This window comes from Rahnella sp. ChDrAdgB13, assembly GCF_017655185.1.
GTDB classification, from domain to species: domain Bacteria; phylum Pseudomonadota; class Gammaproteobacteria; order Enterobacterales; family Enterobacteriaceae; genus Rahnella; species Rahnella contaminans.
Genome location: NZ_JAEMGT010000120.1, coordinates 1 through 51,031, shown reverse-complemented (window position 1 = coordinate 51,031; position 51,031 = coordinate 1). Strand labels below are relative to the sequence as shown.

The following is a 51,031-nucleotide window of genomic DNA, read 5'->3' as shown; positions in this document are numbered from 1 at the left end:
TTCAATATGACCGTACATAGAATGATAAAGAACCAGTACTTTTGCCATTTTAAACTCCTCATGAGGTGATGTCTGTTCCGTACTTTGTTCCGGTTTCTGACCGGCAATACGGGCGAACAATCCGCTTAAAAATCCCACATTAACTCCTCCGCCAGCACGGCGGTTGTGGTGAGCAAGAGACTCCATCGTCTGCGCACAGGCAGTTAGTTACAAACGCAAATTTTTGAACAGGCTCATCAATTAATTAGGGCAATGATGCAGGCAAGGAGTATTTCGCACCTCTACATACTAGGATAGAAGTGCAGTTTTGGCAGGCGGAGGGGGGCATATAAAAGGTAGTCAGAGTGCATTATTCTCTTTCTTTTTCCCAGCTGACCAGTACTGAGACTTCATCCGGTTGAGCGATGAATTTACTGAGTGTGGCGGTATGACCATCTTTCATTATCACCGACACCGCAACGCCAGTGACACCGTGAGACAAGGGTGTTTCTTCAACACGTTGCAACATTTTCAGGCAAGTAAACTGCTGCTCGGGCGCAAGATGTTTGAACTGGTCGGTGTGGTGTTTTTTCATATCGGCGTCCTTCCGTAAATCTGTCCGTTACGCATTAAAACCAGCTTATGGGTACGCTTGTAATAAATCGCTGTGAAAATACCTTTGCGATAAACCTGAGCATCCGCGTTATCTTCATCAAGGTATGCGGCAGTCCCTTCGATGTACCCTTGTTTATCTGCGGGAAAGATTTTGACATCTATCCCCTTAATGCGGGCATGCACAATTTTCTTAGTGGCCTGAGCATATTGCTTCTCCGAGTTTTCCATCGCCTGCTTCAGCGCTGCACTCTGAATTGCGGTCTGACGGTTCTGTTCCGCCATATAACAGGTATCTTTAGATATGCCCTGCGACTGACAGTCAGCCATTCTGGATGCCTGGGTGGAGCAGCCGGCGAGGAGGGTCAGGGCGGCAATGACTAAAAGTTTTTTCATTTTGATTTACCTGAAGAGAAAGAGGGGAGACGAGTCTCCCTGAATTTGTTACCAGCCGACACTCACGCCAGCGCCGTAGCCGACGTTGCTTTGTGAATCGTCAGACACCGACATTTTCACGATAGTTGAATGGCTTGCATGGAATGAAGCACCGACGGACAGTGCATTCTGTGAATCGTAACCACCGACACCGGCACCGACTGCAAATTGCTGCGACTCCTGCACCTGAGGGATGTTGGCCTGAGCCATGGCAGAAGCAGAACCCGCAGCCGCTTCTTTCTTGTTGCCATCAACCTCCGATTTCAGGTTGTTGAATCTTTTGTTGGTGTAATCATTTGCCTGACTCAGGGTATTCGCATCACCCACCGCGCGACGGTGTGATTCAGCCAATACTTCAGAGTGATTTTGTTTGGCTTCAGCATTCAGGGCAGTGATTTGCTTGTCGTAATACGTTGAGCGAACTTCTTGTTTGACAACCGGTCGTTGAGCAGGTGTTGAAGTGACTTGCCGTACGGTCTGAATTGCAGGATTTTTTTCGGAAGAAGGGTCGCTCTGATCACTCACCTGAGTATCTACAGGGATGTCCGTTGGATCATTGTGCTGATAAGTTGCAACTTCAGCAGATTGCTGAGCGACGAACTTTTCTTTTTTCAACTGCAGAGCTCGTTTGGTTGCCTGTGCTTCTGAACTTCCATGGTCGCCGTCAAGGTGCGGAGTTGGTTCGGAAGCATGCTGGTCAAGTTTGTTTCCAAGATCCAATAAAAGATTTTCATGCCCCTCGTTACGAAGCCCTTCACGTACTGTTTCCTGCTGACTTGTGGTCATATTTATCCAGCTGTCAGCAAAACTCTGATATCCCTGTTTTGTGTAATCCTGTAACAGATCAGCATGTGCAGCTGAGGCTGCAGTCATTCCCATCACAATTCCCGCCAGAACTCTCCGTACTGTAGAAGCGGACACACCAAAGTATCGCGCCAATTCCGTTTTATTAATGTTCCCTGCTGTGTAAGCAGCAATGATTTGTGCGTTGCGTTCTGTTACCTGAGCGTTCATGAGTTTTTTCCGACATTGAAATAAGTATCTGTTAGCGACAAATAAGAAGCGTTATCAGAACGCTGTTTTTGTCTCTTTTCGAAAATCATACATGCCGTGAATGTGACTTGCTTCACGCATTCACCGGTCATTTGACTTATGTCAAGAAACGTAAAGTTATAGCGCTACATGAAGATGTTTCACTTAGCGCGCTTATTTGTAGCTAATGGACACAAATCGACGTGTCTGAAATGTAAAAACATAGGGATTTTCGTAGCGAATAGCGACGGGATGAAATATCTACGGGATTCTTGTACAATGTTCGGGGTTTATAAAACGGGAGATAAGTGGATGGCAGATAACGCAAATGACTTCCTGGACTATGTTCAGCGGCTGGGAATCGAACAACCCGCGTTGTGTATTCTGCTGGGGTTGCCACGCAGCACTTTAAACAAGTGGATAAACGGCACAGTGACACAAATTCCTCAGGTGGCCGTAACGGCAATCAGAATGCTATGGTTTATGCGTGAAAGTGACCCTGAGATGTTTGAAAAGTGGGCCATGGTGCAGGATTTTGGTGTGACGGCGGAGTATGCGGTCAACGACAAGGCGCAGGTATTTTTACATACCATCAGGCGCGAACCGAGTGCTCCTATCAAACGGTTACTGACGAAGTAATTTCTGCTGAAGAAACTTGCGTTAAAACGCTCATAAAGACGGCCACTCTGACCGTCTTTATCAGTAAAAAAGGGTCAGGCACTTTTAGGGACTGTGGAAGGCATTTTGCGTAACTCTTCCATTAATTCGCGGATACTGTTCTTTAATTCGGCGATTTCAATATCTTTCATTGCATCTATTTTTTCATGCAGCGCATAGAGTTCAAGGTCAGTTTTAACGTTGACGTTGGATTCCATTTCGGCGCGGCGACTGTCGTTAATATTCTGGCGTTTCTGGCTCATCATAATTGCCGGAGCCGTATATGCCGCCTGGAATGACAGGAACAGGTTTAATAAAACGAACGGGTAGGGATAGAATCCAGTTTTTTTAATCGCAATATTATAAGTCGTCCAGCCGATGATAATAGCAGTCTGGATGAGTATGAAAGTCCAGGTAGCGATACCGCCGGTAATTGCATCGGCCATGCGCTGACCGAAAGTCTTCTCCTGCTCGCAGTCAGCGGGGTCTGCCAGCAGTTCTTCGTGTTCCTTCTTACTTTGTTTTCTTAATACAGTGAGCTGACGCCGCGATTTTGTATCCATGATGGTGCTTTCATACGGTGATTAGGTTATTTAATCGTAGTCAATAACACCGGATAAAATAGCGCGCAGCCCGCAAAAAAATCTTAATAAGCAGAATAAAGTTTTACAAGGTGTAACCTCTATTCTGACTTATTGTTTTATCGATAAACGTTGACGGCGCGAAGCGTTTTATGTGATGAAAAAATGCCGGTCAGACAACCACGTCAAAAATCATCTTCACCGCTTCGATATTGGTAAAGTTCGCCACGTCTGCCACGAAATCCTCCACATTTCCCTCCATGCCTTTAGCGAAATCTTCCATCGAATGGCAGTAAATATGGCAGGCAGCGATGAACGGGGTATCAGCAGGTGCGCCCGCCTGGATTTTATCGATAGAGTAAGAATGACAATATTCACCCATACGGCTTTTGATCAGCGGCAGATGCACGTCGCGATAGTAATTGTGATCAAAGTAGCCGTTTTCAATGTTTGGGTATAACACGCTGTATTTAATCAATTTCAGTGCAACCTTAATTCAGGATAAAAATTCATTTTAGCGTACAGGTAACAGACGCGCCGCGCGATTTGTGCCCGATGCACTTTATCTGAAAAATCACCCAGTTGATGACATGTACTAAGCTTAAGAGATTAATACTTATTATGGGTTACGCATGGGATTTTTAGGTTGGACAGCGGCAGTCGGAGGATTGCTCTTGATTATGTCACTGGCGTCGGGATGGATTTCCCGCGGACCGGTGACGACTTTTGGATTGTATCTGGCGGCGGGGATTGTCTGCGGCCCCTGGGTTTTAGATTTACTTCATGTCGATCTGGTAGCGTATTCAACGCTCACCGCGCGCTTTACTGAAATCGCGATGGCGGCTTCGCTCTTTATTACCGGCCTCAATCTCCGGTTGCCTTTCCGTTCGCAAAGCTGGCGCGTCGGCGCGGTGCTGGCGTTCCCCGCGATGCTGCTGACGGTGTTATGCGTGACCGTGATTACGCATTACATCACCGGAATGTCCTGGCCACTGGCGCTGGCGTTGGGGGCGATTATCGCGCCGACGGATCCGGTTCTGGCGAGCATGATTGCGGTCAACGATGCGAATGACGATGACGGCCTGCGGGTTGCATTGTCGAGCGAAGCAGGAATGAATGACGGCTCGGCGTTGCCGGTTCTGATGCTGGCGTTAATGTTGTTTACCGCGCACGAAGGGTTGTCATCAGAAGCCGTCTGGCACTGGGCGTGGCGCGATGTTGTCTGGGCACTGCTCGGCGGGCTGGGAATTGGTTTTGCGATGGGGAAACTGGTCGGGCTGAGCGCCACACGTTTTCACAGCAGACAGCGCACGGTTGCGCCGAGTGATTTTCTTGCGCTGGCGCTGATTGCGCTGAGCTATGCCGCCGCGCAAAGCCTTGATGCGTCCGGATTTCTGGCGGCTTTTGCCGTGGGTGTCGGTTTGCGCAGCGCCGAGGTGCGCGTGGTGTCGCTGCATCCGCCGGAAGATCTGGAAGAAGGGCGGCGTCCACCGCCAGCGGAAGGGATGGTGAATCCGCATCAGCGCCACAATATGCAGGCGGAAATGCCGCAAAATTCTATCGGGCTGATGGTTGGCGATGCACTCTCATTCGGCGATACCATCGAACGGCTGTTTGCCGCCGGGATTGTGATGGTGTTGGGGATTACGCTGGCGGAACACTGGGAACCAATGGGCCTGCTGATCGCCGCGATTTTGTTTATCGTTGTCCGCCCGCTGGCCGTTTATCTCACGACGCTTGGCATCCGCGTGCCGCACGGACGGCGGCTGATGATAGGCTGGTTTGGTATCCGTGGCATCGGCAGTATGAATTACATCGCTTACGCCTGGACGCACGGACTGCACGGCGCAGAAGCCAATTACATGACCAACATTGCCTTTACGGTGATTGTTGCCAGCGTGGTGATCCACGGACTGACGGTGTCGCCGGTGCTGCACTGGCGTCAGGCGAGGCAGGCGGCGAGGGCGCATAAAGAATAATAAAGAAGATACAAATGAAAACGGACGCTCAGGGCGTCCGTTTTTACAGGCGCTTCTGGAATGATGTTACCGTCAGGCAATCTGCTTTTTGCCGAGGCTGAGCATAAACAGCACGGCGGCGGAAAGCACCACGGACGGGCCCGCCGGTGTGTCGTAGAAAGCCGAAAACGTAAGCCCCGCGGTGACGGCAACAATGCCAATCACAATGGCGACTGACGCCATCTGTTCCGGCGTTTTCGCAAAGCGGCGCGCCGTGGCGGCAGGAATAATCAGCAGCGACGTGATGATCAGCGCACCGACAAACTTCATCGCCAGACCAATTGTCAGCGCTGTGACCAGCATCAGAATAATCCGCGAACGTTGCAGGTTTACGCCATCGACATGCGCCAGTTCCGGGCTGATGGTCATGGACAGTAACGCCCGCCATTGCCAGCAAAGTACCGCAATCACGATGGTAACGCCGGCGGCAATCATCCAGATATCGCTGTACGTTACCGAGAGCAAATCACCGAACAGATACGCCATCAGATCGACGCGAACGCCGGACATCAGGCTGACCACCACCAGACCGAGTGATAATGCGCTGTGCGCCATAATCCCCAGCAGGGTATCGACGGCCAGATGCGGTTTGCGTTCCAGCGCCACGAGTAAAACTGCCAGCAGTAAAGTCACAGCAATGACGGTGTAAAATGGATTAACGTTGAGCAGCAGCCCAAATGCGACGCCGAGCAGGGATGCGTGAGCCAGCGTATCGCCGAAATAGGACATACGGCGCCAGACGACGAAAGAGCCCAGCGGACCGGCGGCAATCGCCAGCAAAACACCGGCGATCCAGCCGGGTAATAACAGCGCGATCATGCGTCACGACCTCCGGTGTTGCGCAAAATAATCTTCCCTTTTAAGTCGTGGCGATGATTATGGTTGTGGCGGTAAATCGCCAGTTGCTCCGCGCCCCGGTTGCCGAACATCGCAATAAATTCAGGATGCGTGGACACCACTTCCGGCGAGCCGGAACAGCAAATATGCTGATTCAGGCACAAAACCTCGTCGGTTTTCGCCATCACCAGATGCAGGTCGTGCGACACCATCAGGACGGCGCAGCCAAGCTCACAGCGCAGGTTGTCGATAAGGTTGTACAGCGCAACCTGGCCGTTGACGTCCACACCTTGCGTCGGTTCATCAAGCACCAGAAGCTGCGGGCTGTTCAGAAGCGCACGCGCCAGTAAAACGCGCTGGTTTTCACCGCCGGACAGTTTTTGCATCGGCTGATCGAGAAGGTGCGCCGCCTGAACGCGCTTCAGCGCAGGCAAAATGTCGCTTTTCTTCACGCCCGGTTTCAGGCGCATAAACCGACTGACGGTCAGCGGCATCGTCGGATCAAGATGAATTTTTTGCGGAACGTAGCCGATCCGTAAACCCGGCTCGCAGGTCATCGTGCCTTCTGTTGGCGCAATCAGGCCAAGCACAACGCGCACTAACGTTGATTTCCCTGCGCCATTCGGGCCAAGCAGGGTCAGTATTTTTCCGGGTTGCAGGCTCAGCGATATGTTGGACAGCACGCGGCGAGAACCGAAAGTTACCGAGATATTTTGAAGCGTAGCTAATGTGGGCATGTCATAGGGTCTTGCAGAACAAATCGGATGTTATAATATTGCGTTTCGCGAAAAATAACCAGTTTTCCCCCAACACGAAGATGAGTTCACCCCGCATGATACAGAAAAAAAGCGTTAAACGGATGTTACTGGCAGCCGCAATCCTCAGTTCCGGTGCGGTTTACAGCGCTCAGGCCGCCGTTCTGGCCTCCGTTCGTCCGCTGGGATTTATTGCCGCCGCCATTGCCGACGGCGTAATGCCGACCGATGTATTATTGCCGGATGGCGCGTCGCCGCATGATTTTGCGCTGCGACCTTCGGATATTCAGCGTATGCGGACCGCGGATCTGGTGGTGTGGGTGGGGCCGGAAATGGAAGCGTTTATGACCAAATCGGTCGCGCAGTTGCCGCCGAACCGTCAGGTGGAAATCGCCGCGCTTCCGGCGGTGAAACCGATGCTGATCAAAGGCAGCGATGATGATGAACATGACCACGATCATGACGACGGGGACCATCATCACGGCGAATACAATATGCACGTCTGGCTGTCGCCGGAAATCGCCCGTGAGACCGCCATTGTCATCCATAACAAACTCGTGCAGCTCGTGCCGCAGAAAAAGCAACAATTAGATGCAAATTTGTCGCATTTTGAAGAGGGCTTGACAAAAGCTGACAAAAACCTTGGTAGTATTCTGCAACCTGTTCAGGGTAAGGGATATTTTGTTTTTCACGATGCCTATGGCTACTTTGAAAAACACTTCGGCCTTTCGCCACTTGGTCACTTCACGATCAATCCCGAAATACAACCTGGCGCACAGCGTTTACATCTCATTCGAACACAGTTGGTTGAGCAAAAAGCGACCTGCGTTTTTGCTGAGCCACAATTCAGGCCGGCCGTCATCACGGCTGTTGCCCAGGGAACAAAAGTGCGTATGGGCACATTGGATCCGCTGGGGAGCGGCATTGTACTGGGCGCGGACAGCTACGTGAACTTCCTGTCACAGCTGACGAACCAGTATTTGAGCTGCCTGAAGTAAGCTAAAAGGACAGAATTTAAGTGCAGCTGATAGCCCGATCTATCGCTCTGGCGTATAGCAACCTTCCACGGCCCCACCGCATTATGCTGGGGTCGCTGACCGTCGTCACACTGGCCGTCGCCGTCTGGAAACCGTTAGCCTATCACCCGGACAATGACCTTTCCGACACCAAACCGCTGGTTAAAAACATCACGTTAGATAACCAGCAATTGCGTTCGCTGCTTCCCGAAGCCAGTGAACCTATCGATCAGTCGCCTCCGGCTGACGATGATATTCCTCAGGACGATCTGGACGATAAAACCGCGAACGAAGCGGGCGTTCATGAATACGTGGTTTCTACCGGCGATACCCTCAGCAGCATTCTGAATCAGTACGGTATTGATATGTCTGAAATTGCTGCGCTTTCGGACGCTAACCGTGATTTGCGTAACCTGAAAATCGGCCAGCAATTGTCATGGACGTTAAACGATGCGGGCGATTTACAGCGCCTGACGTGGGAGAAATCCCGCCGCGAAACGTACACATTTGACCGCTCCGGCAATACCTTCAAATCTTCACTGGAAACCCTGAAAGGCGAGTGGAAAGACTCGGTCATTAAAGGCACGCTGAACGGCAGTTTCGTGACCAGCGCCAAAGCGGCCGGGCTCACCAGCGGTGAAGTCAGCGCGGTTATCAAAGCGCTCCAGTGGCAGCTCGATTTCCGTAAATTGCAGAAAGGCGATGATTTCGCGGTGCTGATGTCCCATGAAGTGCTGGAAGGGAAAAACGAGCAGAGCGAATTGCAGGCTGTGCATATGCGCTCCGGCGGCAAAGATTATTACGCCGTGCGTGCCGAAGACGGTAAATTCTACGACCGCACCGGCAGCGGGCTGGCGAAAGGTTTCCTGCGTTTCCCGACCGGTAAACAGTATCGTGTTTCCTCTAACTTTAACCCGCGTCGTCTGAATCCGGTCACGGGCCGCGTGGCGCCACACCGTGGTGTCGATTTTGCGGTGCCTGTTGGCACGCCGGTGCTTGCGGTGGGCGACGGCGAAGTGGTGGTTGCGAAAAACGGGGGTGCGGCCGGTAACTATGTCGCTATCCGTCATGGTCGCCAGTACATGACCCGTTATATGCACCTGCGCAAACTGCTGGTGAAACCGGGCCAGAAAGTGAAACGTGGCGACCGCATTGCGCTTTCCGGTAATACCGGCCGTTCAACCGGCCCGCATCTGCATTTCGAAATGTGGATTAACCAGCTGGCCGTCAATCCTCTGACTGCCAAATTGCCTCGTACAGAAGGGCTGACAGGTAAAGATCGCAGTACTTATCTGGCAACCGTCCGCGAAGTCGTCCCTCAGCTGAAGCTGGACTGAACCTCAGGTTTTACTGATTCGCTGCCGTGATTTATTGCAAAATAACTCACGGCACTTATCATTGAACCAGAATTTGTCATAAGAGCCTGAGCATGCAGCCAGAAAAAGAAAAACGATCATCCGTAGAATTTATTCCGCAATTTCAGAAAGCCTTTTACCATCCGCGCTACTGGGGCGTCTGGCTGGGCGTCGGAGCGATGGCCGGTATGGCTTATCTGCCCGCGAAAGTCCGCGATCCGATTTTAGGCAGTCTGGGCCGTCTGGCCGGAAAGTTTGCCAAAGGCGCACGTCGTCGCGCGCAAATCAACCTGCTGTATTGCCTCCCTGAAACGCAGGAAGCGGAGCGCGAACATATCATTGACGAAATGTTTGCTACCGCGCCGCAGTCAATGGTGATGATGGCGGAGCTGGCACTCCGTGACCCCAAAAAAATCACCCAGCGTATCCACTGGCACGGCAAAGAAATTGTCGACCAGATGCAGCGCGAAGGCAAAAATGTGATTTTTTTGGTGCCACACGGCTGGGCTGTGGATATCCCGGCGATGCTGATGGCGGCCAGTGGTCAGCCTATGGCTGCCATGTTCCATAACCAGAAAAATCCGCTGACGGATTATCTGTGGAACAGCGTGCGTCGCCGCTATGGCGGGCGTTTACATGCCCGAAATGACGGGATCAAACCGTTCATCAGCTCCGTGCGTCAGGGTTACTGGGGATATTATCTGCCGGATCAGGATCACGGCGCGGAACATAGCGAATTCGTTGATTTCTTTGGAACCTACAAGGCGACTTTGCCTGCGGTAGGGCGTCTGATGAAAGTCTGCCGCGCGCAGATTGTTCCGCTTTTCCCGGTGTATAACGGCAAAGAGCAACGTCTGGACATTTTTGTGCGGCCACCGATGGATGACCTGGCGACGGCTGACGATATCCAGATTGCGCGCCGTATGAATGAAGAGGTGGAATTGCTGGTCGGGCCTAACCCTGAGCAATACACCTGGATCCTGAAATTGCTGAAAACGCGCAAACCGGGTGAACCGGAGCCGTATTCCCGCAAAGAGCTTTTCCCGAAAAAGTAAGCGTCAAATATCGGACAGACGAAAGAGGCTGAGCAAATACTCAGCCTCTTTTGTATTTGTTATCCTGCTTTTACCGCGCGTTTCAGAAACAGCGCAATCAGCAGTGTTCCCGCTGTACCGGACAGCAAACCAGCCAGCATGAAAATGCCGTAGCCCTGTGCGAAATAAAGTTGTTTCGCCAGTTCAATCCCTGTCGCAAAAACCACAATGGTGATCAGCCCGAGGGCCGCCGCTACCGTGCCTTTGCCCGTCGGGCTGGAGAACAGCGTCAGCCGGTAAAGCCCGGCATTGACCAGCCCCGAGCCCAGCGCATACAGGCTCAGCCCCGCCGTTATCCAGTACCAGGCATGCACCATAAACAGCGCCGCATAAGCGCTGATGCAAAGTCCGAGCACAATCGGCAAAATTCCCAGCCAGACCGGCGTGCGGATATGCACTTTGCCACTGAGTTTACTCAGCGCAACGTTGCCGGTGATAAGCCCTGTGAATACCGGAACCTGAAGCCAGCCGTATTGTAACGGCGTCATACCCGCGTCCTGAATAAGCAACACCGGCGACTGCGCCACCCAGGCCAGTAGCGGCAACGTGATCAGCCCGATCGATAACGAGCCGGTGACCACGCCAGTATTGGTGAACACTTCGCGGTAATCCGCCAGTAAGCGGCGCATCGAGAAACGCCCGTCACGACCTGACGCCGTTTCCTGCATGCCGCGCCACAGGCCCCAGAATGACAGTGCGGAGATCAGCGCAAACAGCGCAAACATCGCTTTCCACGGCGCGTAGTGAATGAACGCCGCACCTGCCAGCGGCCCGAGCAGGGGCGCGATCAGCGTGATATTGGCCATCAGCGCCATCAGCTTTACGCTCAGGGCTTCGCTGAACGCTTCCTGAATGGCGGCGTAACCCACCGCGCCGATAAAGCACAGACTCATGCCCTGTAAAAAACGCATCAGAATAAATTGTTCGATGCTTTGCGTGAATACCGTGAGAAAGCAGGTGACGGTGAAAAAGGCCACGCCCGTCAGCAAAACCGGCCTGCGCCCCAGCCGGTCAGAGAGCGGCCCGAGCAGCCATTGCAGAAGAATTCCGCCACATAAGTAGGCGGTCAGCGAGGTGGAAACCCAGTCGGCGCTGGCGCTGAAATCGCTGATCACCTGCAGCATACCCGGTTGAATCATATCGTGGGCAATATAGGTGGCGAATTCGAACATCACCAGCGACAGCGGAAACAGCCACTGACGCCAGCTCAGCTGAGAGGCGGGTTCAGAAACGGACGACATAGCAAGACTTCTCCATTGCTCAAAATCAGAAAAGCGCGACCCTCTCAGGCCGCGCTAAAAAACGTGCTTACGTGCGGGACTTAGTATTTATTCGCATAGGCCGCAATCGGGTTTTCCAGCGTCCCGGCAAACTTGAGGTTTTGCGCCGGATCCGACAGGTTGATCATCTGCTGATTATTCGCCAGTTGCAGACGGTTCAGGCAGGAATGCGTGAACTCGGCGCCAAACATGTCGTAACGGGCAAATTTCTCTGCCAGCTCCGGATACTGAATCTGGTAATCGCGGACCACTTCCGCCACTACCTGCCAGAACTGACCGGCCGGATAATTGCCGTTTTCTTCCAGGATACGGGCGATAAAGCGGAACACACCCGCAAACACGTCGGTGAAGATCGACAGGATTTTCAGCTCTTCCGGCACGTCAACGGCCAGTCGTTTGGCTTTTTCCGGCAGATGCGCATCCGGGGTCATCACGGCAATTTCTTCCGCGATATCTTTCATAAAAGCGTTAACCGGAATGTTGTTTTCGAAACGCAGGATCAGGTTTTCGCCGTGCGGCATAAAGACCAGATCGTACTGATAAAAACAGTGCAACAGCGGGCTGAGGTAAGCGTGCATGTAACGCTTTAGCCAGTCGCCGGTCGCCAGACCTGAGGATTTGATCATCTCAACAATCAGGGCGTCGCCGCGTTTGTCGGTATGTAAAAGCGCGGCCATGGTCATCAGACGCTGGTTCGGTTGCAACTGAGCCACCGGGTTCTGACGCCACAGCGCGGCAAACATTTTTTTATACGCGCTGTCACCCTTAATCGCCTCTTCGAAATAGTGGTTGTGATAACCCAGTGAAGCCACTTCCTGAAGAATGCTGAAGCCGGTGGATTGCAGGTAGGAATCGTTTTCGACCAGATCCGCCAGCCATTCGTTGATGCCCGGCGTGGTCGCCATGTAATACGGCGAAAGGCCGCGCATGAAGCCCATATTCAGAATCGACAGCGCGGTTTTCACATAGCGGGCTTTCGGGCGGCTGGCGTTATAGAAGGTGCGGATTGATTGCTGCGCGAGATAATTATCTTCGCCCTCACCGAGGTAAATCAGGAACTGGCGGGCGATGTCCGGCGCAAATACCGTCAGTAATTTATTCTGCCATTGCCACGGATGCACCGGCATGAAGTAGTAGTTTTTCGGATCCACACCTTTATCGACCAGATGCTGTGTGAACGCGCAAATCTGCGCATCGCCCAGTTCTTCGGCGATCAGTTTTTCGTAAGGCAAACCTTCCACGCTGGCGAAATGAGCTTTGTCGTGATGCACCGCGACCCAGACCAGTTGCAGCGGATTTGCCGCTTCCGGGGCATAACGCACGTAGTCACCGGCATCAAAACCGATACGGCCATTGTTGGCGATAAAGCTCGGATGGCCTTCGGTCATGCTGGTTTCCACCGTCTGGAAATCAGCTTCAGAAAGTTGTTTTGCGGTCGTGTGATTGTTCGCCAGTTTGTACGCGCTGCTGTAAAGCGTGCTGCTGATTTCTTCCATGTAGGTCGGCAACATCGCCTGTGAAATACCAATCTGACCGGCAAATTCAATGATGAATTTCAGCGCATCCAGCGGTTGCGGCGTGAAGTTATCCAGACGCTGAATGCTGTCGAGATCAATCATCCAGTCGTTCAGCGGTAACTGGCGTGCACGGAAGCGGTATTCAATTTCAGAAGCCGGAACGGCCAGCTGATAATCGGTCCAGGTGCCGCTGTTTTGCAGCGCGACCGGCGCGAGCAGGCGTTCGTGCGTCAGCTCAGACAGGCATTTGCGTAACAGCAGGGCATTAGCTTTCGCCCAGATTTCCGGTTGCAGATGCTGGCCGGATTGCAGCTGAGATGAAGTCATGGTGTTTTTTTCCTTCTGGCGGGCCTGCAAAAAATCCTCGCGCTGGCAGAAAGCCAGCCACGCGGTTTTATGAGTCAGTTGAATTTGTTTCTGATAGCGGAAACCTGCACGCTTATTCAGTTTGTGGATCTTTTCGTTACGTACGTCCGGCTCAACCACCACGCGCGTCACGTCAGGCTGGCTGAACAGATATTCCATCACGGCTGAAAAGACCTGCCAGCTGAAACCGGAAACGGGTTTATCCGCCGGAGACAGCAAAATGTGCATGCCCATATCGCCGGGCTGAACGTCGTAGTGATCGCGTAATGGATCATCCTGCACCGGATAGCATTCGATCAGAAAACGCGGCTGCCCGTCGATTTCGCCCATCAGCGCGGCCAGCGGTTTTCCGGCAGTCAGGTCGCGGTAGAAAACATCAACGTCGGCCACGCTGCTGTTTTGCATTCCCCAAAAATGCGCGTAAGGCTGCGTCATCCACGCATGCAGGATGGCGGCGTCATTTGCCAGATGCAGCGGGCGTAATGTCAGCTGCCCGGCGTCGCGATGGCAGGTGAACAGGGGGGCGGGTATAAGTTCAGACATGGGTTATTTCTCCGTTATCTGTCTGCAAGGCTGCGGGCGCAGAAAGTCTGGAAGGCGATGGATTTTTCCACCGGATAGACTTCCTCGCCGAGCATTTCGCGAATAATGGAACTGTTGCGGTAACACGCCATGCCCAGATCCGGCGTGACGAAACCATGGGTATGCAGTTCGGCGTTCTGGACAAAAATCTGATTGTTCGCGTCGATGCTGTAATTGCGGTTGACGGCGTAACGGCCGGCGTCATCCCACTGAATCCGGTTGTAAATACCTTCGATAAACTGCGGCGGCTGATAACCGTAACCGGTGGCGAGCACCACGGATTCCGTCTGGTGACGATATTCCTGCTGCTGTTCGTGGTGAAGCAGCGTCATCTCCAGCTCGCCTTTGCGGTTACCCGTCAGCGCGGTCAGCTCCGAGTGCGTGTAGAGATCGACATTCAGCGGGCCGTCGAGGCGTTTGGTGTACATCAGGTCGTAGATGTCATTGATCAGGCTGATGTTGATGCCTTTGTACAAGCCTTTTTGCTCGCGGTTCAGCTGGTCGCGCTTGCTCATCGGCAGGGCATGGAAGTAATCGATGTACTCCGGCGAGGTCATTTCCAGCGTCAGTTTGCTGTACTCCAGCGGATAGAAACGCGGCGCGCGGGTCACCCAGGTCAGGTGATAATCGTACTTATCGATTTCTGAAAGCAGGTCGTAATAAATCTCCGCCGCACTCTGGCCGCTGCCGACCACGGTGATGGATTTCGAGCGCTGCATCCGCTCTTTGTTCGGCAGGTAGGCGCTGGAATGATGAACGTTGCTGCCCGCTTCCCGGGCACACGCCGGCATCCACGGCGACGGACCGGTGCCCAGCACCAGACGTTTGGCGCGGTAAATCTGTTTATCGCCGCCCTGGGTCGAACGCGCCTGCACCAGGTAACATTGCGTTGGCGCGTCCCACGTCACCAGCTCCACGCGCGTGGAAAATTGCAGGCTGGTCAGCTGTTCGCACGCCCACTGGCAATACTGGTTGAACTCTTTGCGCATCATGAAGAAATTTTCACGGATGTAAAAAGAGTACAGTTTTCCCTGCTGCTTCAGGTAGTTGAGGAAACTATAAGGGCTGGTCGGATCGGCCAGCGTCACCAGGTCGGCCATAAACGGCGTCTGCAAATGGGCGCTTTCCAGCATCATGCCGGTATGCCAGTCAAAGCCGTCATTTTGATCTAAAAACAGTCCGTTCAGCGCTTTTACTGGCTCCGTCAGACAGGCCAGACCGAGGTTGAACGGGCCGATGCCAATCGCAATAAAATCGTAGGTCTGTTTATCTGCATTCAGTTCAGGGGAATTAAGGCTCATGGTGCAACTCCTGTTAGCGGTTCTTCGCGGCGCTCAGCGCGGCGGCGGTCAGTTCTTTACCGTAATGCGTGATAAGGCTGATCACATCGACGACATCTTCCGTGGTGGTGGTCGGGTTGAGCAGGGTGAATTTCAGGTACTGGCGCTGATGTACTTTGGTTCCGGCAATCACGGCGCTGCCGTCGCGGAAAATAGCTTTGCGGATGTCGGCGTTGATGGCGTCAATTTGCTCCTGACTCATCGACATGCGCGGGACAAAGCGAAACACCAGCGTGCTCAGTTCGGGTTTGTGCAACACTTCAATGTTCGGGTTTTGTTCCATCAGCTGATGGGTTTCGGTGGCGCGTTCCAGCAGCACATCGAAGGATTCACCCAGCGCCTGCTGGCCCATGATGCGCAGCGTCAGCCACATTTTCAGGGCGTCGAAACGTTTGGTGGTCTGGATGCTTTTGTTGACCAGATTCGGCGTGCCTTCCAGTTTTGCACTCAGCGGATTCAGGTATTCCGCGTGGTGAGTGACGTGTTCCAGATGGCGGTGGTCGTTGACCAGAAACGCACTGCAACTCACTGGCTGGAAGAAGGATTTGTGATAATCAACGGTCACGGAATCGGCCAGATGAATACCTTCGATACGCTGGCGATGCTGCGGGGAAACCAGTAAACCACAGCCGTAAGCGGCGTCGGCGTGCATCCAGATTTTCTCTTTGCGGCAGATTTCCGCGATTTCATTGAGCGGATCGATACTGCCGAAATCGGTGGTGCCCGCCGTGGCCACTATGGCAATCGGGATCAAACCTTCTGCGTGACAGCGTTCGATTTCCTGTTTCAGTGCGCTGATATCCATACGGAATTTGTCGTCACAGGCGACCGGCACCACGGCGTCATAGCCGAGGCCGAGCAGGGCGGCGGATTTCTGAATGCTGAAATGGCTGACCTGTGAACTGAAGATGCGCCAGCGGTTAGCTTCCTGCGGCAAACCCTGATATTTGATGCTGTGCTGAGGACGCGTGCGTTTGCAGTGGCTGTCGCGCGCCAGCAACATTGCCATCAGGTTTGATTGCGTGCCGCCGCTGGTAAAAATACCGTCCGACTGTGCGCCAAAGCCAATGCGTGCCAGCGTCCAGTCGATGACCTTTTGCTCAATAAGGGTGCCACCTGCGCTCTGATCCCAGGTATCCACAGAAGAGTTGATCGCACTGATAAAAAGTTCGGCCAGTTGCGACGGAACGACGGTCGGGCAGTTGAGATGTGCGAGGTATTTCGGGTGATGGAAATAAACAGCGTGCTGAAGATATAAATCATCCAGTTCTTCCAGCGCCAGCCGCGTTCCGTCTAATGGTTTGGTTAAATCAATATGGCGAAACTGTTCGGCTAATTCGGCAGGGGAGACACCCGAAAAAGGCTTTTCGGTGTGATTAATATGTGACTTAATTAATTCAATACCTTGCTCAATCTGTGCCTGCCAGTCCGGGGTGCTATTTTGATTAAAGATATAACCCTGATTTTTGCTTAATTTTTCCTGAGCAGGTGTAAGGTTATTCGCGCTGTCCTGCATTAATTCCCAATTATTTATCTGGCTCATTCTGGATCCTTTTAATCTGACCTTTTCATCGGAAGCAGGCGCGGGGCGGCCTCCCGAATGTATTAAGGAAATTTCAGTGAACGTAAGCGTTAGCAGGCAGGGTTTATGCCCACGCCTGTTAAGTGTATGGTTAATTATTTTTCTTTATCAGAAATTGAAGGTTATTTGTCTTGTCTGATTTCCTTTGTGCGGATTTATACAAGGTTTTAACGATTGGGAATCATTATAAATGCAAATCATTATCATTCAATAACGACATTGAACATTTAGCCAATACCTGTGTTTTTGATGTTTTTATGTGATCTCTGTCACATAAAAATGTAAATTTGGCTTTGGATACTCTTAATCCTATGAGAGAAGTCTGTATTTGTTATTCAATTCCGTGCTCTCACCTGTGGCATTTAGGATACAAAAAGTTATATTTAGCCATAATAAGTGCAGGTGTAATTTGTTTTTATCACGAAGGTATTGTTGAGATGCAGGGGAGTATTTCCACCAGATGGCAAAATAATGATTAAATTAAGAACGTTAAATGCCTTCGTACGGCGGGGGAATAAAAGGAGTCAATGCAGGGAAATAAAAAGGCCGATCATAACAATCGGCCATTACGTTATATTTTATTACATTTAGAGATTAATCAACACGCAACAGGCGGCTGGTATTGGTGGTGCCGATGGTGCTCATGACGTCGCCCTGAGTGATAATCACCAGGTCGCCTGAAAGCAGATAACCTTTATCACGCAGCAAATTCACCGCGTCCTGAGCGGCTGCGACGCCGTCGTTAACGCTGTCGAAGAAGACCGGCGTGACGCCACGATAAATGGCGGTCAGATTAAGCGTGTGCTCATGGCGGGACATGGCAAAAATCGGCAGGCCGGAGCTGATACGTGACAACATCAGCGCGGTGCGGCCAGATTCAGTCATGGAGATAATCGCCGAGACGCCTTTCAGGTGGTTGGCGGCGTACATTGCAGACATGGCAATGGCTTCTTCGATGTTATCGAATTCCACGTCCAGACGGTGTTTGGAAACGTTGATGCTTGGGATTTTTTCCGCACCGAGACAAACACGCGCCATCGCAGCCACGGTTTCTGACGGATACTGTCCGGCAGCCGTTTCAGCAGAAAGCATCACGGCGTCGGTTCCGTCGAGCACGGCGTTCGCGACGTCCATGACTTCCGCACGGGTTGGCATCGGATTGGTGATCATCGATTCCATCATCTGCGTCGCGGTAATAACAGCGCGGTTAAGCTGACGGGCACGGCGGATCAGTTTTTTCTGAATACCCACCAGTTCCGGGTCACCGATTTCAACACCCAGGTCGCCACGGGCCACCATCACAACATCGGAAGCGAGAATGATGTCATCCATCGCCGCGTCGGACGCGACGGCTTCAGCACGTTCAACTTTAGACACGATTTGCGCATTACAGCCGGCATCGCGTGCCAGACGGCGTGCGTAGTTAAGATCTTCGCCCGTGCGTGGGAATGAAACTGCCAGATAATCTACGTCCATTTTGGCCGCAGTAATAATGTCTGCTTTATCTTTTTCAGTCAGGGCTTCAGCGGAAAGACCGCCGCCCAGCTTGTTGATGCCTTTGTTGTTGGACAGCGGGCCGCCAACGGTGACTTCGGTGAAGACTTTCATGCCTTGGACTTCGAGCACTTTCAGCTGCACGCGGCCATCATCAAGCAGCAGAATGTCGCCCGGCACCACGTCGGCAGGCAGACCTTTGTAGTCGATACCCACTTTCTCTTTATCGCCTTCACCCTTGCTCATGTTGGCGTCGAGCAGGAATTTGTCGCCGACATTCAGGAACACTTTGCCTTCTTTAAAGGTCGATACGCGGATTTTTGGCCCTTGCAGATCGCCAAGAATAGCCACATGGCGGCCAAGACGGGCGGCGATTTCACGCACTTTGTTGGCGCGCAGAATGTGGTCTTCAGGGGTGCCGTGGGAGAAATTCATACGTACAACGTTTGCACCGGCGGCAATAATTTTTTCGAGGTTATTGTCGCGGTCAGTTGCAGGACCGAGGGTGGTAACAATCTTGGTTCTTCTGAGCCTTCTGGACATGCCTTACTCCGTTAACTGGTGAAGCAATTATTGTGCAAAAAACAGCGGGTCCACATTGGTCGAGGTGTAATTGTAATACAAAAGGGTTTCACCTGTGTGACCCGCTGACCTCATGTCTGACATTTGTCCTGCGCACTTTGCGCGTAGATTTTCCGCCAGACTCCCTATTAAATCGTTGGTGCTCAATTAATATGTTTAATGAATGATTTGCTGCCTGACGCACAGGGTGATGTCATTCAGACAGGTTAGGGACGACAATCCCCTTATCAAAGCGCGATTCTTTCAACGCTTCTTTGACCCGCTTCAGGTTATCTCTGAATTTTGCGCCACGGCGCAAGGTAAAACCGGTGGCGAGCACGTCGATCAGCGTCAGTTGTGCAATCCGCGAGACCATCGGCATATAAACGTCGGTGTCTTCGGGCACATCGAGCAGCAGGGCGAGCGTGGCTTCGTGCGCCAGCGGCGTATTAAAAGAGGTGATAGCAATGACCGTGGCATCGTTTTCGCGGGCAAGGTGCGCGAGTTCCACCAGATTTTTGGTACGCCCGGTGTGAGAAATCAGCACAACGACGTCGCCTTCGCTGGAATTCATGCAACTCATGCGCTGCATAACGATGTCATCGAAATAGACCACGGGAATGTTGAAGCGGAAAAATTTGTTCATGGCATCATGCGCGACGGCGGCGGAAGCTCCCAGCCCAAAGAAGGAAATCTTCTTCGCCTGTGTGAGTAAATCGACGGCGCGGTTGATGGCGGCGATGTCCAGGGTGTTTTTCACCTGATCGAGGCTTGCCATAGCAGATTCAAAGATTTTGCTGGTGTAAGCGCTGACGCTGTCGCTTTCATCCACGTTACGGTTCACATAAGGTGTACCGTTTGCCAGACTTTGTGCCAGATGCAGTTTAAAATCTGGAAACCCTTTTGTGTCGAGACGACGGCAAAAACGGTTTACAGTAGGTTCACTGACGTCGGCCATACGGGCGAGAGTGGCAATACTGGAATGAATAGCAATGTGCGGCGATGCGAGGATAACTTCTGCAACTTTGCGTTCTGACTTGCTCAGAATGTCAAGGCTGGTCTGGATTTTTTCCAATGTATTCATAAGCATGCCACTCATAGGTTTCAACGATTTCTTTGAAAAGAGGAAATCGTTCTGATTTGATGAAAATATACTACGCGCTTCAGGCCGTTGGCAGCGTCAGTCAGGCGAATTTACGGCTTTTTTTGTCAGAGTTTGACCGAGATCTAACTTTCAGTATGGTAAATTCTGTTCAGTTTTGTCATAAAATTACAGAATGTGGTCGGTTTCAAGCAGGTCTGGAATTGGTATGATAAAAACAGGGTTTTATCAGCAAGTTATCACGCTGTCAGATCAAGGTTTACGGCTTACGGGCAATCAGAGTACATTGTTGCTGAAATAAAATTACAATATGTACCCGAGATAATTCGAGTTGCAGCTCACGCAAAGGCAACCAGAAATAGATTAGGTATTCCTGCATTGAGGAGAAGAACATGGCGGTAACTCAGACAGCCCAGGCTTGTGATCTGGTAATTTTCGGTGCAAAAGGCGATCTTGCGCGTCGTAAGCTGTTGCCTTCCCTGTATCAGTTAGAGAAAGCAGGTCACATTCACCCTGACACCCGCATCATCGGTGTTGGTCGTGCGGAATGGGACAAAGCGGCCTATACCGAAGTGGTTAAAGAAGCACTGACCACCTTCATGAAAGAAAAAATTGATCCGGAACTGTGGGATAAACTCAGTGCCCGTCTTGATTTCTGTAACCTTGATGTCAATGATCTGAAGCATTTCAAAGTGCTGGGCAAAATGCTTGACCAGCAAAACCGCGCCACCATCAACTACTTTGCGATTGCGCCAAGCCACTTCGGTGCGATTTGCCGTGGTCTGGGTGAAGCCGGGCTGAACAAAGAACCTGCGCGCGTTGTGATGGAAAAACCACTGGGTCACTCTCTTGAGTCTTCTCAGGTCATCAATGATCAGGTTGCGGAATACTTCGCCGAATCTCAGGTTTACCGTATCGACCATTACCTGGGTAAAGAAACGGTACTGAACCTGCTGGCGCTACGTTTTGCCAACAACCTGTTCGCCAGCAACTGGGATAACCGCACTATCGATCATGTGCAGATCACCGTTGCGGAAGAAGTGGGTATCGAAGGCCGCTGGGGTTATTTCGATGACGCAGGCCAGATGCGCGACATGATCCAGAACCACTTGCTGCAAATTCTGACTATGATTGCCATGTCGCCACCGGCGGATCTGAGCACCGACCGTATTCGTGATGAAAAAGTCAAAGTGCTGCGTTCCCTGCGCCGCATCGACCAGTCAAACGTGCGCGAAAATACAGTGCGTGGCCAGTACACAGCCGGTTTTGTACAAGGCAAAAAAGTGCCGGGCTATCTGGAGGAAGAAGGCGCGAAAAAAACCAGCAGCACCGAAACCTTTGTGTCTATCCGTGTGGATATCGACAACTGGCAGTGGGCTGGCGTGCCGTTCTACCTGCGTACCGGTAAGCGTCTGCCGACCAAATGTTCAGAAGTTGTGGTGTACTTCAAGAGCCCGGCGCTGAACCTGTTCCGTGATTCTTACCAGCAGTTGCCGCAGAACAAACTGACCATCCGTCTGCAACCGGACGAGGGTATTGAAATCGAAGTGCTGAACAAGGTTCCGGGTCTGGAACACAAACATCGTTTGCAGACAACCAAACTGGACCTGAGCTTCACCGAAACCTTCAACGAGCAACACATCGCTGATGCTTACGAGCGTCTGCTGCTGGAAACTATGCGTGGGATCCAGGCGCTGTTCGTGCGTCGTGACGAAGTGGAAGAAGCCTGGAAATGGGTCGACTCCATCATGAATGCGTGGGCAGCGGAAAGTGAAGCACCAAAACCGTATCAGTCCGGTACATGGGGACCGGTGGCTTCTGTGGCCATGATTACCCGTGACGGCCGTTCCTGGAACGAGTTCGAGTAACCGGTCATCCTTTAAAAACGCTGCCTGTGCAGCGTTTTTTTATGACACATCAATTCTTTTAGCAGTTAGGAATAGTAGTATCTCGTCCAATCGGGTGTGGTCGGTTTCTGGCAACGTTTTTTCTTTCTGAAAAGTTGCCAGACCCTGTGGCAGGGGCGCGCCATCAATCACAACGATGCCTGCGGGCATGAACGGAGAACAAGATGAAAAACTGGAAAACAAGCGCGGAACAAATTCTGACCTCAGGGCCGGTTGTTCCTGTGATTGTTATCAACAAACTGGAACACGCCGTTCCGTTGGCGAAAGCGCTGGTTGCCGGTGGTGTGCGAGTGCTGGAAGTGACGCTGCGTACTGCCTGTGCGATGGACGCAATCCGTGCGATTGCCAAAGAAGTGCCGGACGCCATTATTGGTGCGGGTACCGTTCTCAATCCTGAACAACTGGCCGAAGTCACCGAAGCGGGTGCACAGTTTGCGATTAGCCCAGGCCTGACAGACGCTTTGCTGAAAGCAGCCAACGCCGGTTCTATCCCGCTGATTCCGGGCATTTGCACCGTATCGGAACTGATGATGGGTCTGGATGCCGGTCTGCGTGAATTCAAATTCTTCCCGGCGGAAGCCAACGGCGGCGTGAAAGCGTTACAGGCGATTGCCGGTCCGTTCCCGCAAGTGCGTTTCTGCCCGACCGGTGGGATTTCACCGGCGAACTACCGGGATTATCTCGCGCTGAAAAGCGTGCTATGTATCGGTGGATCCTGGCTGGTGCCAGCCGATGCGCTGGAAAGCGGCGATTACGCGCGTATTACTGAACTGGCAAAAGAAGCCGTTGCGGGTGCTGGCGCCGCCGTCTGAATTGATGCGTAAAAACATTAAACCTCCCGCGGGAGGTTTTTTTATGTCTGAAATTCAGCGATTAACGTGCAGCGATAATCTTGATCTCAATTTTGTATTTCGGGTTCATCAGATTTGCCTGCACGGTGCAGCGAACCGGCGCGTTACCCGGAGACACCCACGCATCCCAGGCTTCGTTCATTGCCGGGAAATCTTCCTTGTGAACCAGAAACAGCGTGGCATCGAGAATTTTGCTCTTGTCTGAACCGGCTTCTGTCAGTACGGCATCGATGATGGCCAGCGTTTCAGCGGTCTGATCTTTTGCATTGGCATCCAGATTTTCCGGCACTGCAGTGTAATAAATGGTGTCGTTGTGGATGACCACATCAGACATGCGCGGCTCAGGTCGGATCCGTTCGATAGTCATACTTTTGTGCTCCTGTTAGTCACTTTTTATTGATGGTGGTAAGGGTAACACAAAGGTTTGCTGCGTTGGATTGGCAGATGGCGGTGGCGGTGAGGGCGTTCGGTTGGCATAATCACTGCTGATCCGTACAGGTAGAGAGACAGAGTGACAGACGATTTCGCAACAGACGGCGCACTGGCGCAGAAAATTGAAGGTTTTAAACCCCGCGAACCTCAGCGTCTGATGGCGCAGGCCGTCAGTAAAGCCATCAGCGGTAAGCAAGGCCTGGTGGTGGAAGCCGGTACTGGTACCGGTAAAACGTATGCGTATCTGGCTCCGGCACTGCGTTCCGGCAAAAAAGTCATTATCTCAACCGGTTCGAAAAACTTACAGGATCAGCTGTATTCCCGCGATTTGCCCAAAGTGGCCAGCGCGCTGAATTTCAAAGGCCGTCTGGCGTTGCTCAAAGGGCGTTCTAACTATCTGTGTCTGGAACGCCTGGAGCAGCAATCACTTTCCGGCGGCGATCTCGCCAGTCAGGCACTCAGCGAACTTGCGCATCTGCGTCACTGGTCGAGCAGCACGGAAGAGGGCGATATCAGCACCTGTACCGTAGTGCCGGAAGACAGCTTTGTCTGGCCGCTGGTAACCAGCACCAACGATAACTGCCTGGGCAGCGACTGCCCGCTGTATAAAGAATGTTTCGTCGTCAAAGCCCGCCGTAAGGCGATGGACGCGGACGTCGTCGTTGTTAACCATCACCTTTTTATGGCTGATATGGTGGTCAAAGAGAGCGGCTTCGGTGAACTTATCCCGCAGGCCGATGTGATGATTTTCGACGAAGCCCATCAGATCCCCGATATCGCCAGCCAGTATTTTGGCCAGCAGGTAACCAGCCGTCAGTTGCTGGATATGGCGAAAGACATCACCATCGCTTACCGCACGGAAGTGCGTGATTCGGTGCAATTACAGAAAAGCGCTGACCGCCTGAGCCAGAGCACACTGGATTTTCGTCTGGCACTCGGTGAGCCGGGTTTTCGCGGTAATCTGCGCGACGTGCTCAATCAGCCCGCTATCCAGCGCGCTCTGCTGTTACTCGATGACGCGCTGGAGCTTTGCTACGACGTGGTCAAACTGTCTCTCGGACGCTCGGCCTTGCTGGACGCCGCCTTTGAGCGCGCCACGCTGTACCGCAACCGTCTCAAGCGCCTGAAAGATGTTTCGATTCCCGGTTACAGCTACTGGTACGAATGTAATTCCCGTCATTTTGTTCTGGCACTGACGCCGCTGTCGGTCACCGATAAATTCAGCGAAATGATGAAAGAAAAGCCGGGAGCGTGGATTTTTACGTCCGCAACGCTTTCGGTGAACGATCAGCTCCACCATTTTACCGAACGTCTCGGACTGGACGAAGCCGAAACGTTGCTGCTGCCCAGCCCGTTTGATTACGCCAAACAGGCATTATTGTGTGTACCCCGTTTTCTGCCTGAATCGAACGTGAACGGCAGTTCGAAACAGCTGGCGCGTATGCTGCGTCCGCTGATCGAAGCCAATAAAGGCCGCTGTTTCTTCCTGTGTACGTCACACAAAATGATGCGTGAACTGGCCGAGGAATTCAGGGCCAGCCTGACGCTGCCCGTTTTATTGCAGGGCGAAACCAGTAAAGGCCAGCTATTAGCGCAATTTGTCGAAGCTGGTAACGCCTTACTGGTCGCGACCAGCAGTTTCTGGGAAGGCGTGGATGTGCGCGGCGATGCGCTGTCCTGCGTCATCATTGATAAACTGCCGTTCACCTCGCCCGACGATCCGCTGCTCAAAGCCCGTATTGAAGACTGTCGCCTGCGCGGCGGTGATCCGTTCAATGACGTACAATTACCGGATGCGGTCATCACGCTGAAACAGGGGGTCGGACGTTTAATTCGTGATACTTCTGACCGGGGTGTGATGGTGATTTGCGACAACCGGCTGGTAATGCGCCCGTATGGTGAAGTTTTCCTCAACAGTTTGCCGCCGACGCCGCGCACACGTGATCTTACACAAGCGATACGCTTTTTACAGAACGTGGAAGAGCAGAAATAGCCTTCACGTTATGTTAGGATAGCGCCCCGAAAAAAGGCCCTAACTTATTCATTTCCCCGCCTGAGGTTTGGCATGTCCACGCGAATTTTAGCAATTGATACGGCGACAGAAGCCTGTTCGGTTGCGCTATACAATGAGGGCGAGACGCTCGCTCATTTTGAACTCTGCGCCCGCGAACATACGCAGCGTATTTTGCCGCTGGTGCAGCAGATCCTCGCCGAAGCGGGCCTGACGCTGAATCAGCTCGATGCTCTGGCCTTTGGCCGCGGGCCGGGCAGTTTTACCGGCGTACGTATCGGTATCGGCATGGCGCAGGGATTGTCGCTGGGCGCTGAATTGCCTTTGCTGCCGGTTTCCACTTTACAGACCATGGCGCAGGGCGCTTACCGCCAGACTGGCGCTGAAAACGTGCTGGCCGCCATCGATGCGCGCATGGGCGAAGTGTACTGGGGCGAATTCTCCCGGAACGCTCAGGGTGACTGGAGTGGTGAAAACACCGAGAAAGTGATCAAACCTGAACAACTCATCGAACAGGCCGGCTCACTGACCGGCCGTTTTGCGACCGTCGGCACCGGCTGGGAAGCTTATCCACATTTGCTGGGTGAATCTCCGGTTGCAGAATTATTTGATGGCAAAATGTTACTACCGCACGCGGAAGATATGCTGCCGCTGGCGCTCCAGCTCTGGGAAAACGGCGTTCGCGTAAATCCTGAAGATGCTGAACCCACTTATCTGCGCAACGAAGTTACGTGGAAAAAGCTGCCGGGCCGGTAAGTTACCGCAACTTGTGTACTTAAAAGTGGTCAAAAAAAAGAGTATGCACAGGAGTCATCGCAATGCGTAAGTGGTCAGCAGTCCAGCAGTTTTCGGTTCAGACAGGTAAAAAATGGGCGTTGAGCGCTGTTGCGCTAAGCGTTCTGGTGTTGTCAGGATGTGTCACCGTTCCGGATGAAATCCGCGGGACCACGGCAACGCCGCAAATGAATTTACAGGCGGTGCAGGGCGCGCCGAGTCTGTATATCGGTCAGGAATCACGTTTTGGTGGCAAGGTAGTGGCAGTCACCAATTTGCAAAATAAAACGCGACTCGAAATCGCTACAATGCCGCTTGATGACGGGGCACGACCTATTCTGGGCGCGGCGTCGCGTGGCCGCATCATGGCTTACATCAACGGTTTCGTCGATCCGGTGGATTACCGCAATCAGCTCGTGACCGTGGTTGGTCCGATTACCGGCGTTGAAAAAGGCACAGTAGGGCAGTCGTCCTATGATTTCGTGACTATCAGTGTAAACAGTTATAAACGCTGGCGTATCGAACAACAGGTGGTAATGCCGCCTCAGCCGATGGGGCCGTGGGGCTGGGGTTACGGGGGACCGTACGACAGCTGGGGGCGAGGGTTTGGGCCCGGTTGGGGGCCCGGCTGGTATGACATGGGGCCCGCACGGGTCCAGAGTGTCGTCACCGAATAACCGGCACAATTACGGCGCGCCGCCTCCGCACCGGGCTCCACCTCCGGCTGCGATGAGGCCGGCACCGGGACATCCGGTGCCACCGCCGCCGCCGAAAAAGTAAAGACAGACAAGATCGTTGTTAAGGCGGCTTAATTGCCGCCTTTTTCTTTTTAAGCCACGGACGGTTTGGCTAACGAAGGGCGCAGAAAAAGTGACCCGCCTCTCAACCTCGACATTGTTTGAAACACAACTGGTAAGCTGAGTTAAAATATTGTTAAAGACGTGATAAAACTCGTCGAATTGAGATGGCAACAGTACATGATTTCAGGAGTGATACCTTGGAAAAGGTTTGGCTAAAACGTTATCCGGCAGATGTTCCCGAGAACATCGATCCTGACCGCTACAGTTCGCTGGTCGAGATGTTTGAAAATGCCACGCTGCGTTATGCAGACAGTCCGGCGTTTATCAACATGGGCGAGGTCATGACGTTCCGTAAACTTGAGGAACGTAGTCGTGCTTTTGCGGCCTATCTGCAAAACCAGTTAGGGCTAAAAAAAGGCGACCGCGTGGCCCTGATGATGCCTAATCTGCTGCAATATCCGATTGCGCTGTTTGGCGTATTGCGTGCGGGCATGGTCGTGGTGAACGTCAATCCGCTGTATACGCCGCGCGAGCTGGAACATCAGCTCAATGACAGCGGTGCCAGCGCTATTGTGATTGTGTCCAACTTTGCCCACACGCTGGAAAAAGTGGTCTACAAAACGCAGGTTAAGCATGTGATCCTGACCCGTATGGGCGATCAGCTTTCTGCGGCAAAAGGCACGCTGGTTAATTTTGTCGTCAAATATGTCAAAAGGCTGGTGCCTAAATATCACCTGCCGAATGCGATTTCCTTCCGCAGTGCCTTGCAATACGGGCGCCGTTTGCAATATATCAAACCCGATATCATCAATGACGATCTGGCGTTTTTGCAATACACCGGCGGAACTACCGGCGTTGCGAAAGGCGCGATGCTGACACACCGGAACATGCAGGCCAATCTGGAACAGGCAAAAGCAGCGTACGCACCGTTGCTGCAACCTGGCCATGAACTGGTGGTAACGGCGCTGCCGCTGTATCACATCTTTGCGCTGACAGTGAACTGTCTGCTGTTCCTCGATCTCGGGGGAAAAAGCCTGCTGATCACCAACCCGCGCGACGTGCCGGGCATGGTGAAAGAGCTGTCCAAATATCCGTTCACCGCTATCAGCGGGGTGAATACGTTGTTCAACGCGTTACTCAATAACGAAGATTTCCGTGAGCTGGACTTCTCGACGCTGCGCCTATCGGTTGGTGGCGGAATGTCAGTTCAAAAATCGGTGGCCGATAAATGGGAAAAACTGACCGGCAAGCATTTGCTGGAAGGTTATGGCCTGACGGAGTGTTCGCCGCTGGTCGCGGGCAACCCGTACGACCTGAAACATTACAGCGGTAGCATCGGTTTACCGGTGCCCTCTACGGAAGTGCGTCTGGTGGATGATAACGGCCAGGATGTTGCGCTGGGTAACCCCGGAGAGCTGTGGGTACGCGGGCCGCAGGTGATGCTGGGTTACTGGCAACGGCCTTCAGCGACCGATGAGGTGCTAAAAGATGGCTGGTTATCGACGGGCGATATCGTTACAGTGGACGAGCAGGGCTTTTTGCGGATTGTGGATCGCAAAAAAGACATGATTCTGGTTTCCGGTTTCAACGTTTACCCTAACGAAATTGAAGAGGTGGTTTCACAACATGACAAGGTGCTCGAAGTTGCCGCCATTGGTGTGCCAAACGAGTCGTCAGGTGAAATCGTCAAAATTTGCGTGGTGAAGAAAGACCCGTCACTGACCAGCGAAGAACTTCTGGCACATTGCCGCCGGTTATTAACCGGTTACAAAGTACCGAAGATTGTTGAATTTCGCGATGAGTTACCGAAGTCAAATGTCGGTAAGATCCTCAGACGCGAACTTCGCGATGAGCAGGCAAAACCGAAGGACGATCCTAAGCAGGATGCGGCGTAACGTTTGCCCGCTGCGCTGTGATGGTCACTCTCAACGCCGGATTTGTCCGGCGTTGTCACGTTATAACGCATTAATATTAAGAGAATTAAGATTTGAATTATCAGTTGATCACGACCAATGACGCGCTGGAGCAGGTTTGTCTTCAGGCCAAAGCGCACAGCAAAATTGCGCTGGATACCGAATTCGTCCGTACCCGCACTTATTACCCGCAACTCGGGCTCATCCAGCTTTTCGACGGTGAACGGCTGACGCTGATTGACCCGTTGCCGATTACCGCCTGGCAGCCTTTTATCGATTTGCTGGTCAATCCTGATGTCGTGAAATTTCTCCATGCCGGCAGCGAAGACCTGGAAGTTTTCCTGAACGCTTTTGGCGTGATGCCTTCTCCGCTAATTGATACGCAAATTCTTGCCGCCTTCAGCGGACGTCCGCTGTCTTGCGGGTTTGCCCGTCTGGTGGCAGAAACGACCGGCGTGGAGCTGGATAAAAGCGAATCGCGCACCGACTGGATTGCCCGGCCTCTGAGCGAAAAACAGTGTGTCTACGCTGCTGCCGATGTCTGGTATCTTCTGCCGCTGGCCGACAAGCTGATGCGTGAAACTGAAGAAGCTGGCTGGATGGATGCCGCGCGTGATGAATGTCTGGCGTTGTGCCGCCGTCGTAAAGAGGTTCTTCAACCTGAACTGGCTTATCTGGAAATCGGCAATGCGTTCCAGCTGCGTCCGCGTCAACTGGGTTGTCTGAAGTTGCTGGCCGCCTGGCGGCTCAATCAGGCACGTCAGCGTGACCTGGCCGTCAACTTTGTGGTGCGTGAAGAAAACCTCTGGCAGGTAGCCCGTTATCAGCCTAAATCGCTGGGTGAGCTTGAAGCGCTTGGCCTGAGCGGCCCCGAAATCCGTTACCATGGCCGCACGTTGCTGGCGCTGGTGGAAGAGTCTGAGGCATTGCCGGAAGACGATTTACCGGCTCCTATTTCGAATCTGATTGATCAGCCGGGTTATCGCAAAGTCTTCAAAGACATCAAAGCGCTGATCCAGACCGTGAGTGAAGAAAGCGGGTTAAGCGTCGAGTTACTGGCCTCACGTCGCCAGATCAATCAGTTATTAAGTCGTCACTGGAAGTTAAAAGAGAAGGAATCACAGCCGGAATTAATCAGCGGCTGGAGAGGAAAACTTCTTGCTGAAAGGCTGAACGAAATTCTCAGTCAATATTGATGGGCTTACCGCGTTCAAAATAACTGAATACGAAAACTTAAATTAAAAGGCGGAGATTTTCTCCGCCTTTTTGTTTTGGTTAACCGCATATTAAAATAATAGCGCCCGGGTAATGTTCGCGGATGAAATCACATTAAGGATATTAACCGCCAGGCTAAATGGGATGAGTCTTAATCATAATTTCAGATAATAAATAGAGCAGAGCGCGGAACAATCTCTTTAGTGGGGATACATACAGTGGTGTTGCCAGGGGAAATAAGCAGGTGGGCGGAAATCAGGGAAAAAAATTGAGTAGCCCCCTGAGTAAACAGGGGGCGCTATGCTGAAAGAAACACCTGCAGGCAGACTGCTGTCATTTAGGCGCGTCTTCCGATTCTGACTCTGGCAAGGTGACGTTGAGTTCCAGTACGGAAATATCGTCACCTTTTTGCTCGAACTGAACCTGCAACATTTCGGGGTCAATCTTAATGTACTTACAGATGACCGCCAAAATATCACGTTTTAATTCAGGTAAATACGACGGTTCACTATCCCCTCGACGCCGTTCGGCTACGATGATCTGTAGCCGTTCCTTGGCTATATTGGCTGTCGATTTTTTGCGGGACAGAAAGAAATCTAACAATGCCATGGTTTATCCCCCAAAAAGGCGTTTCAGGAAACTCTTCTTCTCTTCCTCAATAAAACGGAACGCACGTTCTTCACCAAGCAGACGGCTAACGGTATCGTCGTACGCTTTCCCTGCATCAGATTCCTGATCCAGAATGACCGGTTCGCCCTGGTTGGACGCACGCAGTACGGACTGATCTTCAGGAATAACGCCGATCAGAGGAATACGCAGGATTTCCAGCACATCTTCCATGCTCAGCATGTCGCCACGGCTGACACGGCCCGGGTTGTAACGGGTGAGAAGCAGGTGTTCTTTAATAGGCTCTAAGCCTTGTTCCGCACGACGGGATTTTGAGGACAAAATGCCCAAAATGCGGTCGGAGTCACGCACGGAAGAGACTTCCGGGTTGGTCGTAATGACCGCTTCGTCGGCGAAATACAACGCCATTAATGCGCCGGTTTCAATGCCCGCAGGGGAATCGCAAACCACGAAGTCAAATTCCATTTCGGCAAGATCGTTAAGGATCTTTTCTACGCCTTCGCGGGTCAGTGCATCTTTATCACGGGTCTGCGAAGCCGGAAGAATGAACAGGTTTTCAGTGCGTTTATCTTTGATAAGCGCCTGATTCAGCGTGGCATCACCCTGGATCACGTTGACGAAATCATAAACCACGCGGCGCTCACAGCCCATAATCAGATCGAGATTACGCAGACCGATATCGAAATCGATAACAACGGTCTTTTTACCTTTTTGAGCTAAACCGGTAGCAATGGCCGCGCTTGAAGTGGTCTTGCCAACGCCCCCTTTACCCGATGTAACAACTATGATGCGTGCCATGAATGGATTCCTTGTCGAAAGGGCTTAGTTTAAAGGTTGTATGGTTAACACATTATTTATCAGGCTGAGGCGCGCGGCCTGACCGAGATAATCGGTCGGGATTTGATCACTCAGCCAGTATTGCCCTGCGATAGAGACTAGTTCAGCGCCTAAATGGGTGCAAAAAATCTGACAATTTGCATCACCTGCTGCACCAGCCAGCGCTCTTCCTCGCATCATACCGTAGATGTGGATATTGCCATCGGCAATCAGTTCCGCACCTGCGCTGACACTACTGGTCACGATGAGGTCGCTGTTACGGGCGTAAATTTGTTGGCCGGATCTGACCGGAGAACTGACAATGCGGGTTTTCGCCGGAGCATTGTCGGGCACGACAGGAACCGGTGGTTCTGCGGCGATGCGCTGTGCACGGCCTTCACTCAGCAACGGCAAACCGGTGCGGGAAAGTGCGCGTTTCTGCCCTTCGTCTTTACAACCACTGATGCCCACAACGCGAAAACCTGCAGAAGCGACAGCCTGTTGAATGTCTTTCCAGTTTGCTTCGCCGCTCAGCGAGGCAACGTTGATAACAACAGGGGCATTTTTTAAAAAGGCCGGAGCTTGCTCCACTTTTTCCTGTAATGCCTGATAAATAACCTCCGGTTGTGAACTATGTAAATGAACAACCGATAAGGTAAAACTGCTGCCTTTTAGTTCTATTGGCGATTGTGACATCTATCCTGACTCAGTCTCAGCAACTCTAAATCCCCGGAATACCACTCGGGGGGCGATATTCCGATGTACGTTAAGCATGTTATAGTTACAGTTATATCTAGGCAAGCCACCGTTTCAATAAAATAGAGTTAAAAAAATGCTTTGTGTGATCTATAGAAGTACTAAACGCGACCAGACTTATCTGTATGTCGAAAAAAAAGACGATTTCTCTCGTGTACCTGAAGAATTACTCAAAGGTTTTGGCGTGCTGCAGTTCTCAATGATGCTCAATCTGACCGGACGTGAAAAATTAGCGTCTGCGGATATTTCAAAAGTGCGTCAGGCTCTCGAAGAGCAGGGTTATTATCTGCAGGTTCCACCGCCGGTCGAAAGTTTATTGAATATTCATCTGACTGACGCCAGTAAATAACGTATTCCTGACATTTGTTTCGGCATTTCACGCACTTTCGGACGTCATGACTTGCAATCATCGCTGGAGTACTCAAAGCTTACAGCGATGATTCAATTGCAGATGTGATAAGGAAGAATTTGATGAAATTGTCGGCACTGGCCGTGTTAACACCGCTGATTATCCTCAGCGGTTGTGCAGCGCAGAAGGCAACCTCAGGACAAAACACGCCGCAGACTGCGGCAACGACACAACCTTCAGCCGCCGCGCCGGCTCCTACGCCCGGTAAAACATCGCTGGCCGAACAGGGAAGAGACCCCGCAGAGTTTCCCGCTTATGTTGAAAAACTGAAAGCGCAGGCTCTGGCGCAGGGCATCAGCCAGCAAACAATCGATGCCACTTTCGCGAACATCCATTTTGTTGACCGCGTGATTAACTCCGATCGCAACCAGCTGGAAAAGAAAATCACGCTTGATGATTATCTGACCCGTGTCTTGCCAGAGTGGAAAATCAAACAGGGCCAGACCCAATATCAGAATAATTTGCCCGCGCTCCAGCAGGTCAGCGACCGTTACGGCGTTCAGCCGCAATACATCGTGGCGCTGTGGGCGATGGAAAGTAGCTTCGGCAAAATCCAGGGCAAGGAAGATGTGTTCTCCGCGCTGGCAACGCTGGCCTTCGAGGGCCGTCGTGAAGCGTTCTTCACCAAAGAATTTATGGCTGCGTTGAAAATTGTCGATTCCGGTCATGCCACCAGCGATATGATGAAAGGATCCTGGGCTGGCGCAATGGGGCAGTCGCAGTTTATGCCGACGTCCTATCTGAATTACGGTGCGGATGGCAATGGCGACGGCAAAATCGACATCTGGAAAAATACCGATGATGTCTTTGCATCTACCGCGAATTATCTGTCGAAAGAAGGCTGGAAACGCGATCAGGGCTGGGGGCAGGAAGTGAAATTGCCAGCAGGCTTTGACGGCAGTCTGGCGGGCCTGAAAAACAACCAGATGCATCCTGCTACTTATTGGCAGCAAATGGGCATCACGCAGGTAGACGGTAGCCCGCTGGCATCTGCGGCAACCCGCGCATGGATTATCACACCAGATGATACGCAAGGGCGCGCATTCCTGGTTTACGATAACTTCCGTACGATTATGCACTGGAACCGTTCAACCTATTTCGCACTGAGTATCGGAATGATGGCGGATGGCATTATGGGTTCGCAGGCGCCGGTTATTTCTGGTGAAACCGCTCCGGCGGCCACCTCTGCGCCTTCCGTACCGTTAGCGCCAGCCCCGCGTAATCCGTTCAGCGGCTGATTTTTCCAAAAGGAGTGGCTGTATGTATCAACACAGAGACTGGCATGGCGCGTTACTGGATTTCCCGGTGAACAAAGTCGTGTGTGTGGGCAATAACTATGCCGATCACATCAAAGAAATGAGCAGTCAGATTTCCGCCGAACCGGTGGTGTTTATCAAACCGGAAACAGCGCTGTGTGATATCCGTCAGCCGCTCGCGATTCCGAAAGATCTGGGTGCGGTACATCACGAAGTTGAGCTGGCCGTGCTAATAGGCACGCCGCTCAAACAAGCCACGGAAGATCGCGTTGCCAATGCTATCGCCGGTTATGCGCTGGCGCTGGATTTAACGCTGCGTGATTTGCAGACGAAATTCAAAGCGGCGGGGCAGCCGTGGGAAAAAGCCAAAGGCTTCGACGGTTCCTGCCCTATCAGCGGATTTATTCCGGTGAGTGAATTTGGTGATGCGCAGCAGGCTGATTTGCAGCTGTTCGTTAACGGTGAAACACGGCAGGAAGGCAATACCCGTAACATGCTGACGCCGCTGTTGCCGCTGATTGCTTACATGAGCCGTTATTTCACGCTGCGCGCGGGCGATATCATTCTGACCGGCACGCCGCAAGGCGTCGGGCTGCTGAAAGCGGGTGACGAAATTGTGGCTACACTTAACGGTAAGTCTGTTTCAACACGCGTGATCTGAAACAAACCCTCTCTCCGCCGGAGCAGCTTTCCGGCGGCTTTACTTGCATCTGCAGGCTAAAGCGTCTATATAAGCACCCTCATTTTATTTATACCGGATGCACATTATGACTGAACCCGCTTTTTGGCAGCAAAAAACGCTGTCTGAAATGACTGACGAAGAATGGGAAGCATTGTGCGACGGTTGCGGACAATGCTGCTTACATAAGCTGATTGATGAAGATACCGAAGAAATTTACTTCACCAACGTTGCCTGTAACCAGCTCAATATCAAATCCTGTCAGTGCCGTAACTACGAGCGTCGTTTTACGCTTGAAGAAGACTGCATCAAGCTGACCCGCGAAAATCTGACCACCTTTGACTGGCTGCCGCCGACGTGTGCTTATCGTCTGATTGGCGAAGGGCGCCCGCTGCTGCCGTGGCATCCGCTGCTGAATAAAGCCTCTAAATCAGCGATGCACACCGCACAAATCTCCGTTCGTTATATCGCGGTTCGCGAAGACGATGTGGAAGACTGGCAGGATCACATTATGAATAAGCCAAGCTGGGCGAGATAACCCGCTGATAGGAAATAAGAAAGGATTTCAGGCATGAGAGTGTGGGGCAGAGACGGGGTATGGCCCGCTACGTGGAGTTCAAAATCCTTCTGATTCCCTGCCTCTCCCGCGTAACCGGGATGCAATGATTTACTTGAAAATTCCGTAGACTACCATTCCTGCAATAACCCAGAACGCGACACAGGCTGTCACGCAGATTACCCAAATGGCCCAAACGGGGAGTTTGTTTAAACGTTCTAACCCCATATTTGCTATCACCTCTGATTTTAGACATAAAAAAGCCCCGGCGACCGCCAGGGCGTAATTCCTATCATACATTCATTTTTATATTTCTGAATCGGGTCTGACGCCATTTAATGCATTCAGCGCTTCCGCATCCAGTTCCGGATCGGCTTTATCGATCAGTCGCGTAATTTCAATCAGCGCCTGGAATTGTTCAAACAAAAGTGTGGCATCCGATTTAAGCACATCATCTGCGGAATCCAGCACGGAATTGATCGCTTTGTTCACGCTTTCGATGGCTTCCTGCGGACCGCCATTTTTGCCCACGGTAAGGAAAACAGCACTCAGCAAAAGCGACTGAGCCTCAACCTGCGCGGTCAGCTGCTTTGCATCCACCTCCATCCGGGAAATCTTTGCGACCATGCTTAAGATAATATTTTTCATTGCTACCCCTTCAGAGACAAATGTTGAATCGCCTCCACATTTCTACGCCAGGTTCGAAAATCTTCATAATGAAATTTGAAAAAAATGAGCGACCACACAGGCCGCTCACTGATAGGGGTAAACCGGTAGTCGTTTACGATGCGGTTTTATCCGCGTCCGGATGGTTTTTCCCTTCTTCTATAAAGTCTTCGTCAATCATATCGGTATTATTCTGATGCTCACGTCCGGAAAGAATATTCCAGCAGGCGATGAACAGGGCAGCAATCAACGGACCGATAACAAAGCCGTTGATACCATAAACTTCCATCCCGCCCAGCGTGGTGATCAGAATGAGATAATCCGGCATTTTGGTGTCTTTGCCGACCAGCAGCGGACGCAGAATATTATCGACCAGGCCGATAACCACCACGAAGAAGACGATGAGGAAAATCGCCTGCCACAACATTCCTGAGGCGAAGAAGTAGATCGTCGCCGGTACCCAAATGATCGCCGAACCGACCGCAGGAATAATCGACAGAAACGCCATCAGCGCGCCCCACAGCAGGCTGCCATCGATACCTGCAATGTAGAATGCCAGCCCGCCGAGCGCACCCTGAACGATCGCAACCACCACCGTGCCTTTCACCGTTGCGCGTGAAACGGCGGCAAACTTCATGAACAGATGATGTTTCACATGGCGGGAAAGCGGCAGGGCTTCCAGCGTCAGATTAACCAGATACGCGCCGTCTTTAATCAGGAAAAACAGGATATACAGCATGATGCCAAAACCGACAACAAAGCCGAACGTGCTCTTACCAATCACGAAAACGCTGCCTGCCAGATACTGACTTCCCTGTAATGCGACGTCTGAAAGTTTTTTCTGAATCTCAGCCGTGCTGTCTAAATTGTGATCGGCAAGGAAATGGCGCGCCCATCTTGGTAAATGGTGAATGGTGTCAGACACCAGCGTAGGCAGCTGCGATTCATTACCCTGAAGTTTGGTGTAAACCGTATTGAATTCTATGGCCAGTGAAGAAGTAATAATCGCCAGCGGTGTGAAAACAATCAGACAAATAATCAGCACGGTCAGCAGTGAGATCAGGCCGTTGCGGTCACCGATAAATTGCTTCAGCCGGTTTTTCATCGGATTAAAAATTACCGCCAGAATGATCGCCCATAGAACGGAAGAATAATAAGGCCTTAATACATCCAGGAAGGCCAATGTCACAATAAAAAGGATCATAATGAAGAAACCCTTTGAAAACCCTTTAACCACCATATCTCTTCCTCTGTTGAGCGCATAAGCTCTCGTAGCATAGAACTCATTGACGTTTTTACAACTATCGCTCTTTTTTCGTGCGGCAGCGGTTTTAATTTCCGCTGAAAAACGCCATAAAAAAAAGCGCCCTGAGGCGCTTTTATCGTCGACATGTCTGGAATTAACGACCGAACAAATCACGACGTTTTGGTTTTACGAACTGGGCCAGTAACACCAGGATCCCGATGATCATAAAGACGCTGAAGATAACAACCAGCCACTGAGGCATACCCAGAGACAGAAATTCCCACTGTTTTTCAGCACAATCACCGCTGGCGATGAACATCCACGGGAACCATTTGTCCAGTGGCAACCAGGTCGGGAAGCGGGCTGCAAAATCGCAGGTGGCGAACGGAGAAGGGTGCAACTGAATCATGGTATGTTCCCATGACAGGCGGATCCCTTCATACGCGCTGTAAAGCCAGATAAGGATACCGGCGTAACGCAACCAGGTCGCCGGGGCTATTGCGCCCACCAGACCTGCAGCCAGTATGCCCATCAGCGCACAACGTTCGTAGATACACATGACGCACGGTTTCAGCAACATCACGTGTTGGAAATACAACGCAACCAGCTCAAGCGCCAGAGCGGTCAGAGCCATCAGAAGCCATGCACCGCGGCCTTGCGAGCAACGGTTAAGATATTGCAACATAGAAATTTTTTCCCTGCAGTTAGCTACTGACACGCAGTGTAAACCAATTGGACCCCGCTGCCAGCCTGTCTCCATCAATATTCGATAAATAATTAATATAAATCGGACAATTCGACTTTAAATTCGGCTATTTTCTGAGTCAGAGCTTAGTCACAGAATTACCGACCTGATCCTCGTGCCGGTCAATGTAATGGGGAAAATGTCAGCCATCCCATGTCGGTGTACCACTGCGTCATTTCCGGCAGAAGGAATTGCACACAAAGCAGACCTGCGAGCGTCATCACTATTGTGTATGGCAGTGCCATCCATACCATCCGGCCATACGAAAGGCGGATCAGCGGCGCAAGGGCGGACGTCAGCAGGAACAGAAATGCCGCCTGACCATTTGGTGTCGCGACGGAAGGCAGGTTTGTACCGGTATTAATGGCGACCGCCAGCATCTCAAACTGTTGCAGATTAATGGCACCGTTTTCCAGCGCGGATTTCGCTTCATTGATATAGACCGTGCCGACAAAGACATTATCGGAAACAGAAGAAAGCAACCCGTTGAACAGATAGAACAGCGAAAGCTGATTGGCTGGCGCAGATTGCAGAACGAAATTCACAATCGGGCTGAATAAGTGCTGATCGACAATCACTGCGACAACCGCAAAAAATACCACCAGTAGCGCGGTAAACGGCAGGGAATCCTGAAATGCTTTGCCGATAGCATGTTCGTCCGTCACGCCGCAAAATGCCGTTGCGAAGATAATTACGGACAGCCCGATCAGCCCGACTTCGGCCAGATGAAACGCGAGCGCGATAATCAGCCAGACGCCAATCAGCGCCTGCACGGCCAGTTTGATACGTTCCTGACGTGTGCTGTTTTCGGTGTTTTTCTGATCGTACTTTTTGAGAACCTCGAAGACCGGTTGTGGCAACCGTGCGCCATAACCAAACAGGCGGAAACGCTCGACCAGCGAGCAGACGATAAAACCGCAAATGAACACCGGCACGCTGACCGGTGACATGCGGATCAGAAAATCAGTGAACTGCCATCCGGCGGCTTTCGCGATGATCAGGTTCTGTGGCTCGCCGACCATCGTCATGACGCCGCCCAGCGCGGTGCCGACGCCGGCATGCATCATCAGGCTGCGTAAAAAGGCGCGGAACTGTTCCAGAACGCCGCTGGTTTCGGCATTTCCGCCCGTAGCGGACGCGACGTTGTGATAAATCGAATAGAAACCTACGGAAACGCTGATGACCACGGCAATGACCGTCAGCGCATCCAGGAAGGCAGAAAGGAAAGCGGCGGCGAAACAAAACGCAAGCGAGAGGGCGATTTTATTGCGCAGATTCAGCAGGAGTTTGGTGAAAACTGTCAGAAGCAGCTGCTTCATAAAGTAGATACCGGCGACCATGAAAATCAGCAGCAAAATCACTTCCAGATTGCCCGCCACTTCTTCGCGAACTCTTTCAGCACTTGTCATACCTATCATCACGGCTTCAATGGCCAGCAAGCCGCCCGGTTGCAGCGGATAGCATTTGAGCGCCATGCCGAGCGTGAAGATGAATTCGATCATCAGTAACCAGCCCGCTAAGAAAGGACTGACCAGAAAGAACACCAGCGGGTTAATAATCAGAAAGGCCAGAATGGCTATTTTGTACCAGCCAGGGGATTGCCCGAGAAAGTTTTTAATAAATGCGTGGCGGAAAGTTGTATCCATAATTCCCAGCGATCCTTTATGGTTATTTTGCTGCGGTATCAGAAAGATAGAACAGTGTAATACTCCGGTGAAAAATTTTCTCCTGCAGCGGGGTAATATTAAGTCCTTAAAAAAAGGGAAATTCTGCCAACCCCTGCACAGTTTCAACATTAGTTCCGTCCGGGCGCTATAACCGCTGATTTTCATCTGGTATGATGAGCTCAACTATATCCCTGATAAATGCCTCACACGGAACGACAAACACATGGTTATTAAGGCACAAAGTCCTGCCGGTTTTGCCGAAGAGTACATCATCGAAAGTATCTGGAACAGCCGGTTTCCGCCGGGTTCAATCTTGCCTGCGGAGCGGGAACTTTCAGAACTCATTGGCGTAACCCGAACCACATTACGTGAGGTTTTACAACGTCTTGCCCGTGATGGCTGGCTGACCATTCAGCACGGTAAACCGACGAAAGTGAACAACTTCTGGGAAACTTCGGGGCTGAATATTCTGGAAACGCTGGCACGACTTGATCACGACAGCGTTCCGCAGCTCATCGACAATCTTCTGTCCGTGCGTACCAATATCGCGACCATTTTCATCCGCAAAGCGATGCGAACGAATCCCGAAGAAACACAAAAGGTGCTGGCGAAAGCGGCCGAAGTGGAAGATCAGGCCGAAGCTTTTACCGCGCTGGATTACGGTATTTTCCGCGGTCTGGCCTTTGCGTCCGGCAATCCGATTTACGGTCTGATCATTAACGGGTTACGCGGATTGTATACCCGCGTCGGACGCTATTACTTCTCCAATCCTGAAGCACGTAAACTGGCGATCACTTTCTATAAAAAGCTGTCTGACATCTGCCACGAAAAAAGCTACGAGCAGATTGTGGATTGCGTGCGTAATTATGGCCGTCAGAGTGGTGAGATCTGGCATAGCATGCAGGGTACAATGCCGGGTGATCTGACTGAACAGAAACGCTGATTTTTACGGGTTCTGCTGAAATGAGAAAGGGCGCTTAGCGCCCTTTTTTAATGCCTGAACTTGCCTGCTCTGAACGGTACGCCGGTCAGAGCGGCGTTGGCCGCGGCGGGCAACGTTCCAGCAGTTCCACGCTGCCGTCTTCGTTGAGTTGCTCTATAAACACATCGAAGCCCCACAACCGGTGAACGTGTTTCATCACTTCACGACGGCTCTTGTCCAGCGGCGCTCGGTCTTGCGGGATATAGCGCAGCGTCAGCGAACGGTCACCGCGCAGATCGACATTCCAGACCTGAATGTTTGGTTCGTGGTTACTCAGGTTGTACTGCGCCGACAGTTCCTGACGGATGGCGCGATAACCCTCCTCATTATGGATCGCTGCGATTTCCAGATAGTTATTATGGTCGTCATCCAGCACGGTAAATAACCGGAAATCACGCATCACTTTCGGCGACAGAAACTGGCTGATAAAGCTTTCATCTTTGAAGTCCCGCATCGCGAAATGCAGCGTCGTCAGCCAGTCTGAACCGGCAATATCCGGGAACCAGTAACGATCTTCTTCGGTCGGTTCCTGACAGATACGTTTGATATCCTGGAACATCGCGAAGCCGAGCGCATACGGATTGATCCCGCTGTAATAGGGGCTGTTATACGGCGGCTGATACACTACATTGGTGTGGCTGTGCAGGAACTCCAGAATGAAACGATCCGAGACTTTTCCTTCGTCATACAGATGATTCAAAATGGTGTAGTGCCAGAACGTCGCCCAGCCTTCGTTCATCACCTGAGTCTGTTTTTGCGGATAGAAATACTGGCTGATTTTACGCACAATGCGCAAGATTTCCCGTTGCCAGGATTCAAGCAGTGGCGCGTTTTTCTCCATGAAATACAGCAGGTTTTCCTGTGGCTCAGAAGGGAAGCGGCGCGCCTGTTCAGGGGCATCCACACTGTCTTTGCGCGGCAGCGTTTTCCACAGCGAATTCACCTGACTTTGCAGATATTCTTCACGACTTTTCTGCCGCGCCAGTTCTTCCTGCAAAGAAATCTTCTGCGGGCGTTTATAGCGGTCCACGCCATAATTCATCAGCGCATGGCAGGAGTCGAGCAACCGTTCGACTTCATCGACGCCGTAGCGCTCTTCACATTCGCTGATATAGCGTTTGGCAAACAGCAGGTAATCGACAATCGAACTGGCGTCGGTCCAGCTTTTAAACAGGTAGTTATTTTTGAAGAAAGAGTTGTGGCCGTAACAGGCGTGCGCCATAACCAGCGCCTGCATCGTGATGGTGTTTTCTTCCATCAGATAGGCGATACACGGGTTGGAGTTGATGACGATTTCGTACGCCAGCCCCTGTTGTCCGTGTTTATACAGTTGCTCGGTTTCAATGAATTTCTTACCGAACGACCAGTGTGTGTAATTGATAGGCATGCCGATGCTGGAATAAGCATCCATCATTTGTTCAGAAGTGATGATCTCGATTTGATGTGGATACGTCTCCAGCCGGTATGACTTGGCGACACGGTCAATTTCTTCGAGATAGGTTTGTAATAACTCAAACGTCCAGTCCGGTCCATCGCTAAGACGTTTGTCCTCAGTTTTTTTCTTTTGGGTCACTGTCGTCATAAGCCGCACCCTCATTCAGTTATGGACGCTACAGAGTGTTTGATTCACAACCTTTTCTTAAGACTTCGCACGTCCTTTGATAATCGTAGCTCAATCTGAGTGTGCTGCAGGATAAACACCATGAATCCATTCCTCATCAAATCTATATCCTGATGGAAAGAGGCTGTCAATCGGTGCGCGATGGAGACCCAAAGCCGCAAAGAACCGGGCTTTGGGTCAGTTTCAGACAGGTGAGGACGGGGTAAACCCGCTATTAACTGCGGATAAACTCTAATAAATCTTCATTAATCTGATCTTTATGTGTGCTGCATAAACCGTGGGATGCGCCCGGATAGACTTTGCCTTTTCCGTGTGGAAGAAGCTTGAGCGCGGCTTCGCTGGAAGAGGCCGGGGGCACAATCTGGTCATCGTCACCGTAGATGACCAGCGTCGGGATAGTCATTTTTTTCAGGTCTTCACGCTGGTCGGTTTCAGAAAAAGCTTTCACGCAATCATAAAGTGCTTTGATTGACGCCTGCATGCCCTGACGCCAGAAACTCTGACGCAAACCTTCTGAAACTTTCGTTCCTGCGCGGTTAAAGCCGAAAAAGGCATCTGGCAAATCCAGGAAAAACTGCGAACGGTCTTTTTGAACACCATCACGGATCCCGTCGAATACAGAAAGCGGCAGACCGGCCGGGTTGAAATCCGTTTTGACCATAATCGGCGGCACCGCACCAATCAGCACGGCTTTGGCAACGCGCGCCGTACCGTGGCGGCCAATATAACGCGCTACTTCGCCACCGCCGGTCGAATGCCCGATATGCACAGCGTCTTTCAAATCTAAATGGCCAGTGAGTTCGGCCAGGTCATCGCCGTACTGATCCATATTGTGCCCGTCCCACGGTTGCGAGGAACGCCCGTGTCCGCGGCGATCATGCGCAATCACACGGAAGCCTTTATCCGCCAGAAACAGCATCTGATCTTCAAATGCATCGCCGGACAACGGCCAGCCATGGCTGAAAACCACTGGCTGGCCGCTACCCCAGTCTTTGTAAAAGAGTTGAGTGCCATCTTTGAGTTTCAGAAAATTTGAGTTATTCACTGGTGACTCCTTATCGCTGAAATGAACGGTACAGTTTAGGAAACTTTCGAAGTGTAGGTCACTAATTGAACGATTGCGATATTGCTCACATTTTGAGCTGGCAATGCAGGCGGACAGTTTTGCCAGAATAAACCTGATACTTAGCAGGGTTAAGATATTGAAACCCGGTTTTCAGAGGGGTAGCATTTATCCGCTATTGTTTGTTACTGATGCTGAGGAGGTCAAAAAATGGTAAATACGTTTACTTATGACAGATATAGAAACCGGATCGGCCAGGGCACCCGCGTCATGGATGCTGAAACAGGCGTGACGGGTAAAATTGCCGCGTTTCATGTGCAAAACGGTTCTCCGGAAGAACTTCGCCGGGAAAATTGTGTGGAACTGGTAGGGCAAAAAGGCCTGTTTAAACCCGTTTCACTGATGAGACTCGAAGCCACAACAGCCTGAAAATATCTCTCCTGATGTTGTCCTGCATAGCCAAAGGCCACTGTTAAAAGTGGCCTTCATGTTTTCCGATGATGGGAAAAAATTCTCCCACCCAGACCGTGCGTGAAAAACTCGCTTTATAAACTCCCTGCAAGCATTAAGCCCGTTTCATGTGCGGAATATCAGGTAATGTCACACACCGCCTTTATATTAGTGAATTGTGCTGAAATATTGCTTGTATACAAGAATAAAAGACCACGGCCAAACCCGGCGCGAAAGTGGAGGCGGCTGATGACATCAATGCAGTCATTGCTATCAAAAAACCATAACTTTCTCTCTGCAAAGCCGGAATGTTGCAAGATATCGTTATTTATTTGCAGCTGTTGAAAAAAATCCCGCCATGAACGATAAATAAATGTGAAACAACTCACGGTTATGAACGCCTGTGTTGGCGATTTTTCGCAGTCAGGTTAATTTCCTGTCATCAGAATATTATGCTTTGTTTTGTCGTGGAGTGGAGTCGATATGCGTGTGGTGATTTTAGGCAGTGGTGTGGTCGGTGTCGCCAGTGCATGGTATCTGGCTAAAGCGGGACATGATGTGACGGTTATCGATCGTCAGTCCGGGCCTGCGGAAGAAACCAGTGCGGGGAATGCGGGGCAGATCTCACCGGGCTATGCTGCACCGTGGGCGGCTCCGGGTGTTCCTGTTAAAGCAATCAAATGGATGTTCCAGAAGCATGCGCCGCTGGCAATTCGTCTGGACGGAACCCCGTTCCAGCTGAAATGGATGTGGCAAATGCTGCGTAACTGCGACATGAACCACTATCAGACCAACAAAAGCCGCATGGTCCGTCTGGCGGAATACAGCCGCGATTGCATGAAGGCGTTGCGCGAAGAAACGGGTATTCAGTACGAAGGCCGTCAGGGCGGTACGTTGCAGCTGTTCCGTACGGCGCAACAGTTTGAGAGCGCGGCGAAAGATATCGCAGTGCTCGAAGACGCCGGTGTGCCGTATCAGTTGCTGGAATCCAGCCAGCTGGCGACGGCGGAACCGGCTCTGGCGCAGGTCGCGCACAAGCTGACCGGCGGTCTGCGTTTACCTAATGATGAAACCGGCGACTGTCAGCTGTTCACCCGTACGCTGGCAAATATGGCGCGCCAGGCCGGCGTAAAATTCGAATTCAACCGGACGGTCGATAAGCTGCTTGTTGAAAACGGCGAGATTACCGGTGTGCAGTGTGGCGACGAGCTGGTGAAAGCGGAGGCTTATGTGGTGGCATTCGGTTCTTATTCCACCTCGCTGCTTGCGGATTTGGTGTCTATACCGGTGTATCCGCTGAAAGGCTATTCACTGACAATTCCGATCACTGACCCGTCCTCTGCACCGGTTTCTACCGTGCTGGATGAGACTTATAAAATTGCGATTACGCGTTTTGATAATCGCATCCGTGTCGGCGGGATGGCGGAAATTGTTGGTTTTAACCTGAAGCTGGCGCAGGCGCGTCGTGAAACGCTGGAAATGGTGGTTAAAGATCTCTATCCGAACGGCGGCAACGTGGAGGCGGCGACTTTCTGGACAGGCTTGCGGCCGATGACGCCTGACGGCACGCCGATTGTGGGCCGTACGCGCATTAAAAATCTGTATCTGAATACCGGCCACGGCACGCTCGGCTGGACAATGGCCTGCGGTTCCGGTCAGCTGTTATCGGACATTATATCCGGCGTGACACCGGCAATTCCTTCTGATGATTTATCGGTTGAGCGTTACAGCCCTGGTTTTATCGCCCGTCCGGCTGGCCCGCATAAAATGCATCCGGTGTCTTAAACCGGTTTTTCTCCCCCCGCACGGTGACTGACGCCGTGCGGGCGTTACTTTGCACTTTGCCGGAGCTGGTATGCCTCGCCCGATTTCAGCCACTTTATCTCTGTCTGCGTTATCCCAAAATCTCAATGTTATCCGCGGCTTTGCTCCTAACAGCAAAGTCTGGTCGGTGGTGAAAGCCAACGGATACGGCCACGGGATTTCCCGTATCTGGAAAAGCCTGTCAGCTACGGAGGGTTTCGCATTACTCGATTTCAACGAAGCGATATTACTGCGTGAATCTGGCTGGCAGGGGCCGATCCTGCTGCTGGAGGGTTTCTTTTCTCCCGCGGATTTAATCACGATAGATTACTATCGCCTGACGACGTCAGTACACAGCGACTGGCAAATTCAGGCATTGGCGCAGGCAAACCTCAGCCAGCCGGTGAATGTTTATCTGAAAGTGAACAGCGGTATGAACCGTCTGGGATTTGCACCGGCGCGCGTCAGCGATGTCTGGCATCAGCTGCGTGAACTCAAGCAGGTCGGGGAAATCACGCTGATGAGTCACTTCGCCACGGCGGACAGCGTCGAAGGCGTGGGTGCGCAGATGGTGGCCGTAAATCTGGCCGGGCAAAATATTTCCGGGCCGCGTTGTCTTGCCAATTCGGCGGCGACGCTCTGGCATCCGTCGACGCATTATGACTGGATCCGTCCGGGGATTATTTTGTACGGCGCGTCGCCGAGCGGGCAGTGGCAGGACATCGCCCAAACCGGGCTGCAACCGGTGATGACGCTGAAAAGTGAACTGATCGCCGTGCAGGCACTTAACGCAGGTGACCGTGTCGGGTATGGCGGGCGTTATCGTGCAGGACAACCGCAGCGTGTGGGCGTGGTGGCCTGTGGTTATGCCGATGGCTATCCGCGGCATGCGCCTTCCGGCACACCGGTCTGGGTGGATGGCGTAAGAACAAAAACGGTAGGAACAGTTTCGATGGATATGCTGGCGGTGGATTTAACGCCGTGTCCGCAGGCACAAATCGGTGCGCCGGTTGAACTGTGGGGCAGTAATCTGCCGGTGGATGATGTGGCGACGGCTGCCGGTACGCTGGGCTACGAACTGCTGAGCGCGCTCGCGCCACGCGTACCGGTTATAACCGTCGGATAACGTTTTTTAGCTTTCCAGACGGGTCAGCTGACCCGTCGATTTCTTACTGGCACGACGCGCCAGCATCGCCAGACATCCTCCCGCCAGCATCACCAGCGCAAGGCTCAGCTTAGGTTGTAACGGCAACGCCATCGCAATAAAGCCCAGCAGCGCACCACCGGCCATCTGCACTGAACCGACCAGCGCAGACGCCACACCGGCTTCACTGGAGAACGGCTCCAGCGCATAGCTGGTGGCGGGCCCCATCAGGAACGCTAACCCCGCGCAGGCGCTGGCAACCGGCAGCATATACAGCCACGTCGCGGTTTGTTCTGCCGGTGGCACCAGCGTGATCCCGGCAATCAGCCCCAGACAACCGGCAAACATCAGGATACCGCCGGCTTTCAGACACACCGGCCGTCCCACTTTGCGGATAATACGGTTGGCAATAAAGCTCACCGCCATAATCCAGAAGCCGTTTGCGCCGAACACAATGGAAAATTCTAATGGTGTGAGGCCTGCCACGTTCATCAGCACGGTCGGCGCCAGCGAGACATAGGTCAGCGCCATGCCCATCGCCCCTGCGTTAACCGCGGCGAAAGTGACGAAACGGGGATCCGACAGAATCCGCGCGTACTGGCGAAACGGCAGCCCGGAGTTGGTTTGGGTGTCCGCCGGGCGGGTTTCCGGCAGTTTGAAAATGACCAGCAGCATGACCGCCACGGTGTAACCCGCCAGCGCCCAAAACGGTGCCCGCCAGCCATAATATTGCGCAATCAGGCCGCCAATGAGGGGTGCAAGCGCAGGGATAATATTGAGCGTCCCGTTGAGGAAACCGTAGGCTCGGGCGGCGTCGTTGCCGCTCATGCGGTCACGCACACCGCTGAAAATCACCACCGACGTACAGCACACGGCCAACCCCTGAACCACACGGGATAACAGGAACATCCACGGCGCAACCGACATTGCCGCGATAATTGCGCCCGCCAGATAGACGACAATGCCGATAATCGCGATCGGGCGGCGTCCAAATTTATCCACCAGCGGACCGGCAACCAGTTGCCCTAATCCCATCACCAAGATGAATAGCGAAATCGAAGACTGAATTACCGCTTCGGTGCTTTGCAAGCCAAGGGCAATCGCCGGGATGGCGGGCAGGTACAGATCGATACCCAGAGGGCCGAGCAACACCAGGCTCAGCAGCAGAAAAAGGAATTTTTGCATTGGAAACATCACTGTCAGTCAGTCCGGAAGGGGACTAAGGGTAATGATTTCGTTAATGAATGGAAAGGAACTTGTGATTTCAAAGGCGAAAGGGAGAAGCCGGTAGAAAAAACGGACACGCAATACGTGCCCGTTACAGAGATTGCCGTCAGAAATTATTTTTTCTTCCAGAAATCATCGAACACCGTGACCGGCGGCTGACGTTTATGTTCGGTGCGCAGGTACCAGCCTTCGATAATCGCCGCGACGCTGTCATCCACTTTTTTGCCTTCAAGATAATCGTCGATCAGCTCGTAGGTCACGCCCAGCGCGACTTCATCCGGCAGAGAAGGGCGGTTTTCTTCCAAATCTGCCGTCGGCGCTTTGGTATACAGATGTTCCGGGCAGCCCAGCGTTTTGAGCAGCGCTTTACCCTGACGTTTGTTCAGGCGGAAAATCGGGTTGATATCCGTGCCGCCGTCGCCATATTTGGTGAAGAAACCGGTAACGGCTTCGGCTGCGTGATCCGTCCCGACGACAACCCCTTTTTTCATTCCGGCAATGCTGTACTGGGCTTTCATTCGCTCACGCGCTTTTTCATTACCTTTAATAAAATCGCTCAGCTCAATGCCAATTTCACGTAATGTCGCTTCGCTCGCCAGCACCGCATTTTTAATATTTACGGTCAGAACCTGATCGGGCTGAATAAAAGTGATGGCGTCCTGACAATCGGACTCGTCAGCCTGCACGCCGTACGGCAAACGCACGGCGATGAACTGGTAATCATCTTCTTTCGTTTCTGCGCGTAATTCACTAATTGCTGTTTGGCAAAGTTTGCCGGTAAGAGTAGAATCTTGCCCGCCGCTGATCCCCAGAACCAGTGTCCTGATGAACGGATGGGCCAGCAGATAACTTTTGAGAAAATCGACGCTGACGCGGATTTCCTGTGCGGCATCGATATGCGGTTTAACGTGCAATGCCTGAATAATCTCTTTTTGTAAAGCCATGACCACTCCTCCTGAAGGCTGCCTTCGAGGAACCCGAGGCAAAAAATAAGATGTTATCAGGATAAAACTACCCCGCATCGCTCAAAAGGACAAGATTCAGCGACGAGTTCGGCGGAAATCTGTACGTCGCCAGCTCGCAAGCTCTCTGACGAGAGCGGCAGGGCAAGAAGTCAGTTTGGCGCACCAGGAATGATTACAGAACTGCATTGAAATAAAAATCAATGAAAGAGAACGTAATGATTTTGTATGTTTCTATTGCCGGAAATATATGTCATTCGGAACTATCTAAAAAAGCCGCTTTATTAAGATATCCCGTGCTGAGTGCGTTATATTTGTTGCGGTAAAAATATTTGTATGTATGTGCCATCGAAACGGAGTTGTCAGGCTTGATTAACGGATCCTAATTAATGGCATAAATCGTGTGATCTACTCTCGTTATTTGCCTTAAGTCTTATTGGGGAAACAAAATGTTTTTTCGGGTTGTACGTCGTTTACCAGCTTGTGCCGTAATTTGCGGTGCAGCGCTGTTCAGTATTTCAAGCCTTGCAGACACTACCATTTTCACTGCGCTCGATGATCCTGCTCAGGCGAAGAAGCCCTTCGTAGGCAATGTGCAGGCGGGTTACAGTGCACAAACCGGTAACACCAGCAACTCCACGCTGAATGCTGATACCACCATGACCTGGTTTGATACCAACACGGCTTACAGCCTGTGGGGTTCTGCGCGTAATACCTCTTCTTCCGGTGTCCGTTCATCCGAGAAGTATCAGGCGGGCGGTCGTACCCGTTATAATCTGGATAACGCGAACTACGTCTTTGGTCAGGCGAGCTGGCTGAGCGACCGTTATAACGGCTATCGCGCGCGCGATGTCGCAACCATCGGTTACGGTCGTCAGATCTGGAGCGGTCCGGTTCATACGCTGAATCTGGAAGCCGGTCCTGGTGTTCGTCACGATGAATTCGAGCAGGGCGGCCACCAGACCCGTGCTCTGGCATACGGTTCAGGGACTTACGGTTATCAGATCAGCGATACCGCACGTTTCACGCAGGGCTTCTCCGTATTAGCCAACGATGAAACCACACTGAACTCAGAAACTGCGCTGACTGTAGCTATCAATAGCCACTTCTCGCTAAAAGTTGCGTATGACGTAACTTACAACACTAAACCACCAGCCAGTGCGCCGGATAAAACCGACACCGTCACTTCTGTGAATCTGGTTTACGGCATGTAATTTCCTTCGCGAAATTGTCGAAAAAGCCAGGGGAGAGATCCTCTGGCTTTTTTTATGCCCCGATTGGCGGCCGGTGAGTACAGAAAGTAGCAGAAGGAAAAAAAACTCAAATGATAACCATTATCACTATTGATCAGAGTAATCCTAGCTGGTAGTCTTTGTATCGCCCCTCGTAGAGCTAACACCGCTTTCGGGTGAGTGCCGGAGATAAGCGCCGGAAGGGGTTGCTTCAGGATGTGTTTCAAAAATGCAGCGATACAAGGATGTACGCAATTTACATACCAGGCCCAATCCATAAAATAATGACCGGGCCTTATTTTGTGTCTGCAAATTAACCTTAAATATAATGACTCACCTGAGTCTCAATCCTTGCCGTGGTCGTTTTAAATTCTTTTGCCAATAAAGCGATAAACGCATCGCGGTCGATATGCTCTAGCTTTCCCTCGTGATAACCCTCTGAATACGAAACATAAAGCCCGTCTTCAAACCCTATCTCTACAGGTTCATCTTCAATACGAATTTTTTCCATAATGTATTCCTCAACCCTTTGTTAAAAAAAGTAAAAGAAGTCAGCATCACAGGTGATTGGGGTCTTAAATTTATAGAAGATAGTGTGACGGCTGGCGGGAACGTAATCTGTGATCGTGGGCGAATAACCTTATACGTAGCAGGTTATTGTGAGGATGATTCCACAAAAAAGCCGGCGAGGATTTTGCCGGCTTTTTAATTAACGTCGAACATCAACTGTTCTCAGTTTGTTTGTGGAGCAGCTTGCGAAGCTGCAACCAACTGATTTTATGACGTAAAAAATCTTCCCCAAAATCCCTCCAAAACTTTCCCCCAAAATGAATTTTAAAAAATTCACTCCGCCGCGGGTAATCTTGCCCAGTTTTTCAACCAGCCTGATATGCGGTCATATAGCCAAAGTGATCCAATTTGCGCCTCGGTCATCATGGTATTTTTCAGTCATCGATGGGCTTTGTTGAATAAATCGGATTTAGATAAAAGCTCCCCTCGTCGCTGACTTTCTCAGGCAATCCTTAC

Annotated in this window: 47 protein-coding genes and 1 pseudogene; 21 read left to right on the top strand and 27 right to left on the bottom strand. The window is 51.8% G+C overall.

What is annotated here, in order from left to right; genetic code table 11:
* The 4 genes and pseudogenes from J8X26_RS23860 to J8X26_RS23845 all read right to left on the bottom strand — a co-directional run.
* Positions 1–186: pseudogene (locus J8X26_RS23860) on the bottom strand (hypothetical protein); the annotation flags it as partial.
* Between the two features lie 163 nt (positions 187–349).
* Positions 350–574, bottom strand: coding sequence for a hypothetical protein (locus J8X26_RS23855; RefSeq protein ID WP_152327044.1), 225 nt, complete (start codon positions 572–574; stop codon positions 350–352).
* Complete coding sequence (locus tag J8X26_RS23850) at positions 571–987, bottom strand: hypothetical protein (protein ID WP_152327045.1); 417 nt, start codon at positions 985–987, stop codon at positions 571–573. The genes J8X26_RS23855 and J8X26_RS23850 overlap by 4 nt, the downstream gene beginning before the upstream one ends.
* 48 nt (positions 988–1,035) lie before the next feature.
* Entirely contained in the window at positions 1,036–2,040 is a 1,005-nt protein-coding gene (locus J8X26_RS23845) for a YadA-like family protein (protein ID WP_244370826.1), read from the bottom strand.
* Between the two features lie 330 nt (positions 2,041–2,370).
* Between J8X26_RS23845 and J8X26_RS23840 the strand changes: the two genes are divergently transcribed.
* The gene (locus J8X26_RS23840; protein WP_152327046.1) at positions 2,371–2,697 is read left to right on the top strand and encodes a hypothetical protein; all 327 of its coding nucleotides are present in this window, start codon (positions 2,371–2,373) and stop codon (positions 2,695–2,697) included.
* Between the two features lie 74 nt (positions 2,698–2,771).
* On the opposite strand, the gene J8X26_RS23835 is transcribed toward J8X26_RS23840, so the two are convergent.
* Entirely contained in the window at positions 2,772–3,278 is a 507-nt protein-coding gene (locus J8X26_RS23835) for a DUF1003 domain-containing protein (protein ID WP_244370825.1), read from the bottom strand.
* Positions 3,279–3,468: 190 nt separating this feature from the next.
* Positions 3,469–3,774 (bottom strand): EthD family reductase, encoded by a 306-nt coding sequence (locus J8X26_RS23830; protein WP_208952156.1) that lies wholly within the window; start codon positions 3,772–3,774, stop codon positions 3,469–3,471.
* Positions 3,775–3,928: 154 nt separating this feature from the next.
* Here J8X26_RS23830 and J8X26_RS23825 point away from each other — a divergent pair, with 154 nt between their 5' ends.
* A complete protein-coding gene (locus J8X26_RS23825) occupies positions 3,929–5,275 on the top strand; it encodes a sodium:proton antiporter (RefSeq protein ID WP_208952155.1) in 1,347 nt (448 codons plus the stop codon).
* A 72-nt stretch (positions 5,276–5,347) separates the two neighbouring features.
* Here the strand turns inward: J8X26_RS23825 and znuB are convergent, their stop codons facing one another.
* On the bottom strand, positions 5,348–6,133 hold the full coding sequence (gene znuB, locus J8X26_RS23820) for a zinc ABC transporter permease subunit ZnuB (protein ID WP_152327050.1): 786 nt from the start codon (positions 6,131–6,133) through the stop codon (positions 5,348–5,350).
* Positions 6,130–6,888 carry a zinc ABC transporter ATP-binding protein ZnuC gene (gene znuC / locus J8X26_RS23815; protein WP_104921747.1) on the bottom strand — a complete coding sequence of 253 codons (759 nt, stop codon included), beginning with the start codon at positions 6,886–6,888 and terminating at the stop codon, positions 6,130–6,132. Before znuC ends, znuB begins: the two co-directional genes overlap by 4 nt.
* Before the next feature lie 95 nt (positions 6,889–6,983).
* On the opposite strand from znuC, the gene znuA reads away from it, so the two are divergent.
* The 3 genes from znuA to lpxM all read left to right on the top strand — a co-directional run bounded on the left by znuA (position 6,984) and on the right by lpxM (position 10,332).
* The gene (znuA, locus tag J8X26_RS23810) at positions 6,984–7,904 is read left to right on the top strand and encodes a zinc ABC transporter substrate-binding protein ZnuA (protein ID WP_165057807.1); all 921 of its coding nucleotides are present in this window, start codon (positions 6,984–6,986) and stop codon (positions 7,902–7,904) included.
* 20 nt (positions 7,905–7,924) lie between these two features.
* On the top strand, positions 7,925–9,259 hold the full coding sequence (mepM, locus tag J8X26_RS23805) for a murein DD-endopeptidase MepM (RefSeq protein WP_165057806.1): 1,335 nt from the start codon (positions 7,925–7,927) through the stop codon (positions 9,257–9,259).
* A gap of 92 nt (positions 9,260–9,351) precedes the next feature.
* The gene (gene lpxM / locus J8X26_RS23800; protein ID WP_208952154.1) at positions 9,352–10,332 is read left to right on the top strand and encodes a lauroyl-Kdo(2)-lipid IV(A) myristoyltransferase; all 981 of its coding nucleotides are present in this window, start codon (positions 9,352–9,354) and stop codon (positions 10,330–10,332) included.
* 59 nt (positions 10,333–10,391) lie between these two features.
* On the opposite strand, the gene J8X26_RS23795 is transcribed toward lpxM, so the two are convergent.
* From J8X26_RS23795 to J8X26_RS23770, 6 genes are all read right to left on the bottom strand, one after another.
* A complete protein-coding gene (locus tag J8X26_RS23795; protein WP_208952153.1) occupies positions 10,392–11,612 on the bottom strand; it encodes an MFS transporter in 1,221 nt (406 codons plus the stop codon).
* A gap of 80 nt (positions 11,613–11,692) precedes the next feature.
* Entirely contained in the window at positions 11,693–14,077 is a 2,385-nt protein-coding gene (locus J8X26_RS23790) for a GNAT family N-acetyltransferase (protein ID WP_208952152.1), read from the bottom strand.
* A gap of 14 nt (positions 14,078–14,091) precedes the next feature.
* Positions 14,092–15,417 (bottom strand): lysine N(6)-hydroxylase/L-ornithine N(5)-oxygenase family protein, encoded by a 1,326-nt coding sequence (locus tag J8X26_RS23785; protein ID WP_208952151.1) that lies wholly within the window; start codon positions 15,415–15,417, stop codon positions 14,092–14,094.
* Between the two features lie 13 nt (positions 15,418–15,430).
* Complete coding sequence (locus J8X26_RS23780; RefSeq protein ID WP_244370824.1) at positions 15,431–16,999, bottom strand: aspartate aminotransferase family protein; 1,569 nt, start codon at positions 16,997–16,999, stop codon at positions 15,431–15,433.
* 633 nt (positions 17,000–17,632) lie between these two features.
* Positions 17,633–19,075: a pyruvate kinase gene (gene pyk / locus J8X26_RS23775; protein ID WP_152327058.1), complete on the bottom strand. Its 1,443-nt coding sequence runs from the start codon at positions 19,073–19,075 to the stop codon at positions 17,633–17,635.
* A gap of 232 nt (positions 19,076–19,307) precedes the next feature.
* On the bottom strand, positions 19,308–20,177 hold the full coding sequence (locus J8X26_RS23770) for a MurR/RpiR family transcriptional regulator (protein ID WP_152327059.1): 870 nt from the start codon (positions 20,175–20,177) through the stop codon (positions 19,308–19,310).
* A gap of 410 nt (positions 20,178–20,587) precedes the next feature.
* Here J8X26_RS23770 and zwf point away from each other — a divergent pair, with 410 nt between their 5' ends.
* Both zwf and J8X26_RS23760 read left to right on the top strand, forming a co-directional pair.
* Complete coding sequence (gene zwf / locus J8X26_RS23765) at positions 20,588–22,063, top strand: glucose-6-phosphate dehydrogenase (RefSeq protein ID WP_152327060.1); 1,476 nt, start codon at positions 20,588–20,590, stop codon at positions 22,061–22,063.
* Positions 22,064–22,266: 203 nt separating this feature from the next.
* A complete protein-coding gene (locus J8X26_RS23760) occupies positions 22,267–22,914 on the top strand; it encodes a bifunctional 4-hydroxy-2-oxoglutarate aldolase/2-dehydro-3-deoxy-phosphogluconate aldolase (protein ID WP_152327061.1) in 648 nt (215 codons plus the stop codon).
* A 61-nt stretch (positions 22,915–22,975) separates the two neighbouring features.
* Here the strand turns inward: J8X26_RS23760 and J8X26_RS23755 are convergent, their stop codons facing one another.
* Positions 22,976–23,320, bottom strand: coding sequence for a RidA family protein (locus tag J8X26_RS23755; RefSeq protein ID WP_101080008.1), 345 nt, complete (start codon positions 23,318–23,320; stop codon positions 22,976–22,978).
* Between the two features lie 144 nt (positions 23,321–23,464).
* Here J8X26_RS23755 and J8X26_RS23750 point away from each other — a divergent pair, with 144 nt between their 5' ends.
* From J8X26_RS23750 to rnd, 5 genes are all read left to right on the top strand, one after another.
* Positions 23,465–25,378, top strand: coding sequence for an ATP-dependent DNA helicase (locus J8X26_RS23750; protein WP_208952150.1), 1,914 nt, complete (start codon positions 23,465–23,467; stop codon positions 25,376–25,378).
* Positions 25,379–25,450: 72 nt separating this feature from the next.
* Positions 25,451–26,152, top strand: coding sequence for a tRNA (adenosine(37)-N6)-threonylcarbamoyltransferase complex dimerization subunit type 1 TsaB (tsaB, locus tag J8X26_RS23745; RefSeq protein ID WP_152327063.1), 702 nt, complete (start codon positions 25,451–25,453; stop codon positions 26,150–26,152).
* 62 nt (positions 26,153–26,214) lie between these two features.
* Positions 26,215–26,847 (top strand): Slp family lipoprotein, encoded by a 633-nt coding sequence (locus tag J8X26_RS23740; protein ID WP_208952149.1) that lies wholly within the window; start codon positions 26,215–26,217, stop codon positions 26,845–26,847.
* Between the two features lie 320 nt (positions 26,848–27,167).
* A complete protein-coding gene (gene fadD, locus J8X26_RS23735) occupies positions 27,168–28,865 on the top strand; it encodes a long-chain-fatty-acid--CoA ligase FadD (RefSeq protein ID WP_208952148.1) in 1,698 nt (565 codons plus the stop codon).
* A 92-nt stretch (positions 28,866–28,957) separates the two neighbouring features.
* Complete coding sequence (gene rnd, locus J8X26_RS23730; RefSeq protein ID WP_208952147.1) at positions 28,958–30,079, top strand: ribonuclease D; 1,122 nt, start codon at positions 28,958–28,960, stop codon at positions 30,077–30,079.
* Between the two features lie 352 nt (positions 30,080–30,431).
* Here the strand turns inward: rnd and minE are convergent, their stop codons facing one another.
* The 3 genes from minE to minC are packed head-to-tail and all read right to left on the bottom strand — an operon-like array spanning position 30,432 to position 32,237.
* Positions 30,432–30,707: a cell division topological specificity factor MinE gene (gene minE / locus J8X26_RS23725; RefSeq protein ID WP_152327067.1), complete on the bottom strand. Its 276-nt coding sequence runs from the start codon at positions 30,705–30,707 to the stop codon at positions 30,432–30,434.
* 3 nt (positions 30,708–30,710) lie between these two features.
* Positions 30,711–31,523 carry a septum site-determining protein MinD gene (minD, locus tag J8X26_RS23720; RefSeq protein ID WP_013575324.1) on the bottom strand — a complete coding sequence of 271 codons (813 nt, stop codon included), beginning with the start codon at positions 31,521–31,523 and terminating at the stop codon, positions 30,711–30,713.
* Between the two features lie 24 nt (positions 31,524–31,547).
* Positions 31,548–32,237, bottom strand: a complete 690-nt coding sequence (gene minC / locus J8X26_RS23715) for a septum site-determining protein MinC (protein WP_152327068.1) — start codon at positions 32,235–32,237, stop codon at positions 31,548–31,550.
* A gap of 136 nt (positions 32,238–32,373) precedes the next feature.
* Here minC and J8X26_RS23710 point away from each other — a divergent pair, with 136 nt between their 5' ends.
* From J8X26_RS23710 to J8X26_RS23695, 4 genes are all read left to right on the top strand, one after another.
* The gene (locus J8X26_RS23710) at positions 32,374–32,646 is read left to right on the top strand and encodes a YcgL domain-containing protein (RefSeq protein ID WP_208952146.1); all 273 of its coding nucleotides are present in this window, start codon (positions 32,374–32,376) and stop codon (positions 32,644–32,646) included.
* A gap of 122 nt (positions 32,647–32,768) precedes the next feature.
* Positions 32,769–33,944, top strand: a complete 1,176-nt coding sequence (locus J8X26_RS23705; protein WP_208952145.1) for a lytic transglycosylase domain-containing protein — start codon at positions 32,769–32,771, stop codon at positions 33,942–33,944.
* 22 nt (positions 33,945–33,966) lie between these two features.
* Positions 33,967–34,623 carry a fumarylacetoacetate hydrolase family protein gene (locus tag J8X26_RS23700; protein WP_208952144.1) on the top strand — a complete coding sequence of 219 codons (657 nt, stop codon included), beginning with the start codon at positions 33,967–33,969 and terminating at the stop codon, positions 34,621–34,623.
* A 106-nt stretch (positions 34,624–34,729) separates the two neighbouring features.
* Positions 34,730–35,179, top strand: coding sequence for a YcgN family cysteine cluster protein (locus tag J8X26_RS23695; RefSeq protein WP_101080018.1), 450 nt, complete (start codon positions 34,730–34,732; stop codon positions 35,177–35,179).
* A gap of 324 nt (positions 35,180–35,503) precedes the next feature.
* Here the strand turns inward: J8X26_RS23695 and iraP are convergent, their stop codons facing one another.
* The 4 genes from iraP to nhaB form a co-directional block, all read right to left on the bottom strand.
* Positions 35,504–35,845: an anti-adapter protein IraP gene (iraP, locus tag J8X26_RS23690; RefSeq protein WP_152327073.1), complete on the bottom strand. Its 342-nt coding sequence runs from the start codon at positions 35,843–35,845 to the stop codon at positions 35,504–35,506.
* Between the two features lie 133 nt (positions 35,846–35,978).
* Positions 35,979–37,103: an AI-2E family transporter gene (locus J8X26_RS23685; RefSeq protein WP_152327074.1), complete on the bottom strand. Its 1,125-nt coding sequence runs from the start codon at positions 37,101–37,103 to the stop codon at positions 35,979–35,981.
* A gap of 160 nt (positions 37,104–37,263) precedes the next feature.
* Positions 37,264–37,794 carry a disulfide bond formation protein DsbB gene (gene dsbB, locus J8X26_RS23680; protein ID WP_152327075.1) on the bottom strand — a complete coding sequence of 177 codons (531 nt, stop codon included), beginning with the start codon at positions 37,792–37,794 and terminating at the stop codon, positions 37,264–37,266.
* Between the two features lie 182 nt (positions 37,795–37,976).
* Positions 37,977–39,500, bottom strand: a complete 1,524-nt coding sequence (gene nhaB, locus J8X26_RS23675; protein WP_208952143.1) for a sodium/proton antiporter NhaB — start codon at positions 39,498–39,500, stop codon at positions 37,977–37,979.
* 244 nt (positions 39,501–39,744) lie between these two features.
* Between nhaB and fadR the strand changes: the two genes are divergently transcribed.
* Entirely contained in the window at positions 39,745–40,464 is a 720-nt protein-coding gene (fadR, locus tag J8X26_RS23670; protein WP_165057781.1) for a fatty acid metabolism transcriptional regulator FadR, read from the top strand.
* A gap of 85 nt (positions 40,465–40,549) precedes the next feature.
* On the opposite strand, the gene J8X26_RS23665 is transcribed toward fadR, so the two are convergent.
* Together J8X26_RS23665 and J8X26_RS23660 are read right to left on the bottom strand one after the other, a co-directional pair.
* A complete protein-coding gene (locus J8X26_RS23665) occupies positions 40,550–42,085 on the bottom strand; it encodes a SpoVR family protein (RefSeq protein ID WP_152327078.1) in 1,536 nt (511 codons plus the stop codon).
* Positions 42,086–42,338: 253 nt separating this feature from the next.
* A complete protein-coding gene (locus tag J8X26_RS23660) occupies positions 42,339–43,169 on the bottom strand; it encodes an alpha/beta fold hydrolase (RefSeq protein ID WP_152327079.1) in 831 nt (276 codons plus the stop codon).
* 228 nt (positions 43,170–43,397) lie between these two features.
* On the opposite strand from J8X26_RS23660, the gene ydfZ reads away from it, so the two are divergent.
* The 3 genes from ydfZ to dadX all read left to right on the top strand — a co-directional run bounded on the left by ydfZ (position 43,398) and on the right by dadX (position 46,566).
* The gene (gene ydfZ / locus J8X26_RS23655; protein ID WP_208952142.1) at positions 43,398–43,616 is read left to right on the top strand and encodes a putative selenium delivery protein YdfZ; all 219 of its coding nucleotides are present in this window, start codon (positions 43,398–43,400) and stop codon (positions 43,614–43,616) included.
* 504 nt (positions 43,617–44,120) lie between these two features.
* Entirely contained in the window at positions 44,121–45,422 is a 1,302-nt protein-coding gene (locus J8X26_RS23650) for a D-amino acid dehydrogenase (RefSeq protein WP_208952141.1), read from the top strand.
* Positions 45,423–45,492: 70 nt separating this feature from the next.
* Positions 45,493–46,566: a catabolic alanine racemase DadX gene (gene dadX, locus J8X26_RS23645; RefSeq protein WP_208952140.1), complete on the top strand. Its 1,074-nt coding sequence runs from the start codon at positions 45,493–45,495 to the stop codon at positions 46,564–46,566.
* 6 nt (positions 46,567–46,572) lie between these two features.
* Here the strand turns inward: dadX and J8X26_RS23640 are convergent, their stop codons facing one another.
* Together J8X26_RS23640 and nadE are read right to left on the bottom strand one after the other, a co-directional pair.
* Positions 46,573–47,769 (bottom strand): multidrug effflux MFS transporter, encoded by a 1,197-nt coding sequence (locus tag J8X26_RS23640; RefSeq protein ID WP_152327083.1) that lies wholly within the window; start codon positions 47,767–47,769, stop codon positions 46,573–46,575.
* A gap of 155 nt (positions 47,770–47,924) precedes the next feature.
* The gene (gene nadE / locus J8X26_RS23635) at positions 47,925–48,755 is read right to left on the bottom strand and encodes an ammonia-dependent NAD(+) synthetase (RefSeq protein WP_208952139.1); all 831 of its coding nucleotides are present in this window, start codon (positions 48,753–48,755) and stop codon (positions 47,925–47,927) included.
* 467 nt (positions 48,756–49,222) lie between these two features.
* Between nadE and J8X26_RS23630 the strand changes: the two genes are divergently transcribed.
* Positions 49,223–49,987: a YdiY family protein gene (locus J8X26_RS23630; protein WP_152327085.1), complete on the top strand. Its 765-nt coding sequence runs from the start codon at positions 49,223–49,225 to the stop codon at positions 49,985–49,987.
* A gap of 337 nt (positions 49,988–50,324) precedes the next feature.
* Here J8X26_RS23630 and J8X26_RS23625 read toward each other — a convergent pair whose 3' ends face one another.
* Positions 50,325–50,516, bottom strand: a complete 192-nt coding sequence (locus tag J8X26_RS23625) for a hypothetical protein (RefSeq protein WP_152327086.1) — start codon at positions 50,514–50,516, stop codon at positions 50,325–50,327.
* Between the last annotated feature and the right edge of the window lie 515 nt (positions 50,517–51,031).

Excerpts from the sequence above, each read along its gene's own strand:
- ydfZ (WP_208952142.1), top strand. The coding sequence starts at position 43,398 with ATGGTAAATACGTTTACTTATGACAGATATAGAAACCGGATCGGCCAG.
- J8X26_RS23640 (WP_152327083.1), bottom strand. The coding sequence starts at position 47,769 with ATGCAAAAATTCCTTTTTCTGCTGCTGAGCCTGGTGTTGCTCGGCCCT.
- J8X26_RS23665 (WP_152327078.1), bottom strand. The coding sequence starts at position 42,085 with ATGACGACAGTGACCCAAAAGAAAAAAACTGAGGACAAACGTCTTAGC.
- J8X26_RS23785 (WP_208952151.1), bottom strand. The coding sequence starts at position 15,417 with ATGAGCCTTAATTCCCCTGAACTGAATGCAGATAAACAGACCTACGAT.
- tsaB (WP_152327063.1), top strand. The coding sequence starts at position 25,451 with ATGTCCACGCGAATTTTAGCAATTGATACGGCGACAGAAGCCTGTTCG.
- minD (WP_013575324.1), bottom strand. The coding sequence starts at position 31,523 with ATGGCACGCATCATAGTTGTTACATCGGGTAAAGGGGGCGTTGGCAAG.
- J8X26_RS23685 (WP_152327074.1), bottom strand. The coding sequence starts at position 37,103 with ATGGTGGTTAAAGGGTTTTCAAAGGGTTTCTTCATTATGATCCTTTTT.
- J8X26_RS23630 (WP_152327085.1), top strand. The coding sequence starts at position 49,223 with ATGTTTTTTCGGGTTGTACGTCGTTTACCAGCTTGTGCCGTAATTTGC.
- J8X26_RS23700 (WP_208952144.1), top strand. The coding sequence starts at position 33,967 with ATGTATCAACACAGAGACTGGCATGGCGCGTTACTGGATTTCCCGGTG.
- iraP (WP_152327073.1), bottom strand. The coding sequence starts at position 35,845 with ATGAAAAATATTATCTTAAGCATGGTCGCAAAGATTTCCCGGATGGAG.
- znuB (WP_152327050.1), bottom strand. The coding sequence starts at position 6,133 with ATGATCGCGCTGTTATTACCCGGCTGGATCGCCGGTGTTTTGCTGGCG.
- J8X26_RS23845 (WP_244370826.1), bottom strand. The coding sequence starts at position 2,040 with ATGAACGCTCAGGTAACAGAACGCAACGCACAAATCATTGCTGCTTAC.
- J8X26_RS23760 (WP_152327061.1), top strand. The coding sequence starts at position 22,267 with ATGAAAAACTGGAAAACAAGCGCGGAACAAATTCTGACCTCAGGGCCG.
- J8X26_RS23825 (WP_208952155.1), top strand. The coding sequence starts at position 3,929 with ATGGGATTTTTAGGTTGGACAGCGGCAGTCGGAGGATTGCTCTTGATT.
- znuC (WP_104921747.1), bottom strand. The coding sequence starts at position 6,888 with ATGCCCACATTAGCTACGCTTCAAAATATCTCGGTAACTTTCGGTTCT.
- J8X26_RS23710 (WP_208952146.1), top strand. The coding sequence starts at position 32,374 with ATGCTTTGTGTGATCTATAGAAGTACTAAACGCGACCAGACTTATCTG.
- J8X26_RS23835 (WP_244370825.1), bottom strand. The coding sequence starts at position 3,278 with ATGGATACAAAATCGCGGCGTCAGCTCACTGTATTAAGAAAACAAAGT.
- J8X26_RS23740 (WP_208952149.1), top strand. The coding sequence starts at position 26,215 with ATGCGTAAGTGGTCAGCAGTCCAGCAGTTTTCGGTTCAGACAGGTAAA.
- lpxM (WP_208952154.1), top strand. The coding sequence starts at position 9,352 with ATGCAGCCAGAAAAAGAAAAACGATCATCCGTAGAATTTATTCCGCAA.
- J8X26_RS23650 (WP_208952141.1), top strand. The coding sequence starts at position 44,121 with ATGCGTGTGGTGATTTTAGGCAGTGGTGTGGTCGGTGTCGCCAGTGCA.
- pyk (WP_152327058.1), bottom strand. The coding sequence starts at position 19,075 with ATGTCCAGAAGGCTCAGAAGAACCAAGATTGTTACCACCCTCGGTCCT.
- J8X26_RS23790 (WP_208952152.1), bottom strand. The coding sequence starts at position 14,077 with ATGTCTGAACTTATACCCGCCCCCCTGTTCACCTGCCATCGCGACGCC.
- fadR (WP_165057781.1), top strand. The coding sequence starts at position 39,745 with ATGGTTATTAAGGCACAAAGTCCTGCCGGTTTTGCCGAAGAGTACATC.
- nadE (WP_208952139.1), bottom strand. The coding sequence starts at position 48,755 with ATGGCTTTACAAAAAGAGATTATTCAGGCATTGCACGTTAAACCGCAT.
- J8X26_RS23795 (WP_208952153.1), bottom strand. The coding sequence starts at position 11,612 with ATGTCGTCCGTTTCTGAACCCGCCTCTCAGCTGAGCTGGCGTCAGTGG.
- minC (WP_152327068.1), bottom strand. The coding sequence starts at position 32,237 with ATGTCACAATCGCCAATAGAACTAAAAGGCAGCAGTTTTACCTTATCG.
- J8X26_RS23755 (WP_101080008.1), bottom strand. The coding sequence starts at position 23,320 with ATGACTATCGAACGGATCCGACCTGAGCCGCGCATGTCTGATGTGGTC.
- znuA (WP_165057807.1), top strand. The coding sequence starts at position 6,984 with ATGATACAGAAAAAAAGCGTTAAACGGATGTTACTGGCAGCCGCAATC.
- minE (WP_152327067.1), bottom strand. The coding sequence starts at position 30,707 with ATGGCATTGTTAGATTTCTTTCTGTCCCGCAAAAAATCGACAGCCAAT.
- J8X26_RS23625 (WP_152327086.1), bottom strand. The coding sequence starts at position 50,516 with ATGGAAAAAATTCGTATTGAAGATGAACCTGTAGAGATAGGGTTTGAA.
- J8X26_RS23770 (WP_152327059.1), bottom strand. The coding sequence starts at position 20,177 with ATGAATACATTGGAAAAAATCCAGACCAGCCTTGACATTCTGAGCAAG.
- dsbB (WP_152327075.1), bottom strand. The coding sequence starts at position 37,794 with ATGTTGCAATATCTTAACCGTTGCTCGCAAGGCCGCGGTGCATGGCTT.
- zwf (WP_152327060.1), top strand. The coding sequence starts at position 20,588 with ATGGCGGTAACTCAGACAGCCCAGGCTTGTGATCTGGTAATTTTCGGT.
- J8X26_RS23855 (WP_152327044.1), bottom strand. The coding sequence starts at position 574 with ATGAAAAAACACCACACCGACCAGTTCAAACATCTTGCGCCCGAGCAG.
- J8X26_RS23780 (WP_244370824.1), bottom strand. The coding sequence starts at position 16,999 with ATGAGCCAGATAAATAATTGGGAATTAATGCAGGACAGCGCGAATAAC.
- J8X26_RS23705 (WP_208952145.1), top strand. The coding sequence starts at position 32,769 with ATGAAATTGTCGGCACTGGCCGTGTTAACACCGCTGATTATCCTCAGC.
- J8X26_RS23840 (WP_152327046.1), top strand. The coding sequence starts at position 2,371 with ATGGCAGATAACGCAAATGACTTCCTGGACTATGTTCAGCGGCTGGGA.
- J8X26_RS23850 (WP_152327045.1), bottom strand. The coding sequence starts at position 987 with ATGAAAAAACTTTTAGTCATTGCCGCCCTGACCCTCCTCGCCGGCTGC.
- nhaB (WP_208952143.1), bottom strand. The coding sequence starts at position 39,500 with ATGGATACAACTTTCCGCCACGCATTTATTAAAAACTTTCTCGGGCAA.
- J8X26_RS23695 (WP_101080018.1), top strand. The coding sequence starts at position 34,730 with ATGACTGAACCCGCTTTTTGGCAGCAAAAAACGCTGTCTGAAATGACT.
- dadX (WP_208952140.1), top strand. The coding sequence starts at position 45,493 with ATGCCTCGCCCGATTTCAGCCACTTTATCTCTGTCTGCGTTATCCCAA.